Below are 56,236 nucleotides of genomic sequence, written 5' to 3' on the forward strand. Positions count from 1 at the left end.
GGCGTGAACCTTGACGGGTGTCCAAGATTACTTGACCAGTTCAGCCTGCTCGCGATGGTGTGTCAGCCAAGACCAATGTGACTGATATACCATCGCGAGCAGGCTCGCTCCTACAGGGGATTGTCGTCTTCCCGAGAACCGTGTTTAAACGGATTACCACAGCGCCAGCGAATAGGTCACGATCAACCGATTCTCATCAATATCACTGGAAAAATTGCTCCGCGCGCTGGCGTTCTTCCACTTCACCCCGAGGTTCTTCAACGGCCCGCTCTGGATCACATACCCCAACTCCGAATCCCGCTCCCATTCCTTACCCTGAGAGGTGCGAGTGCGCACGGTCACGTCGTCGCCCGACAGATATCGCGTCATGAAGGTCAGCCCCGGAATGCCCAGCGCGGCAAAGTTGTAGTCATAGCGCGCCTGCCACGAACGCTCATCCTGATTACCGAAATCATTGATCTGCACCAGGTTCACCAGGTAACCATCGGTGCCATTGATGTTGGCAAAACCGGTGTCGCCGCTCATGCGCTGATAACCCAACCCGAACGAGTGACCGCTGGCGCTGTAGGTGAACATCGCACCCAGCGCCGAGTTGTCGACGTTGCTGCCGCCGTCAGCGAGGCTGCGGGCCCAGCGCAGGTCGGAATTGAGGGTGTGGCCTTCGCTGATCGTCCATTTGTGGTTGAGGGTCAGGTAGTGCTGGCGGTAGATGCCGTCCAGTTCGCCGTAGTGGTAGGCCGTGCTCAGCGACGGCGTCCAGCGATATGTCGCCCCGGCGAAGTCAAAGCGGTCGCTGGTGCTGTGGCGGCCGAGACGGATGTTGCGTGCCACGCCGTTGTAGACCGTCATATCCTCGTTGTCGGAAGAATTGCGCAGTTTGGTCTGGTCGAGGCGGCCGAGGTCCAGGGACAGGTTGTCGATGTCGGCGCTGTTGAGCCAGGCACCGCGAAAAGTTTGCGGCAACAGGCGCGAATCGTTGGCCATCACCACCGGGATTTTCGGCAGCAGGGTCCCGGCTTTCAGGGTGCTCTTGGCCATGCGCAATTTGCCGGTGGCACCGAGTGCGCCGTACTCGTCCTCGGCGCGCCCGCCCGGCCCGCGCGCGGTGTTGAGCAGGCCGGTGCCGGTGCGATCCGGCGCGGAATCGAGCTTGATCCCCACCAGGCCGATGGCGTCGAAACCGACACCAACCAAGCCCTCGGTGTAGCCCGATTCAACCCGCAGGATCAGACCCTGCGCCCATTCCTCGGCCTTGCTCTGGGCCACGCCTGACTGGCGGAAATCGCGATTGAAGTAGTAGTTGCGCAGCTCCAGGTTGGCTTTGCTGTCCTGGACAATATCGGCGCACGCCGGGTTGAGAACAGTGCTCGCGGCAATGCAGACAGCCAGACTTGAAAGCGCTGGGAAGGCGTAGTTCATGGACGTGTTTCTCTTATTGTTGTCAGGTTCGAACACGCCCCGGACAGGCGCGTGAACATCGATCCTGAAAGCCGGGCCCACGCCCGACAATCGAGAAAAACACCCCGCTGCCTTGAGTTTTAATCAAGTGGGTTTAGGCTCTGCTTTACGTACACTGCGCGCCGCACCTCCCATAAGAACAAGAGCCTGCCCACCATGGATCGTCTGCCACCGCTGAATGCCATCCGCGCATTCGAGTCCGTTGCCCGGCATCTGAGCATCACCCTGGCCGCCGATGAATTGAACGTCACCCCCGGCGCGGTCAGTCGGCAGATCCGCACGCTGGAAGAATTTCTCAAGCTCGACCTGTTCGTGCGTGGCCACCGCCAGATCACCCTCACCGCCGCCGGCGAGCAGTACTTTCGCGCGGTGGCGAAAATTGTCGAAGACCTGCGCGGGGCGACGAAAAAACTCATGTCGCCACCGCGCCGCCGCCAACTCAAGGTGCGCGCCTACACCACCTTTGCCATGCAGTGGCTGATCCCGCGATTGGCGAGTTTCCATGCGCAGAACCCGAAGATCGAAGTGCTGCTGACGGCCTCGCTGGAGCCGGTGGATTTCTACAAGGAAGACATCGACGCCGCGATCCGCCTGGGTTCCGGCGAGTGGCCCAACTGCAATTGCTACGTGCTCAGCAACAACGTGTTGGCCCCGGTGTGCAGCCCGTCGTTGCTGCAACACGGGCCCGGCCTGCAAACCCCCGCCGACATCGCGGGCTACACCATGCTGCACTCCATCGCCCGCCCCGAAGACTGGCGTTATTGGCTGGAAGCCGCCGGGGTCAGTCGCGAAGTGGATGCCCAGGCCGGCATGTCCTACCAGAGCTCGTCCATGGTGTATGCCGCTGCGGTCGGCGGCCAGGGTATCGCCATGGCACAGCTGTTTCTGGTCAGCAAGGAGTTGCAGGACGGCAGCCTGATTCGTCCGTTCGAGCAGGTGGTGGACATGGGCGTGTACACCTACTACCTGCTCACGCCAAGGCATCGCGAGGAAAGCGATGACCTGCGGATTTTCCGCGAGTGGATTCTGGAGCAGGCGCGCATCACCGGGGATCAGGCTTGAGATTTACTCAACGCGGGGCTGCATAAAACTGCTTTGTCGGCGTTTGGCCGATGTCCCTAGCATGGGTCTCCAACAACAAAAAGGAGACCCGCCATGACCGCTTCCATCGGCTTTATCGGCCTCGGTGCCATGGGCCAGAAAATGGCCCGGCACCTGCTCGAAAACGGTTTCGACCTGTGCCTGTTCGACCCCAATCCGGCGGCCCTTGCGCCGTTGCTGGCCCGTGGTGCGCGCAGCTTCGCGACACCGCGTGAAGTGGCCGACCATGCGCAAATCGTGCTGGTTTGCGTGCCCACCCCGGACATCGTCGAGCGGGTGGTACTGGGTGCTGACGGGGTGATCCACGGCCAGCAGATCAACATCCTCGTCGACCACTCCACCACCGGCCCGAGCCTGGCCCGACGGCTGCACGCCGAGTTGGCCGAGCGAGGCATCGACGCCCTTGATGCGCCGCTGGCCGGTGGTGTGGCCGGTGCGCAGAACGGCACCTTGTCGGTGATGGTCGGTGGTGATCGCGGCGCCTATGAGCGCTGCGTGCCGGTGTTTGCGGCGTTCGGCAAAAAGGTCGAACACATCGGCACGGACCCGGGACTGGGCCAGACGCTGAAACTGGTCAACAACATGATCGTCGCCGCCACGCTGGTGGCCACCAGTGAAGCCATGCTGTTCGGGGTCAAGGCCGGGCTGGATGCGCGGCAGATGGTCGAGATGCTCAACGCCAGCACGGCGCGCAGTTTCACCAGCGAACAGATCCTGGCCAGGACGGTGATGCACCGCGAGTTCGATTTCGGCTTTCGCCTGGATCTGATGCGCAAGGATGTGCGGCTGTTCCTGGCCGAAGCGGAAACTGCCGGGGCGCCGGCGTTTACCGGTTCGGTGGTGAAGCAGTTTTTTGATCAGGCGTTGAGCGAGGGCGACCCGGCACGGGACATGACCCATGTGGTGGAGGTGTTGGAGCGGTTGGCCGGGGTCACACTGCAAGGCTGAAACCCGGTGCTGCACCTGTGGGAGCGAGCCTGCTCGCGAAGAGGGCGGGTCAGTCAACATTGATGGTGCCTGACACTCCGCCTTCGCGAGCAAGCCCGCTCCCACAGGGGATCTGTGTCGTACATAAGATTTGTGTGCGCTGAAGATCAAATGTGGGAGCGAGCCTGCTCGCGAAGAGGGAGTGTCAGTTGGCATTGGTGGCGCCTGACACTGCGCTTTCGCGAGCAGGCTCGCTCCCACAGGGGATCTGCGTTGTGCATGGATTTTGTATTCACTGAACGTCATGTGTAAGGGCTTGTTTAACGGCTGTCGGCGTTACTTGATGAAAGCTACATCGCCTTGCGTCATTACCTACGGTTACGCCAGAATTCGCCGGCTTGTGCGCCTTGGGGCCGGGTTTTATCGTTCGCCGGTCGCTGATAACAACAGCGATCGGGTTTGGTAGCCCGGCTTTTTCAGGTGCGCAACGCCACTATGGTGGTCATGCGCAGGGCGTCTTCGGACGCGCCGGGTTCCTGGACCGGTCTACCAACCTGTGTATGGCCACCACCCATTCGTTTGGTAGCGAAGGGTGATGACTCCTCATTCATATCCAGGAGCCTCATCTATGTTCAAACCAACCCCCAACCCGCCAGAATCCGATCCCACCGCCACCATCATGGCCACGCCGCACAAACCCTCCACGATGTTCACCATCAACCCCGACATCGACACCGAAACCCTGCTGGCTCACGCCTGCGAATCGCTGGCCTCGGCCAATGTCATGGCCAATGATCTGGCGGGTTTTCTGGAGGGCACGCATCGCAACACACTGCTGGGGATTGCCCAGGTCATCATGCTCGGCGAGCTGGCGGTGAACCGGGCGCTGGATCGACTTGATCCAACTGAATAACCACTCCCCCCTGTGGGAGCGAGCCTGCTCGCGAAAGCGGTGTGTCAGGCACTAAAATTGTCGGCTGACATGACGCCTTCGCGAGCAGGCTCGCTCCCACAGTGAATGCATTTCAGTAGACAGTACTTTGGTGACCAAGCTGCCCATCATTTGATTTTTTCTCAACCCACCCCGGTTTTTATCTCGTTTGTCGGCCCCCCTGCCCCTGCCCGACCATGACCTCCAGAGCTCGCTCGCGAGCCCATAACAACAGGAGGTCATCATGAGTTCTTCCACGCCCGTCTGGGCTGCCACCACGCCGCCGAAGCTGCTCGCTTCGCGCCATCGTCGCAGCGGCGAAATTTTCTTTCCTGCGGTCACTGCCGAGTCGCCCCTGAGCGCTGAATTCGACGACACCGTGCTCGACACCGAAGGCCAGGTCTACAGCTTCACCATCATGCACCCCAGCCCGAAAAGCGGCCTGCCGCCGTTCGTGCTGGCCTACGTCGACCTGCCCGGCCCGGTACGCCTGTTCGGTCGCCTGACCGGCCGCGCCGCCATCGGCGAACAATGCCGGGTGATTGCCCACGAGACCTACGGCTACATCTTCCAATCCCTGGAGGCACGTCCATGAGCCAGATGCATGTAATGGGCGGCGCGATGACCGTCTTCGGCCGTCACCCCGGCGTCATGGCGCCTGAGCTGGCGCAGCGGGCGATCCTCGATGCAGTGGCCGACGCCGGCCTGCAACTGGCGGACATCCAGGCGGTGTACTGCGCCAACGTGCTGGGCGGGATGATTCTCGGCCAGGTGATCCTGCGCGACCTGGGCCTCAAAGGCATCCCGGTCTACAACATCGAAAACGCCTGCGCCAGCGGCGCCACCGCCGTGCACCTGGCCCGCCACGCCTTGCTTGCCGGCCAGTACGAGCGGGTACTGGTGTTCGGCATCGAGCAACTCACCGCCCTCGGTGGCGGCATGATCCCGATGCAGCGCAACGACCGCATGACCGATCTGTACGCCACCGCCGGCATGGTCCTGCCTGCGGTCTACGCCATGCGCGGCACCCGCTTCCTCCACGAGCGTGATGCCAAACCCGCCGACCTCGCCGCCGTGGCGGTGAAGAACCGTCGTCACGGTTCACTCAACCCCTACGCCCAACAACGTACTGAAGTGACGCTGGAAGAAGTGCTGGCCTCGCGGATGATCGCCGACCCGCTGACCCTGCTGCAGTGCTGCCCGTCGCAAGTGGACGGCGCCGCCGCGCTGGTGTTGGGCAACAAGCCAGGCCCGCACGGCAAAGACGTAAAAGTGCTGGGTTCGATCATCGTCTCCGGCCTGCGCGAAGGTGGTGACGAGGACATCCTCGACGCGGAAATCACCGCCCGCGCCGCACGCCAGGCCTACGAGCAGGCCGGCGTTGCACCGAGCGATATCGGTGTGGTCGAGCTGCACGACGCCTTCACCATTGCCGAGCTGTTGTATTACGAAGCCCTGGGTCTGGCAGCACCCGGCGAAGCCGTGGCCTTGCTGCATTCCGGCGCGACGGCCATCGGCGGCCGGGTGCCGGTCAACCCGAGCGGCGGCTTGCTGGCCAAGGGGCATCCACTGGGCGCCACGGGCGTCGCACAGATGGTCGAGTTGTTCTGGCAACTGCAAGGCCGCGCCGGCGACCGCCAAGCGGGCACCCCGCGCCTGGGCCTGGCGCAATGCACCGGTGGCGGCATCGCCGGGGTCGACCATGCGGCGTCCGCCGTGCACATCCTCGGAGTCTGAAGCCATGAACAACTTTTCTATCGGCCAGGTCGCTGTCGTCACCGGCGCGGCCCGTGGCATTGGTCTGGCCATTGCGCAGCGTCTGGCGCAACAAGGTGTGTTCGTTTACCTGTTGGACCGCGACGAACAGGCGCTGAACAACAGCGTCGACACGCTGCAATCCGCAGACCTGGACGTCGCCGGCATCGCCCTCGACCTCACCGAAGGTGAAGCGGTGAACGCCGCTTTCACGCAGATACGCGAGGCGCACAATCGCCTGGACTTTCTGGTGAACAACGCTGGTGTGGTCCGCGACAAACGCTTCCTCACCATGACCGAACAGGACTGGGACCTGGTGGTGGACACCAACCTGCGGGCGCAATTCCTGTGCTGCAAGGCCGCCCTGCCGTTGATGCTGGAGAACAGCTTCGGACGCATCGTCAACATGTCGTCCCGGGCCTGGCTCGGCGGTTTCGGCCAGGCCAACTATTCGGCGGCCAAGGGTGGCGTCGTCAGCCTGACCCGCAGCCTGGCCATCGAATTCGCCGCCAAGGGCATCACCGTCAACGCCATCGCCCCGGGTATCGTCGACACGCCGCTGTTCCAGAGTTTCGCCCCCGAGGTGCAGGCCAGGCTCAAGGACACCGTGCCGGTCAAACGCATCGGCACGCCGGACGACATCGCCAACGCCGTGGAATTTTTCCTCGCCCCGGCCAGCAGCTACGTCACCGGGCAAACCCTCTACGTGTGCGGCGGGCGCAGCCTGTCCTCGGCCAGTGTGTGAGGGCCATGCCATGACCGTCACTTTCGAAACCTTCGGTGCCGTCGCGCTGATCACCCTCGACCGGCCGCAGACGCTCAACGCCCTGGATCTGGACTCGCTCCACGCCCTGCGCGGCCATTTGCTGGAGGTGCGCGACCGTCGTGACCTGCGCGCGGCGGTGATCACCGGCAGTGGCGAGCGGGCGTTCTGCGTCGGCGCCGATCTGAAGAGCACCCGCGATTCGAAGGCCTCCTACGCCGAGGCACTGTTTCTGGCCAATGAATCGGCGGCGGATGCGGGGCTGTATATCCGGCTGATGGACCTCACCGATCTGGACCTGCACAAGCCCCTGATCGCGGCGATCAACGGCCACTGCCTCGGCGGCGGGCTGGAACTGGCGCTGCAATGCGACCTGCGCATCGCAAGCTCCAGCGCCACCTTCGGCTTGCCGGAAGCAGTGGTCGGCTCGATTCCGGCGGTCAGCGGCCTGCATCGTTTGATGCGCGCCGTGCCCCCGGCCCACGCCCTGCAAATGGCCCTGACCGGTGCGCGCATCGATGCCGCGCGCGCCGAGTCCATCGGTTTGATCTCCGAGCGTCTGGCTAACCGCGAAGCCCTGCTACAACGCGCGCTGGAACTGGCGCAATTGATTGCCCGGCAAGCGCCGCTGGCGATCCAGGCCCTGCAAACCCTGGCGCGCAGCACCGCGCACCTGAGCGACCGCGAGGCCCAGCGCCTGACCGAACTCTACTGGGGCGTGCTGCGCGACACCGAAGACCGCATCGAAGGCCGCCAGGCTTTCGCCGAAAAACGCGCTCCACAGTACAAGGGCCGCTGAGCGGTCCGAGGAGGCGAAGATGTTACGCAACGCACTGGACGGCCTGACCGTCCTGGACTTCACCCAGATCGCCGCCGGCCCCACGGCCACCATGCTGATGGCCGACATGGGCGCCAAAGTGATCAAGGTCGAACCCCACGAAGGCGAGCTGGGCCGCACCCTGGGACCTGCCTGGGTCGGCGAGGACAGCGCGCTGTACCACGGATTCAATCGCGGCAAACTGGGCCTGAGCCTGGACCTCAAACACCCGGACAGCGCGGCGGTAATCAAGCGCCTGGTGTTGCAGGCCGATGTGCTGATCGAAAGCATGCGCCCCGGAGTCATGGCCCGGCTCGGCCTGGGCTACGAGGCGTTGGCCGAGCTGAAACCGGACCTGATCTACTGCTCGATTTCCGCCTACGGCCAGCAAGGTCCCTACGCGGATCGGGCCGGGGTCGACGGCATCCTGCAGGCCGACTCCGGGCTGATGAGTCTGATCGGCACGCCGGGCTCGGCTCCCTCCAAGGTGCAGGCGCCAGTGGTGGATGTGGTCACCGGCTACATGGCCTGCATGGCGGTGCTGGCCAAGTTGCAGGCCCGCAACCGGGATGGCCTCGGCGGCCACCTCGACGTCAGCCTGATGAACTCGGCGTTGGCGCTGCAACAGGCGTCGCTGGCCAGCTTCCTCTGCGACGGCAAACTGCCGACCCGCATCGGCAGCGCCGCGCCCTACTCCGCGCCCAACGAAGCCTTCGAAGCCGCGGACGGCTGGCTGATGGTCGCCGCGTACAACGGCAATCGATGGCCAACGTTGTGCGGGGTGCTCGGGCATCCGGAGTGGATCGACGACCCGCGCTTCGCCAGCTCCGCACAGCGCGTGGTGCACCGTCAGGCGATGGTCGAAGCGCTGACCGACGTCTTCCGCACCCGCCCTGTTGCCCATTGGCTGCACGTACTGCGCGAGGCCGACATCCTCTGCTCCAGGGTCAGCGACTACAACGACGTGCTGGCCCACCCGCAGATCACCAGCAACGGCATGCTGGTGGACCTGCATCACCCGCAGCATGGGGTGGTGCGGGTGCCGGGGTTTCCGATCAACAGCCTGGAGGCGGCGCAGGTGCCCTATCGACCGGCGCCGGGGAAAGGCGAACATTCCCGGGAAGTACTGCGCGAATTCGCCTTTTGCGAAGAAGAAATCGAAGGACTGCTAGCCTCCAATGCCATGCGCAGCACAACCTGATCCATCAAAAAACCTGCTCCGAAGGAGCCTGCTCCCGCTAAAAGAGCGCAACGCCCTTAAATCCTGCCACCCCGGTCCGTCATGCATACCGTGATTGTAGGATTTGCGACTGCTGCGCAGCCGAACGGAAGCAAGCTCCCTAGCCACAAAAGCAGTCGCGGCAGGAATCTGGTGTCCGGCCCTTTCACCATCCCTGTGCGAGTAGACTTATCCCCGCTGCGCAGTGGCCCCAAAACTTGCCATCGCGTGCGTTATCAATTTCGTCCGTCAGAGATCTAAACTATTCAATCCAACCATCTAATTTATCATTACGAAAATCAATCGAACGCTCAAACGCATTCGTAATTAACTCTTTACGGAGACGTTCTATATTTTCCAAGTCACTATCTGAACAACCCATCGCTTTAAAATTATCAATAATATATTGACATGTAGCATAAAAAACAGGTGGCACACGAATAAGCGAATCATTAATAACAGACAGCACTACTTTCGACATATCCCGACCTAAATCCTCCCGTTTTTTGGGCGTCATCCTTTCAAGATTAGTCTCCATCGCTTTCTTGAAATTATAAACCACTTCTATCAACTTCAAATCATTAGGGAATAAATTTAGCAGCCTGTGAGCGTATTCTTCCCCAACCCATTCACGTGCTTCCCATAAGTCGTCGAGAACTCGAGCGGCGTGATCTGCCATAACATTAAACCATTGGTCAACCAAATGAGCGGGAGAACGGTTCAAGAGAATCCCCCAAGCACCCGGCATAAAGCCACCATTCGTAGTGATTTTATGCTCAAGTAGACGATCAAAAATCTCTTGCGGGTGATTATCAACCAGCTTATCCACAAATCTGGAGATCTTCGAATCATTTGATTCAAAAGTTATGTGTTCCCAAGATTCATTAAACAATATGTGATCTGGCATGAGAGCTATTTCCTCAATCAATGGCTCCCAAACTTCTTTCCCTGCATGATGTGCACCAACCGTCCACAGCACACCCGGTTGCCCCATATAAACCCTTAGCGCGCATTCAAGTTCATGCTGATCAAATTCTTCCATCGTGCTGACCATAGGCATACTCTTCTTAGGAAATACCTCATCTACAACTTGCTTAGGAACGATTGGGCGAGTCACCGCTGCCGCCTTTAACCATGATGTATCCGTACGCTGCATACGAAGGTGTGAGAGCAGTAAATCCCGCTCATCACCCGAAAGCAGTTCCCATCCATCTACAAGCTCAACGACAACCCTGATTTGAGAACCCGTACCATGCAGCCCCAATAATCGTACAAGCCTAGAATACCGGAAAGACGAGTCGCTCGATGGACCTCGGATCAGGAGATCTGTAATGGCCATAACAAAATCGCTAGGCATAACCCTTCTGGTTACTTTTTCCAGTAAATCAATCCAGCCATCTACAATATTCATAAAGTCGGTAGAACTGAAATATCTCAGTCCAGATCTAACTGCCTCAAACAGCCGGGCGTCACTCAAACTAGCATCTTCAGGAATTACTCTTAAAATTTCAGGGAGCAATGCCCCTAACAACTTCCATGGTCGCGCCTCTCCATCCTCATCCATGCGCAATAGAGGGGCGATCATTGTTGAAGCTGACGCAGGAAGGGTGGCGAATTTCCTAAGGCCTTCTATCATATCGGCCTGCCTCTCTTCACCCAGTTCAGACCAAGACCGCATCACCCCTTGCACCGCTGCTTGTGCTACAGATGGATGCTGATCAGAGAAGATTCGATTCAATATATCATGATCACCCTCCCGTACATTAGCTAGCCACACACTTACAGCTTTTGCTCTGAGCAACCCTAAATCAAAACTGAGCAATCGCAAAAACACCGAAGGCAACTGTTGATCTATATTGTACTCAAGATAACTAATAGCCTTCCAAGCATCTTCTCCGCTTACTTGTACGGCAGCTTCTCCGCCAAGAGTTGAGATTGCCTTTTCAACCTCCTGCCATTCATAAAACTCAAATAATTTCCCCTCTAAAGAGAGATGCTCTCCAACTGGAAGCGTTGCCTCACCATTTTCCCATACCACATGAGACAACCTAAGAAATGACACTTCGCTAACCCAAGAGTTAAAACCGCCCCTCAAACCCTCATCAATATCCGCAAAATTATTCAATAAAAAATAAAAACAAATATCTTTTGTGGATAAATATTTTGAGTTAAGCCCCTTAATAGCCAAGCTAACAACATCCGCGTGCCTATTGGAGTCCCGCAAGGCACTATATACCCATGTCAGCGCGATAGCCGAAGCTTTAGAGGTTTCAATGGAAAGCGAAAAAATACCTCTCTCAAGATTATTTAATAACTTTTTAGCTCCAATTGAGGTAATTCCATTTGCAGTTCGCTCGGCAGCTAAGCGATAAAAGCTGTGCGAGAAATTAAAACGCTCAATTATCTGCTCGATTACCACTCTACGACGTTCTAAACCCTCAAATTTCTTTTCCTCGCCCTCATTCATCTCAACGTTTTCGTACTTTTCAACACTCAAAGTAGGTGGCGCCTCCCGCATACCTAGAGAATAGGAAAGGCTTCCGAAGCTTGCATTGGCATATTTTTTTGTAGTCCCATCTCCACTCAGAACATATTTTAGGTCATCAATCTTGCATGGCATATCATGAGACGTTGCAATTGCCAAAGCTTGGAGCATTGACTCATAACCTTCGTAAATGAAAGCCGAAGCCAGGGCATCCGCGTCTTCGTGAGCAAGCGCGATTGCTTCTTTTAAATCGTCAAAAACTCGCAATCTTTGGTGCGAACTGGTCAAGTGCATTAAGCAACCAGGCTCGATACTTATGGAGCCATTTCGCAAAGCCTCTCCGACAACCTTGAATAACGCCTCAGGAACATCAAACTGACTTTTTAAACTTTCCCAGACACGACCCAGAAAATCCTTATCGTACAGCCCTAGGTCATGCCACCTCGCCCTTCCGATCGGCATTTTATTAAGTTTCGCTACATTGCCAAACTGTAGCAGGCGATCTTGCACTTGAGAGACAATAAGCTTTCTCGATGGTGATAATCGCATTGAAAGCTCCCGCAACTTAGCAAGCGCACGCCCAGGATCACTACTAAGACAGTAATTACCCAAAGGATCATCTACAACTGCCAAACGCTCACCTTCCGCTGTATCAAGCAGGAAGCGCTCCACTTCATCTAAATCGCTACTTAACTTAACATGATACCCAATCAGTTCAAATTCTGCGGCAACCCACTTCCCTGCACTTGACTTACCAACCCTGGGGGAACCAGAAAGCAAAAGTATATTATCATTGGATAGCTCGGCCACCCACTCCGACTCACTACCACGACAAACGTAATTCCGTGGCCGAACCTGATCAGGTACATTATCTTTTATATCTTCTTCTAGCAGCGAGTACACATCCCCCTGACTTTCCTTAGCCTGCTTAACTCTAGTCAAAAGTTTTGACAGGACCCCATCACACCTATCTAGAGGTACTCGCAACTTACGGAGCTTGTGCAGACAAAGCTCCCTAAGCCCCTCATCTTCAACTTTCTCAACTATTAAAAGACGAACAAGCGCGCGCCGAATTTCATCTACATTTGCTTTTTTGGCAAATTCTCGCAGGTGTGCGGCTCGCTTTTTGCTAAGATCAGTATCATTCTTCTCAATATCGTCCGCACAGATATTAATTTCGCCAATTAACTCTCTAGCGACTTCCCTTGATATTCTATTTTCATGCAACTCCCAACCATCACTTATTCTTTTGCTTAACAATGAAACTTTATCGCCACATCTTCCTGACGCGACAAACAAAACCAACGTTTTTTGATTTTCAAGTAAACGTTCAAGCAGTGTGCCCTTGGACTCTCTCTCAGGAAAATGAACCAGCCAATTTGCAAGAGAAGTAAGCGAGATATCATCCTGACTTCCCTTAATTTGAACCTCGATAATCCTAGTTCCCTGTCCAGAGTCGATGGCAATTTTGGCATCCTCTCCTCCTTTAGGCTCTATATAGATCTCGACCCCTTGGTCCGCATGGTTTTGGAGATAAAGATATACACAAACCAAATCCTGAAAATCATACTTTTTGGGGCCTACCGTCGCTATCGACATAATTCATCCTAAATCTGCGTTTTTTTGTTGCTTATACCCGAAAACCCAGTAGACCAAACGAACTATTCTTGGGTGCTTTCAACTTTTCAGGCGAATTTTTCAAAGCTGCAAAGGGTTTGAACAAGCACCAGATTCTTCCATACACAAACCTCGTGCTCCAGCTAACCAACAAGGGCACCTGTTCCGCGCTCGAAAAAAGCTGTACCGATTACCCCCATTGAGCCGTCAGGTATACCAAGTGCACGGGCTTTGCGACTGCTGTGCAGTCGATCGAGAGCAAGCCCCCTCGCCACAGAATGCAGGCATGCCAGGAATCCGGTGGTCATCCCCTCGCCACAGGGTTTGGTGCTTTACTTAGAAGACTCCAAACCCAGCGAGCCTGCCCCCCATGAACCGCAACGACCTGCGCCGCGTGGACATGAACCTGTTGGTGATTTTCGAAACCCTGATGTTCGAGAAGAACCTGACCCGGGCCGGGGAGAAGTTGTTCCTCGGCCAACCGGCGGTGAGTGCGGCGCTGGCGCGGTTGCGGGATTTGTTCGATGACCCGCTGCTGGTGCGCAACGGCCGGGTGTTGGAGCCGACCCAGCGGGCGCTGGCAATTCTCAAGGAGTTGCAGCCAGCGATGGACACCATTTCCGGCGCGGTCAGCCGGGCCAAGGATTTCGACCCGTCCACCAGCCGCGATGTGTTTCGCATTGGCCTGTCCGACGACGCCGAGTTCGGCCTGTTTCCGCCCCTGCTCAAGCAACTGCGCGAAGAAGCGCAGAACGTGGTGATCGTGGTGCGGCGGGTGAATTTTCTGCTGATGTCGCCGATGCTCGCCTCCGGGGAAATTTCCGTGGGGATCAGCTACACCACGGAACTGCCGGCCAATGCCAAGCGCAAAAAGCTGCGGGACTTGAGCGTGAAGATCCTGCGCGGCGATAACCGCCCGGGCACCCTGACGCTGGACGAGTATTGCGAGCGTCCTCATGCGCTGGTGTCGTTTTCCGGGGATTTGACCGGGGCGATCGATACCGATCTGGCACGCATCGGTCGCTCGCGCCGGGTGGTGTTGGCGGTGCCGCAATTTGCCGGTCTGCGCGACTTGCTCGCCGGCACCGATATGCTCGCCACGGTGCCGGATTACGCGGCCTGCGCGCTGGTCAGGGGCAGCAGTCAGTTGCGCGCCGACGACGCGCCCTTCGAGATCAACCTCTCCGAACTGTCCATGGTCTGGAACGGCGTCAACGATAACGATCCGGCAGAACGTTGGTTGCGCTCGCGAATAGCGGAGCACATGTCGGCTCCACTGCCGGGGCATTCAGCGAATTGAAATTCGGGTCGGTTTCGCGCAGGTAGATCGGCAGGTCGGTCATGGGCGGCATGGCCGGGATTTCGAAGTACATCTGGATGATCCAGCCCCGGTGATAGCTGGCGTGGTTGACCACATGCATCAGCATCGCGCCGGCGCTCATGGTGCCGCTTTCCCCGGAAATGAAGGTAAACCTGACGGGCCTGTCCAGCGAGACATCGGTTTGCCGGGACGCCCAGTTGCAGTACCAATGATCGACCTCCTGTTGCGCCGAACGCAGGTCCGACAGGACGGGATAGACCAAATCATGGGACGTTGTGAAGCCGTGCCCCCGGCCTTCGAGATGGGCCTGCCAGAGACAGTCCACCACATAGATATGGTTCAGCGTGCCGACCATGTTCTTGAAGATCCCGGCGCGTTCCTTTTCGACTTCGCCCGGTGGTAGTTGCGCCAGGTTGTCGAAGAGACGCTGGTTGGCCCATTGTTTGTAGTCGGCGAGCAGGCGGGCTGTGCGTACGTTGATCATCAGAAATCTCCGATGGCGAAGAGCGCATCTTCCAAGGATAGCGCTAACCGGGCCCGGCGGCGCGGGTGCTGATTATCGGTCGTCCATGCAACCTGTACCTGTGGGAGCGAGCCTGCTCGCGATGGTCGTCAACGATGACGTTGGGCACCTGACACCCCGCGCCGTTCTCAGGTTCATCGCGAGCAGGCTCGCTCCCACAGGGGGTCATGCAAGCTGCTGAATTGCGCGTTCGGCCAGCGCCAGACAACTGGTCAACCCGGGCGATTCGATGCCGAAAAGATTGACCAGCCCCGGCACCCCATGTTCGGCCGGGCCGCTGAGGCGAAAGTCCGCTGCCGCTTCGCCCGGGCCACTGATTTTCGGGCGGATGCCGCTGTAGGCCGGTTGCAGGCTGTTGTCCGGCAGGCCCGGCCAGTAACGACGGATCGCCTCGTAGAAGCCCTCGGCCCGGGTTGGATCCACGCGGTAGTCGACCGTGTCGACCCATTCCACGTCCGGCCCGAAACGTGCCTGCCCACCCAGGTCCAAGGTCATGTGCACCCCCAGCCCGGCGCTTTCCGGTGCCGGGTACACCAGATGACGGAACGGCGCCCGACCACTGAAACTGAAATAGCTGCCCTTGCACAATCGTGCCTCGGGAATATGTTGCGCCGGCAGGCCAGCGATACGGCTTGCCACGTCGGGTGCGGACAGGCCCGCACAGTTGATCAACTCGCGACAGCTCAAGGTCATGGGCTCGGCGCCGCCCATCTGCAACTCGAAACCCTGATCAGTGCACCGCGCCGACAACAGCGGCGTATGGAACACCAGCGACGCACCCTGCGCTTCGGCATCGCCTTGCAGCGCGAGCATCAGCCCATGGGAATCGACGATGCCGGTGGACGGCGACCACAGCGCGGCGACGCAGGACAATGCAGGCTCAAGCGCCCGCGCCTGATCGGCATCCAGCCATTGCAGGTCATCGACACCGTTTTGCCGGCCCTGCTCCAGCAAGCGTTGCAGGGCCAGGTGCTGCGCTTCATCGGTGGCGACGATCAGTTTGCCAAGGCGCTGATGACTGACGCCGCGCGCCTCGCAGTAGGCGTAGAGGCGCTGCTTGCCCTCCACGCACAACTGCGCCTTGAGGCTGCCGCCGGGGTAGTAGATGCCGGCGTGGATCACTTCCGAGTTGCGCGAACTGATACCCGTGCCAATGGCCTCAGAGGCCTCGACCACAATCACTTCGCGTCCGCTCATGGCCAGGGCCCTGGCCACCGCCAGCCCGACCACACCGGCGCCGACCACCACGCAATCGACATCAACGCTCATCAAACCAGTCCTCGCTCCCGGTAATCGATCAGGCTGGAGAATATCGCCAGCAGCATGGCCATGACCACGAAGAAGATCAGTACCAGGAAATACGAGCCGGTGAATTGCACGATCAGGCCGATCAGGATCGGCACGATCACGCCGGCCATGTTGCCGCAGAAGTTCATGGTGCCGGCCAACACGCCGGTTTTCGAGGTGCCGCCAAGGATCGACGGAATGCACCAATACATGCCGCACCAGCGGATGAAGAACATCGCCACGCACAGCAGTCCGATGGCCTGGCTCGCCTCGGAGGCGTACGCCGTGCCAAGCATGCACAGCGCCGCCACCAGTGCCGAGCCGCTGAACATGCTGCGCATCACCAGGTTCGGTGAGGCACCGCTGGATTTCCATTTATCGCCCAGGTAGCCACCGACCAGTTCACCGACGAAACCGCACATGAAGATCAGGAAGGTCGCGCCGCCCATGCCGGAAATGTTCAGGCCGTGGGTCTGGTGCAGGTAGCTCGGCATCCAGGTCAGCAGGCCGTAGAACACGCTGAGGATGCAGCAGTAACCGGCGAACATGGCCAGCACGGAACGGTCCTTGAGCAGCTCCTTGAAAGGGATGCTGGTGACCGCGCCGGGCTGGCTGACCGTGGCGTTGCCGGCGGTGATGTGTGCCAGCTCGGCAGCGTTGACACCCGGGTGCTCGCTGGGGTGGTTGCGGATGTATTTCCAGGCCAGCACGCCGGCGAGCATGGTGCCGACGCCGGCAATCACGAACGCAATGCGCCACGAATCGAACCAGCCGATCAGCCCGGCAATGATGATCGCGCCGAAGGCACTGCCCAGCGGCGCGCCGCCGTCGACCAGTACCGCGCCGCGTCCGCGTTCGTTGGGGGTCAGCCAGGCACCGTTGAGCTTGGCCCCGGCCGGCATGATCGGCGACTCGGCGACGCCCAGGCCCATGCGGGTGATCAACAGGGTGATCCAGTTGTGCGCGCCGGCGGCCAGGGCCTGGAACGCGCCCCAGGCGACCGTCGCGACGACGATCACGCGGCGGGTGTGGAAGCGGTCCAGCAGCATGCCGCCGGGGATTTGCATCAGCGCGTAGGACCAGAAAAACGCACTGAGCATCAGGCCCTCAAGGGCCGGCGGGATCTGGAATTCGCTGGAGATCAGCGGCAACGCCACCGACAGCGAGGCGCGGTCGATGTAGTTGATCGCGGTCAGCATCAGCATGATGAGGAAGATTCGCCAGCGGACGTTGGTGGCACGCATCGTTGCGGTCGCGGCTGGCAATACCAGGCTTTCGGCACTCGGATTGTTCATGTGGGGGCGCTCTTATTGTTGTGGAAACAAGCGGCCAAATACCTGACGGTCAAAATTGCGAACGATGCAATCCCTTGTAGGAGCGAGCCTGTGTGGCGAGGGGATTTATCCCCGCTGGGCTGCGAAGCGGCCCCAAAACCTAAAATCGCGGTGTATCAGGCACACCACAGAGAATGGTCTTACGACTGCTTCGCAGCCGAACGGGGATAAATCCCCTCGCCACACACGCTCGCTCCCACAGGTTCAGTGTTTTGACTGACTGGCATGAGGCAAGCGGCCCCACTCTAATCACGCTCCCCAACGCTGAATAATGATGGGATCTGATTGGGGGATCACCGAATGTCATCCCCCGCCAGGATCAGAAGGTCCCCGGGTAGCTGCCACCATCGAGCAACAGATTTTGCCCGGTCAGAAAACCGGACTGCGCACCGCAGATAAACGCGCAATACGCACCAAATTCATCCGGCTGGCCAAAACGCTGTGCCGGGACATGTTTGCGCCGTTGCTCGGCAATGCTCTCGACGCTGGTGCCATTGGCCTCGGCGGCGGCGCTCAAGGTTTTTTGCAGGCGTTCGGTCTCGAACGGCCCCGGCAGCAGGTTGTTGACCGTGACATTGTTGCCCGCCAATCGCGCCTGACGCGCCAGCCCCGCAATGAAACCGGTCAGGCCGCTGCGGGCGCCATTGGACAGGCCGAGCACATCGATCGGCGCCTTCACCGCGCCAGAGGTGATGTTGACGATGCGCCCGAAACCGCGCTCGGCCATGCCATCGACACAGGCCTTGATCAGCTCGATCGGCGTGAGCATGTTGGCGTCCAGCGCCTTCAGCCAGTCCTCGCGCTGCCAGTCGCGGAAATCGCCGGGCGGCGGTCCGCCGGCGTTGTTGACCAGAATGTCGACCTGCGGGCAGGCCGCCAAAACCTGTGCGCGAACAGCCGCCTCGCTGATGTCCCCGGCTACCGTGCGCACTTCTACGCCCAGGTTGCGCAACGCCACAGCGGCGGCCTGCAACGCCTCGTCGCCACGGGCATTGATCACCAGGTTCACGCCCTCCTTCGCCAAGGCCCGCGCACAGGCCAGGCCCAAGCCCTTGCTGGCGGCGCAGACAATCGCCCAGCGCCCCGAAATACCCAAATCCATGACGATGCTCCTGAGTGTTGGAAGCGCTCACGTTACCACTGCCTACCCGCTTGCCGGGGGATGACAAAGGGTGATCGCTGGATCAGACCTTTTCATTATCGACAGGCTGCGACGCTGATTACTGTTCCCGGACGAACAAGAACCAAGCACCTGGAGACACCCCATGAACCCGTTCCAGTTTTACTTCCCCACGACCTTGAAAAGCGGCAATGGCCTGGTGCGTCAGGCCGGTGCGCTGCTCAAGCCCCATGTCCGAAAAAAACTGCTGGTGGTCACCGACGAAGGGCTGATGGCGTCGGGCGTGATGGCGTCTTTTTTTGCCTCGCTGGCTGACAGCGAGATTGCCTATGAAGTGTTTGCCGGTGTCGAACCCAACCCCACCACCGACGTGCTGGAGCGCGCCGTGGCGTTCCTGAAAAACCACGAATGCGACTCGGTGATTGGCGTCGGCGGCGGCAGCAGCATCGACACCGCCAAGGGTGTGGCGGCGATGGCCACCAACCCCGGCAGCATCCTCGACTACGAAGGCTACGACAAACTGCTGCACCCACCGCTGCCGATCTTCGCCATCCCGACCACTTCGGGCACCGGCAGCGAGTGCACCGCGTCCACGGTGTTCACCAACACCAAGACCCTGTTCAAGACCGTGATCATCAGCCCGGCGCTGTTTCCGAAACTGGCGATCCTCGACGCCGAACTGACCCTCAAGCTGCCGCCGTCGATCACCGCCGCCACGGGCATGGACGCCCTGACCCATGCCATCGAATCCTACGTGTCCAAGCAGGCCAACCCGATCAGCCAGGCCCTGGCCCTGCAAGCGATCAAGATGATTTGCACGCATCTGCCAAAAGCGTTTTTCACCGGCGTGGACCTGCACGCCCGGGAGCAGATGCTGCTCGGTTCATTCCTGGCCGGGGTCGCGTTCGCCCAATCGAAACTGGGCAACGTGCATGCGATCTCCCACACCTTCGGCGGCGTGTTCAACATCCCCCATGGCATCGCCAACGCAACGCTGCTGCCCTACGTCATCGAGTTCAACCTGCCGGCCTGTCCGGAGCTGTTCCGTGAGATCGCCGTGGCCATGGGCGAGAACGTCGACGGCCTGAGCCCTGCCCTCGCCGGCCGCAAAGTGGTGGAGCACGTGATGGCGCTGAACAAGGCCATCGGCATCCCCGACACCATCAAGGACCTGGGCGTGGACCTGGACTACATGCCGCAGATGGTCAGCGACTCGATGCGCAGCGGCAACGTGCTGGTCAACCCGCGCCTGACCACCGCCGCCGACGTCGAGCGAATCATCAGCAACGCCTTCCATGGCATTCATTCCTGAAGTGAGCAAAACCATGTTCTACGAAATGCGCACCTACACCATCCAGATCGGAAAAATGCAGACCTACCTCAAGCACTTCGAGGAAAACGGTCTACCGGTGATCTCCCGCTACACCACGCTGGTGGGCTGGTGGTACACCGAAATCGGCGAACTGAACCAGGTGATCCACATCTGGGCCTACGAGAGCCTGGACGAGCGCATCAAGAAACGCGCCGCCCTGTACCAGGACCCGGACTGGCTCGAAGGCTTCGTGCCGATCGCCTTCCCGATGCTGGAGAAGATGGAATCGAAGCTGCTGATGCCGGCGCAGTTCTCCCCGATCAAATAAGCCCGGAAAAACACCGCAAAAAATACTGTGGGAGCGAGCCTGCTCGCGAAGAGGGAGTGTCAGTCACCATTAATGAATCTGACACACCGCTTTCGCGAGCAGGCTCGCTCCCACAGTTAACGGTGCCAACTGCCAAACAAGGAAAACCCCATGTGCGACCACAACAACAATACCGCCGCCGACCGTTCTCCCGACGCCAAGGCCCTGCTGGAAGGCCTGCCCACCAACTGGGGCAAATGGGGCCCGGACGATGAAGTCGGTGCCCTGAACTACCTGCAAAACGCCGAAGTCCTGCGCGGTATCAGCGCCGTGCGCCAGGGCAAGACCTTCACCCTGCAAGTGCAGATCGGCCATCCCAAGGGCGAGCCGCTGTGGCCCGGCCGACGCCCGTCGATGCGGGTCAATGTGCTGGACAAGGGCCACTTCCTGGCGGGCAAGACCCACTTCGACGGGCACGTCGAATACGCCGACGACGTGATCTTCATGCACCTGCAAGGCTCGACCCAGTACGACGCACTCGGCCATGTCTGGCACGACAACAAACTGTGGAACGGCTACGACGCCATGAGCACCATCGGCGGCATGGACAAGGCCAGCATCCTGCCAATTGCCGAGCGTGGCATCGTCGGCCGCGCGGTGCTGATCGACATGGCCCGCCATCGCGGCAAAACGGTGCTGGACAAGGGCGAGACCTTCAATCACCACGACCTGCTGGCCGCCGCGAAAGCCCAGGGTATCGAGATCCACAAGCGCGACATCCTGATCATCCGCACCGGCTGGATCGGCTCGTTCTACGAGCGCGAACCCGAGGAGTTCTACAAGGATTTCGCCGAGCCGGGCCTGACCTTCAGCCGCGAACTGGTGGAGTGGTTCCACCAGATGGAAATCCCCAACCTGGTCACCGACACCATGGCCAACGAAGTGGCGGTCGACCCGGCTTCGGGGGTGTTGATTCCGCTGCACAACGCCCTGATGCGCAACCTCGGCGTGACCTTCACCGAAGTGGCCATGCTCGATGACCTGGCCAACGATTGCGCCGAAGACGGCCAGTGGCAGTTCCTCTACACCGCAGCGCCCCTGAAGATCGTCGGCGGCACCGGCGCGCCGGTGAACCCGATCGTGATCAAGTAGTCAGGTCGCGCTGCAGCTCGTTGATCAGCAGGGTCGCCGCCGGAGACAGATCGGCGCCGACCCGGCTGATCACGCCGTAAGGCTCGATCAACGCGCGCATCGACACCGGCAGCTTCACCAGCAAGTCGTGCTGCTCGCAGAATTGCGCCACTTCCACCGGGATCACCGCGAGCAACGTCGGGTCCTGTTGCACCAGCAAAATGGTGGCGAAGGTCGACGAGGTTTCCAGCGGGTAACGGGGAATTTCCAGTCCGGCTTCATTCAACTCACGCTCCAGCGCCTGGCGCATCGGCATGTCCTTGGGATAAACCACCCAGCGGTAATCGCTCAATTGGGACAATTGCAGTGACTCGGCACTGGCCAGCGGATGATCCTTGCTCGCGACCACGGCCAGGGGCTCTTCACTCAGTTCGATGCAGTCATAGGCATCCGAGCGCTGGCCAACGCTGGTACGGCAGATGGCCAAATCCAGGCGCCCCTGATCCAGCAAGCCGAGCAAGGTGGCGCTGGTGTTTTCCACCAGTTCTACCGACAACTCCGGCTGCTTGAGGCGCAACTCGGTCAGTGCGCGGGTCAACAACGGCACCGCGCCCATGATCACCCCCACCGACAGCCGCCCGCCCTGGCCGCGCATGATGCTGAGCATTTCCTCGCGCAGGTGCTCCACGTCGCTGTAGATCAGCCGTGCATAACGAATCATGCAACGTCCCATTTCATTGGCCACCAGGCCTTTGGGCTGACGCTCGAACAGCGGCATGCCGAGCAGTGATTCGACCTCGTGCAGCGCCTTGGTGGCGCCGGACTGGGAAATCGAAATCTGCTCGGCGGCCTTGTGCAGGGAACCGCGATCATCCAGGGCGATCAGCAATCGCAGTTGTTTGAGGCGCAGACGCGAAGCAATGCTGCCAAGGGAAGGAACCATATCGTTGGGTGCTCGATTCAATGTGCAAATCCGTCAAGGCCCACGCCGAGGCCATGTGCAAAAAAGGCACCGACGTGGGCGGTGTGTCAGCTCAGGGGCAACCGGCTCCACTGGCCGTCGACCAGTCGGTTGAGGCCCAGCGGGTTACTGTTTTGCAGGGCCGGGGGCAGGTATTCATCAGGATAGTTCTGGTAGCAGACCGGTCGCAGAAAGCGATCGATGGCCAGGGTGCCGACCGAAGTGCCACGGGCATCGGAGGTGGCCGGATAAGGCCCGCCGTGCACCATCGCGTCGCTGACTTCGACACCGGTGGGGTAACCGTTGAGCAGCAGCCGACCGACCTTGTCTTCCAGCAGCGGCAACAGCTCGCTGAAGCGATCCAGATCCGCCGGCTCGGCAATCAGCGTGGCCGTGAGTTGACCGTGCAAGCTGGCGAGCACGGCGCGCAACTGTTGCTGATCGGCCACTTCGACCACCACCGTGGCCGGGCCGAAGATCTCTTCCTGCAACAGCGGGTCACCCTCGAGCAACAACTGTACATCGGCCTTGAACAGCTGAGGTTGTGCCTGGGTATCGCCCTGAGCTTGGCCGGCCAAATGATCGACCTGGCCGTGAGCGGCGATGTGTTTCAGGCCGGCGCGATAACTGTTTAGCGCGCCGGCATTGAGCATGGTCTGGGCCGGTTGGGCGCCCATGTTTTGCGCGAACGCCTCAAGGAACTCACTGAATTGCGGCGAGCGCAGGCCGATGATCAAACCGGGGCTGGTGCAGAACTGGCCACACCCCTGGTTGACCGAGGCGGTCAGCTCTTCGGCGACTTTGCGACCCCGGCTGCGCAAGGCTTCGGGCAGCAGGATCACCGGGTTGATGCTCGACATCTCGGCGAATACCGGGATCGGCTGCGCCCGCGCAACGGCGAGATCGGCCAGGGCCCGTCCACCCTTGAGCGAGCCGGTGAAGCCCACGGCCTTGATGCCTTCGGCCTTGACCAGCGCCTGACCAACACCGGCGCCGTAGATCATGTTGAACACGCCGCTGGGCATGCCTGTGCGTTGCGCGGCGCGCAGGATGGCGCTCGCCACCCGGTCGGCCGTCGCCATGTGCCCGCTGTGGGCCTTGAACACCACAGGGCAACCGGCCGCCAGCGCCGAGGCGGTGTCGCCGCCGGCGGTGGAAAATGCCAAGGGGAAATTGCTCGCGCCGAACACCGCGACGGGGCCGACGCCGATGCGGTACTGACGCAGGTCCGGCCGTGGCAGGGGTGTGCGCCCAGGCAATGCCTGGTCGATGCGCGCACCGAGGAAATCACCCCGACGCAGCACCTGGGCAAACAAGCGCAGTTGGCCGGTGGTGCGGCCGCGTTCGCCGCGAATCCGCCCCTCCGGCAACGCGGTTTCCCGACAAACCAGCGCGATGAAATCATCCCCCAACCCATCGATTTCCTCGGCGATGGCCTCGAGAAATTCGGCGCGGCGCTGCGGCGGCAACTGACGGAACGGCGCAAAGGCACGGGTGGCCGCCGCGACCGCGAGTTCGACTTCCTGCTCGGTGGCCTGATGGAAAACAAAGGGCAGCGCCTGCCCGGTGCGGGCATCAAGGCTGTGCAAAATCTCTTGGCCCAGGGCACTGCGCTGCCCGTCGATGAACTGCTGGCCCACAATATCGGACATCAAAAAACTCCCTCGCCTGCGTTCGGCAGGCGATGACTCGAATGAAAGGAATACGCCCAAGGCGCACGCTTCACTCTAGGGGGCGGGACAACGGGCAAACAAATGACAACAACGGGCCGGGGGATGAGCATTTGTCATCCCCCGGCCCATCACAAATCCCCTGTGGGAGCGGGCTTGCTCGCGAAGAGGGAGTGTCAGTCACCATTGTCGTCGACAGACCCGCCGCTTTCGCGAGCAAGCCCGCTCCCACAGTTGATGGGCAGTGAAGGTTGTCAGCGAATCGCCACCGGGTTGATGTTGACCTGGGTCGAGCCCTTGTACAGCGGCTGCCCGAGCACGAACATGAAGGTCCAGGCCTTGTCCCGCACCAGCGCGCGGCTGTCGATCAGCTCAAGGTTGTAGATGCCGTTCTTCGCCAGCATGAACTGGTTGACCGGGAACTCCTGGCCGTCAGTGCCGGGATAGATTTCCGAAGCCCAGGTGTCGCCACCGAAGGCGACGATCTGCTTGTCCGCCAGCCATTTGGCCGCCGCCATGCCGATGCCCGGTTCCACCGCGAGAAACTTCTGGTTGTCCTTGCCCAGCAGCTCCAGCCAACCGGTGTTGAACAGTACCACGTCACCTTTCTCGATGCTGATGCCTTGCAGGTCCAGGGCCTTTTGGATGTCGGCGACGGTGAACTCGGTTTTCTCCGGCACGATGGCGCTGCCGTACACCGCGGTCATGTCCAGCACCACGCCACGGGTGACGATGGGCGGGACTTTTTCGATGCCGAGTTTCTGCACCCCTTCCACGGTGACGAAGTCCGCTGCGCGATTGCCGTTGTAGTAGACATTGTCGATGCCGATGTGGCCGATGCCGTTGAGCTGGGTGCCGACACCGGTCCAGCCCACCACCAGTTCATCGTTGAAGGTGAATTTGTTCGGGCCCATGGTGGTGCCGCCCGCTTCGCCGGGCTGGACGTTGGTCAGGTGGAAACTGCGATGCCGGAAGGCCGGCAGGTTCTTGTCGATGGGCACGGCCAGCGGATAGGTTTTGCCGGTCTTGATCAGTTTGGCGGCATTGAGTACCGAATCGGCATCGAGCAGGTTCAGCGCGCCAATTTCGTCGTGGGCGCCGTATTTCGACGGGTACCATTTTTCGGCATCCGCGGCGTGGGCGGCGTTGAGGGTGAACAACAGGGCAAACGGCAGTACCAAGCGATTGAACATGAGCGGGTCCTTGTCTGGTTTCGGTGGCCTCAAGGTACGCAGGCCTTTTGTGCGGAAACAGACAGGGATCGGCAATACAATTGTTCTCAATACTCACGAGTGCAAAACCAAAACTGTAGGAGTGAGCCTGCTCGCGATGGTCTCAAGGTCCGGCGCGTTCATTCAGAAAAAACGCGTCATCGTTGACGTCCTTCGCGAGCAGGCTCGCTCCCACAGGATGACCAGTCCATCCGTTCAGAACGATGCCAGCGGATCACCCGCCGCCAGCGCGTCGGCACGGTTCGCTGCTGGCGGGTAGATCCACTGGGTATTGATCATGCGCTTGCGCTCCTTGCCTTCGTCATGGGTCAGCACGATCTGGCGATCCCAGCCTTCGGTGTACACCGCGCCCCACTCGCCCAGGTCCAGGCAGGTGGCGTAAAACGGTTGACGGTACGGCAGGGTTGGCACGCCCAGCAGGTCGGCGGCGACGTTGTGCCCGCCAAAACGCCCCATGATGATCGCGTGCTGGCAGGACATCAGCGCGTAGTGCCCCTGATCGTCAGTCAACGCCCTGGCCACGTCGCCGGCGGCAAACACGTGATCGGTGCCGATCACGCGCAAATCGTCGGTCACTTCAGCGCGGCCCAGACGGTCGAGTTGCGAGGACACTTGGGTCGTCAGGCCACTGGCGACCAATCCGCCTGTCCAGATCACGGTCTGAGCGTCGATGCGCTGACCATTGGCGGTCTGCACGCCATCGGCATCGATGGCGACCACCCCGGAGCCGACCTGAAACTCGATGCCCATCTGCTTCAATGCTTCGATGATCAGGGGCCGAGGGTTCGGGCCAAGGTCCGGGCCTATCTCATCGGCGCGCTCGACCACGACGACCCTGAACGGGACAGTCGGCCCGAGGATTTTGCGCAGTTTTTCCGGCAGTTCGGTGGCCACTTCCAGACCGGTGAAACCACCGCCCACCACCACGACGGTGTTGCGTCCGGGCGAATCCGGCAGGTTGCGCAGCCCGATCAGGTGTTCCTCCAGCTCCACCGCGTCGGGCAATTGATCCGAAGCAAAAGCGTATTCGGCCAGCCCCGGCACCGGGGGCCGATTGAGCTGGCTGCCGCTGGTCAGCAGCAGGCGGTCATAGGCCAGGTTGATGTTGCGGCCGTCGGCGGTACGGGCGTGCAACTGACGGGCCGAGGTGTCGATACGCTCGACTTCGGCGCCGACGAACTTGACGCCCACCGCATCGAGCACGGGCATCAAGGGCGCGGTCATTTCGTGAGGGGAAGGTTCGTACAGGCGCGGACGGATGACCAGCTCCGGGCGCGGGGACACCAGCGTCACATCGACATCGGCGGTCTTGCCGTTGATATCGAGTACACGCGCCGCGCCCAGGGCACTCCAGACACCGGCGAAACCGGCGCCCACAATCACAATGTTCTTGGACATGATCTCTACCTTCGTTGTAGTTATCGAGGCAGACAGCGAACAAATATCCTACAACCAAGCGCCGCTGGCAGGACTAAACTTCGTCGGGCCGACTGACATAAAACCCTGAATTCCTGACAGCCGATCAGCTGCAATCACGTTTATACCGTTTGCGAATTATCATTATTCCAACTCGCTGAAACAGAAGCTTATGAACGCAATACCCAGTCCCTTCGAATCACCGGAAATCCCTCTGGGCGAACCGCGCCTGATCGTCTTCCTTGCCTACCCGGACATGGGCCTTCTGGACCTGACCGGCGCGCAAACGGTGTTCTGGGCCGCCTCCCGCTACATGAATTCCCGCGGCTTGCCGGGTTACGCGCTGCATACGGCCAGCCTTGCCGGTGGCTTGATGAGAACCGCCGAAGGCCTGGCGGTGAACACCGTGCCGCTGAGCGATTTCGGGGTCGACTCAATCGACACACTGATCGCTCCCGGCGCACCGAATATTCTCTACGCCATGAACAATTCACTGGACCTTGTCGCGTGGCTGGCAGAGGCATCGGCTAATGCCAAGCGCACGGCGTCCGTGTGCAGCGGCACATTCCTGCTGGCCGAGGCGGGATTGCTCGAAGGACGACGCGCCACCACGCACTGGGCGATGTTCGAAATGCTGAAGCAACGCTACCCGTCGATCGAAGTCGACAACGATGCGATCTTCGTCAAGCAGGGTTCGGTCTGGACCTCTGCCGGCGTCAGCGCCGGTATCGACCTGGCCCTGGCGCTGGTGGAAGAAGATTGCGGCCGTGAAGTGGCGTTGCAGGTGGCCCGGGAAATGGTGGTGTTTCTCAAGCGCCCCGGCGGCCAGGCGCAGTACAGTCAATTGCTGCAATCGCAGACCAGCGAGGGCGCCGCCTTCGACGACCTGCACCTGTGGATCACAAAGAACCTGGCCGGTGAAAACCTCACGGTCGAGACGCTCGCCCAGCAAGTGCAGATGAGCCCGCGAAACTTTGCCCGGGTCTACAAGCTCAAGACCGGCCGTACCCCCGCCAAGGCCGTCGAAGTCTTGCGCGTGGAAGCCGCGCGACGCCTGCTGGAAGACTCCGAACGCAACATCGATCAAATCTCACGGCAGTGCGGCTTCGGCGATGAGGAGCGCATGCGCCTGACCTTCCAGCGTAACCTGGGGGTCTCGCCACGGGAGTATCGCAACCGGTTTAGCCGTTGAACCACCGCGCAGGGACAACAACAGGGAACTCTCGACGAACGCCGTGCATCCTAAAGGTGAGGCACTTCCTTTTTGTTGCACGCTTTCAGAGGACACCGTCATGCGCCGTCTGATTATCGTTTCTTCCCTGTTGCTGTGTTTACCGGTCGGTACTGCAATGGCCGACGTGGATGCGGGCGACGTCGCCACCTCGGCCGGCGTATCTGCTTCGCTGTATTCGACGTTCAAGGATGACAAAATGATGATTCCCGCCCGGGACGACGCCTCCAGCTTCGTGGCCAGCGGCGGTACGATCCGCGGTGTTTATCTGGAGTCGGTGCTCCATCAACTCCGGCAAAATCATCCCGACCTCAACAACGCGAGCGACGAAGACCTGGCCCGCGCCATTCTCGTCCAGGACGGCGTGACCGCAGGTCAATAAGGCGCCGTTCACTTTCGCCTGAGCACCCACATTAGTGGCGAGGGGATTCATCCCCGTTGGGTCGCGAAGCGGCCCCAGTGTTGGTTCAGACAGACTCAATTGTCCGGACTTGCGACTGCTTCGCAGCCGAACGGGGATGAATCCCCTCGCCACAGGTATTGTTCGCCAGAAACCTACCGAGCCCAGCCAGCCACCAGTTGCGCGCTGATGCTGACCCCGCCACACACCACAATCACCACATCGTGAGTTTCGGCGATGGCCGGGTGGTCCAGGTAGGCGATGGCCAGCGAAACACCACAGGCGGGTTCAACCAGCTGGCGCAGATCGCTGGCGTAACGCACCACGCCCATGATGGCTTCCTCATCGCCGAGGACGACGCATTCGTGGGGAAAATCGAGGATGTGTTGCACCGGCCACGCGGCCACTTGAGCGGCGCCGAGCGAGGTCGCAACCGTATCGATTCGCGGCAGACGTACCGGATGCCCTGCCGCCATGGCCGCCGCGAATGATGCCGCGCCCTCGGTTTCGCAGGCAACGATCCGGCAGTCCTTGCGCTGATGGCGAAGCAGACCGGTCAGCAAACCGGCCAGCAAGCCGCCACCGCCCACCGACGTCACCAGGGCGTCAACCTGCGGACAGTCTTCGAGAATCTCATCGATCATCGTGCTGTGCCCTTGCCACAACACCGGATGGTCAAAGGCCGGCACGTATTCGGTGTCCGCGCCCTGTGCAAGCTCCCGGGCCCGCAGATTGGCCTCATCCCAGACTTTGCCGTGGACGATCACCTCGGCGCCGGTTTTGCGGATTCGGGCGCGGGTGGTTTCCGGCGTGGTGTGCGGCACCACGATGCAGGCCTTGAGCCCCAGGCTGGCGGCGGCCACGGCGGTGGCGAACCCGGCGTTGCCACCGGAAGGACAGACGACCCGGGTTTTGCCCTGCGCCGCCGCCTGGCTGCACAACAGCCCCATGCCGCGCAGCTTGAAGGAGCCGCTCGGTTGCAGGTTTTCCAGTTTGAGCCAGATACGGCGGTTCGGGGTCGAGAGGCCTGGGTGCAGGATCAATGGCGTTCTGATGTGAAGCATGACGGCTCCTGTTGCACGCCGATGCCCCGTCGAATGTTCCACGAGTCAGCGGTGAACGGTCCTTGTTCAAGCTTAGTTCACCCTGTCCAGGCGCCGACACTTCTATGGCCCCTTCGCGAGCAGGCTCGCTCCCACAGGACATGCGCTAACCCCTGTGGGAGCGAGCCTGCTCGCGAAGGCGGCCTCAAGAACACCCGCAATCTAACGGTAACGCGGCGCCGCCCTGGAGTTGCCGAACAGCCCGGACAGTGTCTGGCGCTGGGCTTCGTAACGGTCCCACTGTTCGCCATCATGCAGGCCCGGAATGGTCACGGTTTCCCCGCTCGCCAGACCAACCAACGCCGCATCCACCATCTCTTCAGCAGACATCACGATTTCCTGCGGCAGGTTTTCCACCGGATTACCCGCCTCGCTCCAGAAATCCGTGGCGGTGGCACCCGGCAGCACGGCCTGGACACGCACGCCTTTGTCGGCCAGTTCGCGGTGCATCGACTGGCTCAACGCCAGGACGAACGCCTTGGTCCCGCCGTACACGCCGTTGAGGATCTCCGGAGCGATGGCGACGATCGACGCGATGTTGATCACGGTTCCGTTCCCTCGGGCGACGAAACCGGGGGCGACTGCATAGGCCAGGCGCGTCAGCGCGGTGATGTTGAGGGCGATCATCTCTTCCATGTCATCCACGGGGCTGCCGAGCAGTGGCATGACGGCCCCAACCCCGGCGTTGTTGACCAGCAGGGTGATGCTGGCATCGCTGCGCAGGATCTGTTCGACCCGCAGCAAATCGGCTTTGTCTTTCAAATCGGCGGCGACCACTTGCACGTTGCGCCCGGTTCCATCGCTCAAGCGGTTGGCCAGGGCATCGAGTTTTGCCCGGCTGCGCGCCACCAGAATCAGGTCGTAACCCTGACGGGCCAGTCGGTCGGCATACACCGCGCCGATGCCCGATGAAGCGCCGGTGATCAATGCGGTACCTTTGGATGAAAGCGCCATGTTCAATTTCCTTCACAGTGAGGCGAGACAGTCGCCGGGTGCGCTCAGTTATAAATGGCCTGACAGGTGTCGCAAATGACGTTTAAAGTACGTTTTTCGGACATTACCGTTTGAGGGCATCGCGATGATCAGCGTGGCGTTTGTGGTTTTCGAGGGTTTCCAGTCCATGGCGCTGGCGGCCATGCCGGTGTTCGAATACGCCAATTTCAGCGCCGGCGAAGCCCTGTATGACGTGCGTGTGCTGTCCGAGGATGGGCGTACCCTGCGCGCCTCCGGCGGATTGACGGTTGGCACCGAGGCATTCGATGAGCGGCTGTTCGATACCGTGATCGTGGTCGGCGGCGACTCCATCCTCGAACAGGCCCCCGAAGCGGTGCTGGATTACCTTCGCGCCAGCACCCAGACCGCGCGGCGCACGGCGTCGATCTGTTCCGGTGCCTTTGTCATGGCCCAGGCCGGACTGCTCGACGGTCGTCGGGCCACCACGCACTGGGCTTATGCGCGGCAACTGCAAGAGCGCTTCCCCTCGATCAAGGTGGAGGCCGACCGCATCTACGTGATCGACGGTTCGATCTGGACGTCCGCCGGCATGACCGCCGGTATCGACCTGGCGCTGGCCATGGTTGAAAAGGACCATGGCGCCGAACTCGCCCGTTCGGTGGCGCAGAAACTGGTGATGTATCACCGCCGTGCCGGTGGCCAGTCGCAGCATTCGGCGCTGCTGGAACTGGAGCCGAAATCCGACCGCATACAGACCGTGCTCGGTTATGCCCGGGAACATTTGTCCCAGGCGCTGACGGTTGAGCAACTGGCCGACGTGGCCCGGCTCAGTCCACGGCAATTCAGCCGCGCCTTTCGCGCCGAAACCGGACAATCGCCGGCCAAGGCCATCGAGAACCTGCGCCTGGAAGCGGCGCGGCAAATGCTCGAGCGCGGGCGATTGACCCTTGACCAGATTGCCCTGGAAACCGGCTTCAGCGACCGGCGCCGCATGCGCGAAGCCTTTCTGCGGGCGTTCGGGCAACCGCCGCAGATGATTCGGCGTAGTGCCCGTTCGGAGATCTCCGCCTAACCTGCGTAAGGGAACGATCCCCACCTCTGTAGGAGCGAGCTCGCTCGCGATGATCGTCAACGCTAACGCGTGCTTCCTGAATCCCCGCGTTTTCGATCACGACCCTCGCGAGCAGGCTCGCTCCTACAATGGAAGGTGTAGATCGTGGAGGTGTTATGAAAATCTCGGCCAAACTGGCATTTTTCGCCATCGTGACCACCCTCGCCTACCTCGCCCTGGCCATTTGGGGGCTGGGCGGTTTTGGCGCCTTTTTCTCCCATGCCGCGTTGACGGTAGTGGCACTGGCCACGCTGGTCATGGCCATCGCTTCGCTGTTCACCGAGGTCAACCTGAGTGCCGGCGAACGTGAGGACCGGGCCAATCGCTGGGTGATCCCGGCTTTCGGGGTCATTGGCCTGGTGAGCGGGTTTCTGCCGGCCTACACCGATCGCATCGACGTCTGGACCTTCGGCGGCGAAGGTGTGCGCTGGCTCGGCGCGCTCCTGTTCATCCTCGGCGGCGCACTGCGGTTGTGGCCGGTGTTCGTGCTGGGCAAGCGTTTCAGCGGGCTGGTGGCGATACAACCGGGGCATCGGCTGGTGACGGATGGCATCTACCGCCATCTGCGCAACCCCAGTTATCTGGGGATGCTGGTCATCGGCGTGGGTTGGGGGCTGGCGTTTCGTTCAAGCGTGGGTCTGCTGTTGGTCGTGTTGACGCTGGTGCCGCTGGTTGCGCGGATTCATTCAGAAGAGGCGCTGCTAAGGGCGCAGTTTGGCAGTGAATATGAAGCGTATTGCGCGCGGAGTTGGCGGTTGATTCCCGGCATCTACTGAAACAAACAAATCCCAATGTGGGAGCGAGCCTGCTCGCGAATAGGGCGTGTCAGTCAACATTGAAGTGCCTGATATACCGCTTTCGCGAGCAGGCTCGCTCCCACAGGTTTAGATTGGGTGCAGGCGGACGAGTCCGTCGGCATCTACCCGAACGCCAACCCGGTCATAACTCGCCAACGTCACATACGCCGTCTCAATCGGCCCCTCATGCGTCGCCGTGACAATCATCAAGTCCGCCCCCGCCGCCTCGGCCGCGAGTATCCCCACCGTCGCATCTTCGAACACCAGGCAATCGGTGATCTCGACCCCCAGTCGCCGGGCCGCCAGGCGATACCCGGCCGGGTCGGGCTTGCCTTGGCTGACGTCCTCGGCGGTGACCATCACATCCGGCTCAGGAATGCCGGCCGCCGCCATGCGCCGCAATGCCAGCGTCCTGGGCGCCGAGGTGACGATGGCCCATTGATGTGCCGGTAAAGACTTGAGGAAACTCGCCGCGCCGGCCACCTCTTCGACCCCTTCGACGTCCTCGATTTCCGCGGCGGTAATCCACGCCGCTTCAGCCTCGGCATCGACACCGGGCAACGCCAGGCGCTGAATGGTATCGATGGCGCGGGCACCATGGATGGTGGGCAGGAAGCGCTCGACATCGACGCCATGGCGCACGGCCCAGGTGGTCCAGACGCGTTCGGCGGCGGCGATCGAGGTGAGGATGGTGCCGTCCATGTCGAACAGGAAGGCGCGGTATGGGAGGTTGAAGACGGATTCTGGAGTGGCCAAAAGTGTCGTTCCTAATTTCCAGGAGATGGCGACTGTACACCATCCCTGTGGGAGCGAGCCTGCTCGCGAAAACGGTCTTACATTCAGCATTGATGTCGACTGATACACCGCTTTCGCGAGCAGGCTCGCTCCTACAGGGTACGGCGTGATTTGAACGCCCCGTCCACGCAATCGAGCAACTGCCCCAGCGCCCAGGGTTTCTTGATGAACGACACCTCGTGCCGCACGCCGGAGCTTTGCGGGGTTTCGTAGCCGGACATGATCATGATCGGCTTGTCCGGCCAGCGATCACCGAACAGGTTGGCCAGGTCTGCGCCGTTGAGTGTGCCGGGCATGGTGATGTCGGTCAGCAACAACCCGACGCCCTGCGCATGGTTCTGCAAGTACACCGATGCGGCGTCCGCACTGGTCTGCGGCTCCACCACATAGCCTTCTTCCTGAAGAATTTCACAGAGAAATTCCAGGATCAGCGGGTCGTCCTCAACCACCAGAATCAACCCGCCATGAAGGTCTCCACCTGCAGTCGATGCTCGACTCATGACCGTACCGCTCCCTGTATGCCTCAACGATTTCGCGGGCTCTGATCCGCTACCTACAGGTATGAGCAGCGGCGCCGACGGAAATTCATTTTTGATACAAAGAGGCGACGAAATCAGGCGTCCTGCAAAATCAGGTCGGCCCCCTTCTCCGCCACCATCAGCACCGCGGCATGGGTATTGCCGGAGGTCACGTTGGGGAAAATCGACGCGTCGACGATGCGCAAGCCGTCCAGGCCATGAACCTTGAGGCGCTTGTCCACCACCGACTTCTGCTGGTCCGCGCCCATGGCGCAGGAGCCGCACAGGTGATAGATCGACCCGCTGTTTTCCCGGAAATACTGCAACATCTGCTCGTCGGTTTCGACCACAGGCCCTGGCAGCACTTCTTCGACCGTGATGCCCTTGAGCGCCGGCGCATTCATGATTTTGCGCATCAGCCGGCTGCCCTGGATCACCTCGTCGATGTCCTTCTGGGTGCTCAGGTAGTTGGGATCGATCAGCGCCGCGTCCCGGGGGTTTTTCGAGGCGATCTCGATGTGCCCGCGACTGGTGGGCCGGCACGGGTTGAAGCACAGCAGGAAGCCTGAGTACGGCTCGGGCTTGAGGCTGGCCTTGTTGTTTTTCGGGATCTGATACGACAGCGGGTTGAAGTACAGCTGCAGGTTCGGGTTGGCCTGCTGCTCGTCGCCACGGAAGAAACCGCCCGCCTGATTGACGCTCATGGCCAGCGCACCTTTACGGGTGAACAGGTATTTCAGGCCGAGCTTGAACTGGCCGAACAGCGAACTGAGCTGATCGTTGAGCGTCGGGATGTTGGCCTTGTAGTAGTAACTGGCGCACAGGTGGTCCTGCAGGTTCTGCCCCACCGCCGGCAGGTGCTTGACCAGCGGGATGTTGTGCTTGTTCAGCAGCGCCTGATCGGCGACGCCGGACAGTTGCAGAATCTTCGGCGTGTCCACGGCACCGGCGCAGAGGATCACTTCCTTGTTCGCGGTAAAGGTGCGCACCACACCGTGCTGGGTCACGGAAATACCGGTCGCCCGACCGTTATCGAACAGCACGCGATCCACCAGGGCGTGATGCTCGACAGTCAGGTTCGGCCGGCCCAGCGCCGGATGCAGGTGGGCAAAGCTGCTGGAGCAGCGCTGGCCGTCGCGGGTGTTGACGTCGTAGATCCCCGCGCCTTCGAACTTCGCCCCGTTGAAATCCTCGCTCAGCGGATAGCCCAGCTCATCGCAGCCCTTGAGGAACACGTCGCAGATCGGGTGAGTCTGGCCCTTCATCGGGGTGATGCTGATCGGGCCGCTGCCACCGTGGTACTCGCTGTCGCCCAGCGGGTGGTTTTCCAGTTTGCGGAAATACGGCAGCACATCCGAGAAACCCCAGCCGTCGTTGCCGTTGGCTGCCCAGTCGTCGAAATCGTGGGCCTGGCCGCGCACGTAGATCATCGCGTTGATCGAACCCGAGCCACCCTGCACCTTGCCGCGCGGGGCATAGATTTCACGGTTGCCCAGCTGCTTTTGTGGCTGGCTGTAATACATCCAGTTGAAGGTCGGGTTGTAATACATTTTGGCGAAGCCGACCGGGATCTTGAACCACAGGGAGCTGTCCTTTCCGCCCGCTTCCAGCAGCAGTACCGTGTGTTTTCCGGAGGCCGAAAGGCGATTGGCCAGAACACAGCCTGCGGCGCCAGCGCCAGCGATGATGTAGTCGTATGTCATGCACGGTTACCGCGTAAGTCGTTGTACAAAAAAATCGCCCGGTGAAGACAAAAAACCTGTGGGCGCGAACCTTTGTGGCGAGGGGATTTATCCCCGTCCGGCTGCGAAGCAGTCGTAATTCCTGACAACTCGGTGTGGCTGGAAGAATGCAGAGGGCCGCTTCGCAGCCCAACGGGGATAAATCCCCTCGCCACAAAAGCTCAATCCCACAGGGATCGGCGCCATGTCCCGTCAGCCCTTGGCCGGCGATGTGTCTTTGACGTCCGCCGGGGTCGGCGCCATCTGCAGGTGCAGGCGCTCACCGGTGTACGGCGAATGCCTGCGCACCACGTCCATGTTCAGCTCGACGCCCAGGCCCGGCTCGGTGGACGGGATGATGTAGCCGTCCTCCCACTGCAACGGCTTGGTGAGGACTTCGGCATGGAAACCGCCCCAGGTCATGATGCTTTCCTGGATCAGGAAGTTCGGCGTGCAGGTGGCCAGCTGGAAGCTCGCAGCGGCGCCAATCGGTCCGTTGTAGAGATGCGGGGCGATCTGCGCGTAGTAAGCCTCGGCCATGCTGGCAATCTTCTTGGCTTCCAGCAGGCCGCCGCAGCGGGCGACGTTCATTTGCAGGATCGACGCGCCGCCGGCCTGCAGCAGCTTGAAGAATTCGTACTTGGTGGTCAGGCGCTCGCCGGTGGCAATCGGGATGCTGGTCTTGGCCGCGACTTGCGCCATGGCGTCTTCCTGGCCCGGTGGTACCGGTTCTTCGAACCACAGCGGGTCGTACTTCTCCAGGCGCTTGGCCAGGCGGATCGCCGAGGACGGGACCATTTGCCCGTGAGTGCCGAACAGCAGGTCGCACTTGTCGCCCACCGCTTCGCGGATCTTGCGGCAGAAGGTTTCGCAGCGCTCCAGCACTTCCAGGGAAATCTGGTGCCCGGAGTACGCGGTGTACGGTCCTGCCGGGTCGAACTTCACGGCGGTGAAGCCTTTGTTCATGTTCTCGATGGCGCACTCGGCGGCCAGGTCCGGGTCGTCGTAGTCGTACTCGCCCTTGCTGTTGACCGGGTACAGATAGGTGTAGGAACGCAGGCGCTCGTTGACCTTGCCGCCCAGCAACTCGTACACCGGCTTGTTCGCCGCCTTGCCGATGATGTCCCAGCAGGCCATTTCCAGGCCGCTGACCACGCCCATCATGGTCAGGTCCGGACGCTGGGTGAAACCGCTGGAATAAGCCTGGCGGAAGAAGCGCTCGATGTGGTGCGGGTCCTGGTTCAGCAGGTAGCGTTCGAACACGTCTTCGATGATCGGCAGCATGGCCTTGGGGCCGAAGGTCGCGGCGTAGATTTCGCCCACGCCTTCGATGCCGCAATCGGTCTTGATCTTGACGAACAGCCAGTACATGCCGCCGATGTGCGGCGGTGGTACGGCAACGATATGGGTTTCAAGGGCGACGATTTTCATCTCAGGCACCTGTTTTATTCATATTTTTACGATTGATACGTGCGCGCAGGGTCAGGGCCGCGAAGGTCCCGAGCAGGCCGACGAAAGCGATGTAGCCGAAATACAGCTTGTAACCAAAGGCACCGGGGAAATGCTCGGTGAGGTAGCCGTTGATCAACGGAATGAAGGCGTCCGGCAGGTAGCCGACCACCGAGACAATGCCAATGGCCAGGCCGGTGATGCGCAGCGGAATGTTGCAGGCGTCGAGGATCGCCCAGTACAGGCCGCGAATGGCGTAGGTCATCAGGCCAATGAAAATCACCGTGGCGATCAGCAGGCCCATGCTGCCCAGTGCCGGGAACACGATCAGGCCGACCATCGCCAGCGTCGCGAGGAACAACGCAACGATCAGCACCGAAATGTTGGAGAACTTGTCGCCCAGCCAGCCACCGCCGATGCCGCCGATGGGGCGCATCCACAATTTGATGGTGGTGATGGTGCCGGCCATGACCGCGGTCATGCCGCCGCCCTGCAAGTAATCGGAGAAGCTGTAGGTGGCCCAGAAGATGTGATAGCCGCAGAACACAATGGCGGTGACCAGCCACAGTTCGGGGATTTTCACCAGCGTCGTCAGGTCGCTGAGCAGGTTGAACTTGCCCTTCTCCACTGGCGCCGTGTCTTCCATCGACTTCGGGTCCTTGATCAGCACCAGCACACAGCCGATGGCGATACAGGTGAAGGCATACAGGTAGACCACGTGCTTGAAACCTTCGGCCGTGGACTCGCCACGGGTTTCGGTGGCGTAGGCGAACAAGCCCAGGGCAACCGTCGCCAGCAAGGCTTCCACCAGGCCACGACCGCCGTCGAGGATGCCGAAGAAACGGCCCTGCTCGGAGTGATGGGCAATCATCTTCACGCGCTTGAGCACCGAGGCCCAGAAGGTCAAACCGGTGGTCAGGCCCCAGCAACCGAAGATGATCATCAGGCCGGTCATCGAGGGCGCGGTGGAGTACCACAGGCCCAGGACACCGGTGGCGACCAGTGAAAAGAAAATCAGGAAACGCGGGGCGATACGGTCGGCCAGCCAGCCGCTGGGCAGATAACTCAGGAGGAAAATCGTACCGAGCATCGAGTACAGATAACCCAGTTCACTGTGGTTGATCTGGAACACTTCGAGCATGGTGGTCTGGTAGACCTGGCGCAGATACAGGATCGGGTAGATCGCACCGGCGGCCAGCACCAGCAGCATCAGTTGGAAATAACGACTTCCCTTGTCGCTGTGACTTTTCGAAACCGTGCTGGAACCCTGAACAGTGGCAGCAGTGGATGCTTGCTTGGACATTGAGTAGACCTCTGGCGCCCGGTGGTCCGGGCGCTCGGATAATTGTTTTTATGTGTGAAGCGTGAGGCGTATTGCGGGTGGATCAATACTTCATGACCACCAAACGGGTCTGGGTAAATTCGAGCATGCCGTGCTTGCCGTCATCGCCGCCCAGGCCCGAGCGTTTCCAGCCGGCGTGGAAGCCCTGGTACGGGTCGGCCGGGGTGCGATTGACGTACAGTTCGCCGGCCTCGATGGTGCTGGCGACTTTCATCGTGGTGCGGTAGTTCTCGGTATAGAGCACCGAGGACAGACCGAACTGGTGATCGTTGGCCATGGCCAGGGCTTCGTCGATGTCGCGGTATTTGAGTACTGGAAGCACCGGGCCGAAAATTTCTTCCTGGATGATTTCCATGTCCTGGCGGCAACCGCTGAGCAGGGTCGGCGGGTAGAAATGGCCTTTGCCTTGCGGAATGAAACCGCCGGTTTCCAGCACCGCACCGTCGGCGATGGCGCGCTCGACCATGGCATGGATGTTCCGCTGCGAACTGGCGTTGACCAGTGGCCCCATGAAAGCCGGGTCCACGGCGCGATCACCGAACTCCACGGCGCTGATTTTTTCTTTCAGCAGACCGAGGAATTTGTCGTAGACGCTTTCCTGCACATACACCCGTTCCACCGCCGTGCACAACTGGCCGCAGTGAGTGGTCTTGGAGGCGACGATGGCAGTGGCGGCGGCTTCAAGGTCAGCATCGGCCTCGATGATCGCCGGAGTCTTGCCCCCCAGTTCCAGGGACGGCTTGGCGATGTTGGCCTTGCAGTAATCGAGGACGATGCGCCCGGCATTGACGCTGCCGGTCAGGGTGATCAGACCCACGGCGTTATGGGTGCAGACTGCGGCGGCGGTGGCGTGGTCCATGGTCAGGATGTTGATCACGCCCGCCGGCATGCCGGATTGCTGCACCGCCCTGGCGATTTCGAAGGCCGAGATCGGCGTGTTGTTGCTCGGGCGCACGACCACAGTGTTGCCGGCAATCAGCGCCGGGGCGATTTTGCGCAGCAGGGTGTAGACCGGGTAGTTGAACGGGATCAGGCAGGCGACCACGCCAATCGGTTCGCGGTGCAGAAACAGGTTTTCGTCCGGCGTGTCGCTGGGAATGATTTCGCCTTCGATTCGGCGCGCCCATTCGGCATGGTAGCGGGTGATCTGCGCGGCGTAGCGGGCTTCGTTGCTGGCGTCGGCCAGGCTCTTGCCGGACTCGGCAGCCAGGGCTTCACCGATGCTCTCGGCGCGGGTATCCAGGGCATCGGCGAAAGCGCGCAGGTGTTCGGCGCGTTCGATGCTGGTGAGTTTGCCCCAGGTTTTCTGCGCAGCGGCAGCGGCTTCCACGGCAAAGGTGGCTTCATCGGCGGTGGCGGCAGACACCTGGCCGACCCGCTCTTCGGTCGCCGGGTCGTAGACCGCGATCAGCGCAGCGCTGGCCGGCTCAATGAATTGCCCGTTAACAAAGTTTCGCTCGAGTCGCATGTGCATCGCCCATCGTTGTTTTTATCCAGTGCGAGCAGTCTTGGCATCCTGAGCTTGTAGGACAAACGATTTATTGAGCGAGGTAACATTCGAAAAACGCATGTTATCCCTTAAACGATGGGATTCCTTGTGGGAGCGAGCCTGCTCGCGAAAGCAGTGTGTCAGTCGACCTATGTATTGCCTGACAGAATGCCTTCGCGAGCAGGCTCGCTCCCACAGGGGTTTAGTGGTGTTTAGATGACTGCGGTCGAGGGCTCCAGCTGCCGCTGCGCCAGCCACATTTCCTCCTGCAACCACTGCCCGAACACCTGCAATTGCGGCAGCGACTGTTCGGGTCGGGTCACCAGCCAGTACGACTGATGGCCTTCGACATGCACGTTGAGCACCTGAGTCAACTGCCCGCTGGCCAGCTCCGGGGCGACCATGTGCCAGTCGGCGATGGTGATGCCCAACCCGTCGACGGCTGCGCGGATCGCCAGGTCGAGCAAATCGAATTCATAACCACCCTGAGTATCGACACCGCTGATGCGTGCCGCGTCCAGCCAGTGTTTCCAGGTCAGGTAGCGCTGATCTTCCCGGGCCAGCACATGCAACAGCGTCAGGCGGTTGAGGTCGATGCCCTGTTCGGTCCATTCCCGCGCATACAAGGTGGGGGCGCACACGGCGATGTGCCGCTCCTGAAACAGCAGCGAACTGTCCAGGCCATCCCATTCGCCGTTGCCGAAACGAATCGCGCAGTCCAGCGTACTGGTTTCCGCCAGGCTGTCCTGCAGGCGGGTGGTGATGCTCAGTTCCAGTTCCGGATGCTGCTCGCGCAAGCGCCCCAGGCGCGGCATCAGCCAGCGGTTGGTGAAGGTCGGCGGCGCGTTGATGTGCAGGCGATTGGCGTGGGATTTCTGCTGGATGCTGCGCACCGTCAGCTCGATCTTGTCGAAAGACTGATGCAACGCCCGCAGCAGCACCCGGCCGGCGCTGGTCAGTTCCAGATGATGGTGACGGCGTTCCAGCAGACTCTCGTCCAGCTGTTCCTCCAGCTGACGCACCTGGCGGCTGACCGCGCTCTGGGTCACGTTCAACAACTCCGCGGCACGGGTGAAGCTGCCCGTGCTGCCGGCCACTTCAAAGGCTTTCAGCGCGTTGAGGCCGGGCATTTTGCGTTTCATGAAAGGCTCTCGGGGATCGGTGACAGGGCGCCAAGGATCCCACGGCAGCGGCACATTGTCCTACAGGATTTTTTCACTAACATGCATCTGAGGAAGGTTTCTCTCGATTTTTAATCGTTTGTTCATCGCACCGCAGATCGCAAGACTGGCCGCCATCTCACATAAAAATAACCGAGAGCTGCCACATGCCCTTCCCTGTTTCCCTGCGCCTCAGTCCTGTCTATATCGCTCTACTCTGCACCTTTGCAGCCCCTGCCATGGCCGTGCAAGTCACCGACAACCTCGACCTGGGCGGTGCCATCCGCGCCCGCTGGGATTACGACCCGGACCGCGACATCCAGACGTTCGGGCTGGACACCGTTTACCTCAGCGCCAAGTACAACTCCGACAGCTGGATCGGCGAGGCCCAGTACCGTTTCTACGGGCGCTCCTACCCCTACCGCTACACCAAAAACTACGGCGACATCCAGTTCGCCAAGCTCGTCTGGGCCGGCTACAAGTTCAATCCCGACCAGCAGGTGCAGGTGGGCCTGAACACCGTGCCGTTCGGCTTGCAGCCGTACTTCGGCAGCACCTTCTTCGAGACCCTGGGCAACGTCATTGGCCTGGAAGATCTGCAGGAGGTCGGCGCCAAGTACATTCAGCAGAGTGGCGACTGGAACATCCAGGGCGGTTATTACCTGCGCCCGGCGTGGCAAGGCAAAGGCACCAGCAACGGCGTGACCTTCTCCAGCGTGGTGTCCGAGGCGGACAGCTATGTTTCCGACGGCAGCGACAACCAGGAGCGCAACACCGTGGTGCTGCGGGTCGCCAGGGCACTGGACCTGGGGCCGTGGAAGTCCGAAGTCGGCGTGTCGGGCCTGACCTCGTCCCTTGAGAACAAGGACACAAACGACAACGGCCGACGCAATGCCGTGGCCGTGCACTACCTGGGCAAGAACGGCCCATGGGGCGTGCAGTTGCAGGCGGCGCGGCAGCAGATGTCGCCACGCAACCCCGGCACCGACGAACTGGTGACCCTGGGCGGTTACGACGGCACCTACAACGTCGCCAGTCGCGGCAATCTCTATGTGGCTGACCTCAGCTATGACGTGGCCGGCAAATACCTGTTCGATCAGGTCAGCGGGGTCAAGGTCTACGCCAACTACAGCGCGTTCGACAAATCCGCCAGCGGGTTCGAGACGTCCGAGCGGGTGATTCTGGGCAGCTCGTTTGCGCTGAGCAAATTGTGGGTTGCGACGGAATGGATGTTCGGCAAGAACGATCCGTACATTGGCGGCAGCAGCTATACCCAGAGCCTGGGGGCTGGCGGGACGGATCATTGGGAGAATCAGGTGTATGTGAACGTCGGGTACTACTTCTGATCCAGCATTTTCGGCGTTCCTGAGGACGCCTTCGCGAGCAGGCTCGCTCCCACATTGGATCTGTGGTGTTCACAAATCCCCTGTGGGAGCGAGCCTGCTCGCGAATGGGCCAGCCCAAACAACACTTGCATCAGCTCATTGCCAATAGTCAGATAGACGCTACAAAACAACATCAAGCAATGAGCCCCCTCCCATGCGTCAACTGCCCTCGCTCAACATGCTGCGCATCTTCGAGGAAGTCGCGCGGCATCGCAGTTTCAGCCAGGCCGCCCTGGGCCTGAACGTCACCCAGGGCGCGGTGAGCCGGCAGATCAAGCAGCTCGAGGACTACCTCGGCGTGGCGCTGTTCATTCGCACGCCGCAAGGCCTGTCGCTGACCGAAGCCGGCACCGCCCTCTCCCCGCACCTGAGCGATGCCTTCGACCACATCGAACGCGCCCTGCAAGCCGTGCGCGTGCCCAACCTGCGCCAGCGCCTGCGGATTGTCGCGCCGCCGACCTGGGCCACGCGCTGGCTGTCGGCGCACCTGCGCGCGTTCTGCCAGCGCTATCCGGACATCAGCCTGAGCGTGACCCACCAGGCCAGCCACGACAACCTCGCCGAGATCGACTGCCATATCCGCTTCGGCCTCGAAGCGGACAGCCATTGCCACAGTCAGTTGCTGGTGATGGAGCGGCACATCGCCGTCGCCAGTCCGGAGTTGTTTACCGACGGCCAGGCGCCCGACCTGCAGCAATTACCCTTGCTGCACATCCTGCACAACGGCAAGCGCTTGAAGGTCTGGGAAAACTGGCTGGCGGCGATGGGCCGCGACGATGTCGACGCCGGGCAAGGCCTGGAATTCAGCACCCTGGACCAGGTGATCCACACCGCCCTGGCCGGTGGTGGCCTGGCGGTGATCGACCGGCAGATGATCGAAAAGGAACTGGCCAATGGCAGCCTGTTGCCGATCACCCCGGTGGAGGTGATCGGGCCTTACGGTTATTGGCTGGATGTGGCGAATGACAAGTGGGGCTTGTCGAAGGTGAAGTTGTTTACCGAATGGCTGGAGCTGGTGAGCAATCCCTGACACACCAGTGTTCCCACTGCGTAGGAGTTCCCCTGTGGGAGCGAGCCTGCTCGCGAATGCGGAGTGTCAGCGACATATAAGTGCCTGACACACTGCCTTCGCGAGCAGGCTCGCTCCCACAAGGGTTCAGTGAACACTCCTTAGATCGGCGTTGCGGCTTTGACCGCCACACCCACACCCGCTTCCACCGGACTCTGCGCCTTGCACGCCTGACTCAAGGTCAGCGACTTGGTCTCCGGCGCCCAGGCCCAGGACAGCAGCGCGCCAATCGCCAGGATCGCCGCCAGGATGCCCATGGTCGGGCTCAGGCCGATCCCGGCCACGCTCACCGGCAGCAGGAAGGTGCTGACCGCCGATCCCAGACGGCTGACGGCGGTGGCCAAGCCAATGCCGCTGGCGCGCACTTCGGTCGGGAAGCTTTCGGCCGGGAACACGCCCACCAGGTTACTCACCGCCGACAGCACCAGGGTGAACAGCCCGAACACCAGCACCATCAGGAACGCCGCGCTGCCCGGCAGTACCGCCAGCAGGAACAAGGCGATGGCAAGGATGATGAACGAGTTGATCAGGAACCCACGACGGGTGAACTTGATGGTGCACCAGATGCCAATCAGCGCGCCGAGGATCAGTAGCATGTTCAGCATCAGTTCGGTGCCGAAGCCTTCGGCCAGGCCCATCTTCTGCAGGATCGACGGCAGGAAGGTGTAGATGGCGAAGTACGGCATGACGATGCAGACGAAGAACAGGCAGTTGAACGCGGTGCGTTTGCGGTATTCGCGGCTGAACAGTACCGCGTAGCCGGAGCGGGTTTCGCTGGAACGGGTTTCGTCGAGTCCGACGTTGTCGCCCAGGTGTTTCTTGACGATTGCCCGCGCTTCGGCAATGCGCCCCTGATTGACGAGCCAGCGTGGCGATTCCGGGGTGCCGATACGGGCGATCAGGATCAGCGCCGCCGGGATCGCCGACGAGGCCAGCATCCAGCGCCAGGCATCGTCACCAAGGCTGAGCATCGCGGTGCCGACGAAGGTGGCGGCAACGTAACCGAAGGTCCAGATCACGCTGAACGAACCGAGCAACACGCCACGGTGTTTCTTCGGTGCGAACTCGGCGAGCATGGCGTGGCCGACGCTGAAGTCACCGCCCAGGCCGATGCCGATCAGCACCCGGCAGAGGAACAGGCTCATCGCCGTTTCCACGTAGAACTGCATCACCGAAGCAATGGTGATCAGCACAAAGCTGACCAGGAAGATTTTCTGCCGGCCGACCTTGTCGGAAATCCAGCCGAAAAACAGGCTACCGAGGAACAGACCAATCAGAGCCGAAGCCCCGATCAAGCCCTGCCAGAAGGCATCCAGTTGCATCTGCGGACTGAGCAGCGTGAAGGCGATGCCAATCAGGCCGAGGATGTAGCCGTCGGTGAAATGCGCACCGAAGGTCAGGCCGGCGATCTTGATGTGAAAGCGCCCGATGGGCAGGTCGTCGATTTTTACCGGTTGTACGGACATGTAAGTCTCCAATTGTTGTTATTGACGGAGAAATGAAACCGATCGTTTTTGCTGTGAGTGGGCTTGTGTGGCGAGGGGATTTATCCCCGTTCGGCTGCGAAGCAGCCGCAGATCCTGACAAACCGCTATGGCTGAAAGAATGCAAAGGGCCGCTTCGCAGCCCAACGGGGATAAATCCCCTCGCCACATAGGTCCGTTCCCACAGGGGTTGGGTGGTGCTTTTACAAACCACCCATCAACAGGTATTTGATTTCCAGATAGTCATCCAGACCGTACTTCGAACCCTCGCGACCCAGACCCGATTCCTTGATGCCGCCGAACGGCGCCACTTCCGTGGAAATGATCCCTTCGTTGATCCCGACCATGCCCGCTTCCAGGCCTTCGGCCATGCGCCACACGCGGCCGATGTCACGGCTGTAGAAGTACGCCGACAGACCGTATGGCGTGTCGTTGGCCCGCCGCAGCACTTCAGCCTCGTCCTTGAAGCGAAAGCACGCGGCCACCGGGCCGAAGGTTTCGTCCTGGGCGATCAGCATGTCGCTGCTGGCTTCGGCGAGGATGGTCGGCTCATAAAACGTGCCGCCCAAGGCATGACGACGGCCACCGCACAGCACCTTGGCGCCCTTCTCCACGGCATCGCTGACATGCAATTCCACTTTGGCCAACGCCGCCGTGTTGATCAGCGGACCTTGCTCGGTGTCGCCTTCCAGGGCATTGCCGACGCGCATCGCGGCCACGGCTTCGGCAAGCTTGCCGGTGAAGGCTTCGTACACGCCGTCCTGGATGAAGAAGCGGTTCACGCAGACGCAGGTTTGCCCGGTGTTGCGGAATTTCGAGGCCATCGCCCCTTTCACGGCGGCGTCGATATCGGCGTCGTCGAAGACAATGAACGGTGCGTTGCCACCCAGTTCCAGCGAGACCTTTTTCAAGGTGTCGGCCGCCTGACGCATCAGCAATTTGCCGGTACGGGTGGAGCCAGTGAACGACAGCTTGCGCACGATGCCGGAGGCTTGCAGCGCGCCGCCGATGGCCACCGCGTCACCGGACACCACGTTGAACACACCGGCCGGAATCCCGGCCTGCTCGGCCAGCACTGCCAGGGCGAACGCCGACAGCGGGGTTTCTTCCGAAGGCTTGAGAATCATCGTGCAACCGGCCGCCAGCGCCGGGCCAACCTTGCGGGTGACCATGGCCAGCGGGAAGTTCCACGGCGTGATCGCCGCGACCACGCCAATGGCTTCCTTGACCACGATGATCCGCGCGTCGGCCTTGTGGCTCGGAATCACATCGCCGTAGGCACGCTTGGCCTCCTCGGCGAACCACTCCAGAAAGCTCGCGGCGTACACCACTTCGCCCATAGCCTCGGCCAGCGGCTTGCCCTGCTCGCGGCTGAGCAAGGTGGCCAGGTCCTTCTGGTTACTCAGCATCAATTCGCCCCAGCGCTTGATGCGCTGGCTGCGCTCCTTGGCGGTCAGCTTGCGCCAGGCCGGTAAGGCGCGATTGGCCGCCGCGATGGCCAGGTTGGTTTCTTCGGCGCCGGCCTTTTGTACGTCGGCGATCAGCTCGCCGGTGGCCGGGTTCAGCACCGGGTAGGTCGAGCCGCCGCTGGTCCCTTCGCCAGTAAACCAGTGCCCATCGATGAAATTGCCGTGGCGGATCAAATCGCTCATGCCACGGCCTCGGTCAGGGTGAAGCGTTCCGAACCCGGACGGGCCGAACGCAGGATGCGCTTGCCGGCGGTGTAATCGTTGATCACGTCGCACGGGGTGTAGTTGCGTTCCAGCTCATGCAGTTCTTCGGCATCGAGCTGGGTCTCCAGCGCCGCCAGGGCGCTGTCGAACTGCTCGGTGGTGTCGGCGCCGACCAGCATGCAATCCACGCCGGGATGATTGGCCACCCAGGCCTGGGCGATCTGTGCGTTGGACACGCCACGGGCACGGGCCACGCGCTGCACCGAACGGGCGATCTCGAACGACGCTTCGTCGCTGTACATCTGCTGGGTGAAGAAGTCGGTCTGGTTGCGGGTCGACTGCACGTCGCCGGTCAGCAGGCCACGGGCCAGCGGACTGAACACCGAAACCCCCAGGCCCTGGTCGCGGCAGAACGGGATCATCTCGCGCTCTTCTTCGCGGTAGGCGCAGTTCAGTTGCAACTGCATGTTGATCGGCTTGACCCAACCATTGCGCTCGCAGGCCATGAGGATTTTCGCCAGTTGCCCGGTGAGCATGGTCGAGACGCCGATGTAGCGGGCCTTGCCGGAGCGCACGATGTCGTTCATGGCGCTCATGGTTTCTTCGACCGGGGTGTTCACGTCGAAGTAATGCAGCATGAAGACGTCGACGTAATCCATGTCCAGGCGTTTGAGCGAGGCATCGATGCTGTCCATGATGTGCTTGCGCGAATGGCCGCTGGCGTTGATGCCCGGGCGGGTCCCGTAGCCAACCTTGGTGGTGATCACCAGGTCTTCGCGACGGGCCAGGCGCTTGACGATGCGCCCCACCACTTCCTCGCCGACGCCAGCGGAATAGAAGTCCGCCAGGTCGATGAAGTTCACGCCGTTGTCCAGCGCGTGCTTGACGATCGGTTCGCTTTTCTTCTCATCGAAGATCCACGGTTTCCAGTCCGGGGTGCCCATGTTCATGGTGCCCAGGCACAGGCGGGAGACTTGCAGGCCGGAGTTGCCCAAACGGATGTATTGCATGGCGCGGACCTCAGGCTTTTGGCGTGTAGAAAGGGTTGCTGATGTAATTGACGACATCTTTGAGCTGCGCAGTTTCCGGCTTGCCGGTCAGGGCGGCGCGGATCGCGGTGCGGCAGGCGTTGTAGTTGTTCAGGTACACCGCGTCCAGGTCGTCGCAGGCCGGGTTGACCCAGTTGGCGGTGACGATGGCCCACTCGTCTTCGGCTTCCGGCGGCAGGGTGCCGTCGAGCAGCGCTTCGAGCACCGCCTTGGCGATACCGGCCTGGGACGCACCCCAGGTGGCGTTGCCGTGCAGGTCGCTGCTGATCGCGGCCTTGTTGACATACAGGGTCATCGGTTTGACCGGGATGTTCGGCTGGGCGATCACCATGAACGGGCAATGGCCCTGGCTTGGCGAAGCCAGGCTGTTGGCGAAGGCCTGCCCTGCCGGACCGTTGCGCGGGCCGATCAGGATGTTGATGTGCGCGGCGTTCACGCCAGGGCCTTCGAAACCTTCACCGATGTACAGGTCGAGTTCTTTCATGGGTCGTTACTCTTCAGGGATTTGGGTTGATCAGAAGTGCACGTTAGCCGTGGGATTCGCGTGGCAAATGTCAGGGTTCGAAGAGCGCAGCAGGTCGCTGGCGAAGACGCGGCAGAAATGAATGATCATGGTTGCAAACGCTCTTTTTTGTTGTTGATGAGCTGGTTTGCGATTTTTTAACACTGGGGGTTGGCGGGGCTGTAACCATAAAAAATCATGGGGGTATGATTTCAGGTCATACCCTGAAACGCGATCCCTTGTAGGAGCGAGCCTGCTCGCGATGGACGTCAACGATGACGTGGGCTGCCTGGATGAACGCGGCGCCCTCCGGTCCATCGCGAGCAGGCTCGCTCCTACAGGGGATTGTGGTGGTTTGAGGTTATTGCGACATCGCGTCCTTCTTCATCGCATCCTTGGACATGGCATCTTTTTTCATGCCGTCCTTGCTCATCGAATCCTTGGACATGCTGTCTTTCTTCATCGTGTCCTTGGCCATGGAATCCTTCTTCATCGAATCCTTGTGCATCGCGTCCTTGGACATGGCGTCCTTGGACATCGAGTCATTGCTCATGGCATCGGCAGCAAAAACACTGGCGGCGCCCATGGCCAGGCACATGGACAGTGCAACGGTGGTCAACTTTTTCATGATGAAACTCCTTGAAGCGCAGTGTGTGATCGAGCGAAATACCCAGGCTGTCTTCAGCTGCCACCGAACCAGTTGTAGCCCTGGTCTTCCCAGTAGCCGCCGCTGTAGGTGTTGCTGACGAAAATCGCCTGAATGTGTTTGGGGTTCTTGTAGCCAAGCTTGGTGGGCATGCGCAGCTTCATCGGGAAGCCATATTCACGAGGCAACACGGCGCCGTCCCAGGTCAGCGCCAGCAGGGTTTGCGCATGCAGCGCCGTGGCCATGTCGATGCTGGTGTAGTAGTCGTCGGCGCATTTGAAGCCGACGTATCTGGCGTCGGTGTCGGCGCCGATGCGCTTGAGGAAATCACTGAAGCGCACACCGCCCCAGCGACCGATTGCACTCCAGCCTTCGACGCAGATGTGTCGGGTGATCTGTTCGGTCTGCGCCATGGCGTGCAACTCTTCGAGGCGCCAACTGCGCTTGTCGGCGACCAGGCCGGTCACCTCCAGGCGATAGCTCTCCTCCTCCACCGTTGGTGCTTCGTCGATGCCGTAGAAGGCATTGAATGGAAACGGCCGGGTAATCATCGACGCCGGATAGGTCGGCGCCATGGCGTTGGGGTTGAACAGCCAGCCCTGCACCCGATCGTTGAAGCGCGACATCGACGACAGCGCGGTCTCGACACTTTCACTGTCGGTGAGGTTGCAGCCGGACAACATCGCCACGCCGCCGAGAGTCAGGCCACGCAGCAGGAACGAGCGGCGTGAACGGTCTTCGATCTGCGGCGCGAGGATTTTTCGAGCGTCGGTCAGGATCGATGACTCATCAAGATTGGGCTTTTTCATACGTGCTCCTTGCGACCGACGATCATGGCCAGCAGCGTTTTGGGAACCAGCGCGACCATCACCAGATGCACCGCTACAAACGCCGCCAGCAGCGCCATCGCGATGAAGTGCACATGCCGCGCTGCGTCGTAACCGCCCAGCAAATCACGCAACAGCGGGAACTGCACCGACTTCCACAGCACCAGCCCGGAGATCACCAGCAGCGTGATGTCGAGCATCACGAACAGGTACGCAAACCGCTGAACCTGGTTGTAATGACTCAGGTCGGCGTGCCCCAGTTTTCCCCGCAACGCTGACCACAGGTCATGCAGCACACCTTTGGGCGAGACCGGGAAAAAGCGGCGTTTCAGGCGACCGCTGAGAACGTTGATGATCAGGTAGACGAGGCCGTTGAACGCCAGCAGCCACATCGCCGCGAAATGCCACTGCAACGCGCCGCCGAGCCAGCCACCCAAGGTGATCGATGTGGGGAAGCTGAAATCGTAAAGCGGCGAAGCGTTGTAGATCCGCCAGCCGCTGGTCACCATCACCAGCACCGCCAGGGCGTTCAGCCAATGGGTGAGCCGCAGCCAGCGGGGGTGGCTGGCCTTGGGTGAAGCAGTTGACTGCGACATGTCCGGCTCCTGGTTTATTGTTCGATGGGGCCGAGTATGGGAGCGACAAGATCGCCAAATCCTCACGCAGAGTTAAATTATTTGTGATAACTCCCAACCCCAAAAACCTGTGGTGGCCCCTGTGGGAGCGAGCCTGCTCGCGAAAGCGGTGTATCAGTCACATTGATGTTGGCTGTCATGCCGCCTTCGCGAGCAGGCTCGCTCCCACAGGGTTTCTGGGTGGTCCACCCACCGCGTAACTATGGTTAAATGCCGCCCCCCGAAACTGCCGACCCTTGACCGATGAACCCAGACGCCCTCGCCACCCTCAACCAGCACCTGCTGACCGCCCTCGCGTCCGCCCCCGCCGAAACCCGCCGCCTGTTCCACGGCCGGGGTCGCTGCTGGCCGGGGCTTGAGCAAGTGACCGTCGACTGGTTGCAGGGTGTGGTGCTGGTGGCGTTGTTCAAGGAGCCAGAGCCTGCGCAACTGGAAGACCTGAAGCAGTTGCTGATGGCGATCACCCGGTCGGCGCAGTGGGCGCAATCGGGTGCGCATACGCTGCTGCTGCAACATCGCTACCTGCTGCAAAGCACTACCGAGTGGCTGCTCGGGGAAGAAATCGATGAACTGACCATCACCGAGGGCGGGCTGAAATTTCGGGTGGACCTGGGCCGCAAGCAGAACACTGGTCTGTTCCTCGACATGCGCTACGGACGCGACTGGGTGCGGGCCAACGCCGCAGGCAAACGGGTGCTGAACCTGTTCGCCTACACCTGCGGCTTCTCGGTGGCGGCCATCGAAGGCGGCGCGACCCACGTGGTCAATCTGGACATGTCCAGCCCGGCGCTGAGCCGTGGCCGCGACAATCACCGGCTCAACGGGCATGACCTGGGCAAGGTCACTTTTCTCGGTCACGACCTGTTCAAATCCTGGGGCAAGGTGATCGGCAAGGGCCCGTATGACCTGGTGATCATCGACCCGCCGTCGTTTCAGAAAGGCAGTTTCCTGCTGACCAAGGATTACCAGCGCGTACTGCGCCGCCTCCCGGAATTGCTCACTCCCCAAGGCACGGTACTGGCCTGCATGAACGATCCGGCGTTCGGCGCGGATTTCCTCATCGAAGGCGTCACTCGCGAGGCGCCAAGCCTGCGGTTTGAACAGCGACTGGAGAATCCGCCGGAGTTTCCGGATGCGGATGTGGAGTGTGGGTTGAAGGCGTTGGTGTTCAGGCAGTAAGACCGCGTCGCCCCCTTCGCGAGCAGGCTCGCTCCCACAATGGAATGCGTTTCACCTGTGGGAGCGAGCCTGCTCGCGAAGAGGCCGGCATGAACCACCGAAAATCCGGCCTAGCGCGGCTGCAACACCAACGCAAACAACTCCCCATGCCCATTCACATTGAGCTTGTGATACAGGTTGCGCCGATGCACCTTGACCGTCTCCGGGGAGATGCCCATCTGCTGAGCGATGGCCTTGCTGGAGAAACCCTGGAGGATCAGCCGCGCCGTTTCGATTTCGCGGGCTGACAGACGCGCATCGAAACGGTCGAGCAAGGCTGCCAGATCGCCAGCCACGGCTTCGGCTACCGGGCCTTCCGGTGGCAGCAGTTGCAGGTGCCGGCGCATCGCCGACAGCACCCAGTCGCGCACACACAGCAAGCGGCCCTGCTCTTCAAGGGTGAAACGCGTCGAGCGGCCCAGGGACAGTCCGAGCACGGCGCCCTCGAGGTTGACCATGAACTGCAACTCGTCGCCACCGACCACTGAACGGAAGTAGCTGAGGTAGTACTCGCTCTGCTGGAACTGGTCAGGCGCCACCGAGTCGAGGCTGTGCAGGCCGTCGGCGATGCCGGCGCACACGGCCAGGTAGAACGGATCGAGCAGGTACATGCCGGCGCTGTAATCGGCCAGTTCTTCATGCTCGTCGCCGCTGCCGGTTGAGTCGAAGTCGATCAGCAGGCGCGGCACCCGGCCGGGCCGCATCACCGCGACCAGCGCGTTGTCCAGCGGCACCAGCAGGCGCAGGGTATCGACCAGTGCACGCCAGAATCCCTCCTCGCCCACAGCACCAAACAGCCGCGCCAGCCCCTGGTGCAGCGGCAACTCTTTCAACAACGCGTCCACGCACTACCCCTTTCGAGTAACCCATGATGGGAATGGGTAACGGCCACCCCGGTCGATACGCTGCAAACTCCTGAACATCACCGGCCGCAGCAGGCCAGGAGTGCCGCATCATGAGTGGTCACCGCGCGTATTTCAATCTGGGACTGGGCGCCTGCCTGGCGGTTTCGCTGTCGGCGGTGGCGACCGAGAGCCCGACGGTTCACGTGTATAACTGGTACGACTACATCGGCCCAAACACCCTGCAGGACTTCAAGCGTGACACCGGTATCCAGCCGGTCTACGACACCTTCGACAGCGCCGAGGTGCTGGAAGGCAAACTGCTGACCAGCCGCAGCGGCTACGACGTGGTGGTGGCCAGCAACTTCAGCCTGCCGACCCTGATCAAGGCAGGCGCCCTCGCCCCGCTGCCCCGTGCCCAGATGCCGGACTTCAAGAACATGGACACCGACCTGCTGGCGAAACTGGCCCATAACGATCCGGGCAACCAGTACGCGGTGCCGTATCTGTGGGGCACCAACGGCATCGGCTACAACATCGACAAGGTGCGCGCCGTGCTCGGCGACAAGGCGCCGGTGGATTCCTGGGACCTGGTGTTCAAGGAAGAGAACCTGGCCAAACTCGGCGAATGCGGCGTGGCGATGCTCGACTCGCCCGCGGAAATGCTGCCGGTCGCCCTGCACTACCTGGGCCTGCCGCCCAACAGCACCAACGCCGAGGATTACAAGAAGGCCGAAGCGCTGCTGCTCAAGTTGCGCCCGCACATCGCCTACTTCAACTCGTCGAAATTCATCAGCGACCTGTCCAACGGCAATATTTGCGTAGCGGTGGGCTGGTCCGGGGCGATGCTGGAAGCCAAGGCCACCGCCGAGCAGGCCGGCAACGGCGTGAAGATCGCCTACAGCCTGCCCAAGGAAGGCGCGCCAGTGTGGTTCGACACGCTGGTGTTGCTCAAGGATGCACCGCATCCGCAACAGGGTCTGGCCTTCATTGATTACCTGATGCGCGCCGAGGTCATCGCCCCGGTCAGCAATCACCTCAACTACCCCAACGGCAACCGCAATGCGACGGCGCTGGTGGCCGAAGCGACCCGGACCAATCCTGCGGTTTACCCATCGGCCGAGGCGCTGGCCACCTTGTTCACCTTGCAGCCTCTGCCGCCGGCCACTGAACGGGTGCGGACGCGGATCTGGAGCAAGGTCAAAAACGGACAGTAGTCCTGACACCACAACCCCACTGTGGGAGCGAGCCTGCTCGCGAAAGCGGCGTGTCAGTCGACACCTTCTAACCTGATACACCGCTTTCGCGAGCAGGCTCGCTCCCACAGGTTTCCCGCTTGAATCAGACCACTTTTTTCTGCCACGAATTGAAGAGGATCAACCTATGAAACCACGTGCCCGCGACCTGAACATTCAGTTTGGCCAGCTTCAACCCGGCCCTCTCAATGCCATCACCGATGTGCCCGGCGTACGGGTCGGCCACAGCAATGTGCGAGGTCGCACCGCCAAGGGTCGTGACATCCTGACCGGCGTTACCGTGATCGAACCCCGTGCCGGTTCCACCAGCCAGCAGCCGTGCTTTGCCGGCGTCCATGTGCTCAACGGCAATGGCGACGCCACGGGACTGGAGTGGATTCGCGAGGCCGGTCTGTTGACCAGCCCGATCGCCTTCACCAACACCCACAGCCTGGGCGTGGTGCGCGATGCCTTGATCGTGGTGGACCGTGAGCAACAACCGGACGACGGCCGGCTCTACTGGAACATGCCCGTGGTGCTGGAAACCTTCGACGGTTTGCTCAACGACATCAACGGCTTTCACGTAAAGCCCGAACACGTGGCCCACGCCGTGCAATCGGCGGTGGGCGGTCCGGTGGTGGAAGGCAATGTCGGCGGCGGTAGCGGCATGATCTGCCACGAATTCAAGGGCGGCATCGGCACGGCGTCGCGGCGCCTGAGCGCTGCACAGGGGGGCTGGACCGTCGGCGCCATCGTCCAGGCCAACCATGGCATCCGCAACGAACTGCGCGTCGATGGCTACCCGGTCGGGCGCTACATGGAGCAGGTCGACTCACCGTTTCTCAAGGCCTCGCTGCCGCATCCGGGCATGGGTTCGATCGTGGTCTGCCTGGCCACCGATGCGCCGTTGCTGCCGCACCAATGCACGCGCCTGGCGCAGCGTGCCAGCCTCGGCCTGGCCCGCACCGGCGGCGGCAACGAAGACCACAGCGGTGACATTTTCATCGCCTTCGCCACGGGCAATGCCCACGTGCCACCGGCTGCCTACGAGAGCAAACGCGCGCCGACCACCGGCAACCTGAGCATGGTCAATAACGATCACATCAGCGAATTGTTCCTGGCGGCCACCGAAGCCGTGGAAGAAGCCATCATCAACGCCCTGCTCGCGGCCGAAACGACCGAAGGTAACGGTCATGCGGTGCCGGGGCTGGATGCCGAAACGCTGCTCAAGGCCCTGGATCAGGCCGGTTGGCCGGGCCGCAGAAGCTGACACTTGTGGGGGGATTCGACTAGCGGTACTTGAGGCCGAACCCCCAACTTTCTACGATGAAGATGCGCAGCCGCTTGCTTGCCCAAGCCGTTGCGTAGGTGGTGAGTGCATTGAACCCCTATCAAGCTCACCGCCTGCTTCATGCGCATCTTGAGCCTCAATGGCTCCACTTCCTCCCCATCAAAGAGCTTTGAGGCTCTTTTTTAACCTTTTGAAAACCAGCACATCCCGTTGTGGGAGCGAGCCTGCTCGCGAAGGCGGTTTGTCAGGCAATTCATATGTCGACTGACCCACCGCTTTCGCGGGCAAGCCCGCTCCCACAGGGTCCTCAGTGATTCTCGGACGCGGCGACCGAGCGCCATGCCGCCTCGGCCAACAATTCGCGGTACGCCTTCGGACTGCCCTTGACCCGGCCCGACAACCAGGCGCGGCAGTAGCTGTCGGCCTGGCCAATGATCAGCGACGGCATCAACTCGGCCGGAAAGCCGCCCAATTGATCCCGGTGCGCCGGATCCGACAGCCACTCCAACAGCATTTTGTTGCGCGCCTTGTTGCGGGTGGCAAGTTCGTCCTTATGCGGCCCCTTGGTCACGGCAAACCGCGCGTGATACTGAAAACGCGCCCACTCGGGCTGGCTGTCGACCCAATCCACATAGCTGTGCACCAGTGCCTGCACGCCGGCCCGGGTGGTGGTGGCGTCGGCCATGTAGCTGTCGCGCAGCCTGGCCTGGTCATCCAGCGCGGTGAAAAACAACGCTGCCACCAGGCCTTCCTTGTTGCCGAAGTGATGGTAGATCGCGCCGACACTGGTATCGCATTCGGCGCGGATCATGTCGATGGTCGTGGCCTCGATCCCCTGCTCGTTGAACAGTGTGAGGGCCTTGCGAAAGATGTCGCGCTTGAGTTCGGCGCGGCGACCGGGGTAGCAGCGTTCGAGCAGATCGGACGTTTCCATACTGAATTCTGACCAGAAAAACCAAGGGTAAAGGCTGGCGGCAGCCAATGGACAAGTGGCGCTAGGTTGACAGATTTCCCGCTGACGGAATACTGTTCCGCAACAGAACAATATTCTGTAACGGAAGAATATTCCGCCAAATCATCATCCAGAGAGGCTTCTCCATGAGTCAGTTCCTCAGCCTGTTCAACAGCGCCGGTCCCGAAACGTTCAGCAAAATGGCCTGCCAGGTGGCGCCCTATTTCTCCACCATCAACCCGCTGGTCACTGACTTGCGCAAAGGCTCGGCCACCGTGCAGGTGCCGTTCGCCCGGGAGATCACCAACCACCTGGGCACCGTTCATGCGATTGCGATGTGCAACGCCGCTGAACTGGCAGCCGGGATGATGACCGACGTGTCTATCCCTGCGGGAGCGCGCTGGATTCCCAAAGGCATGACGGTCGAATACCTGGCCAAGGCCAAGAGTGATGTGACGGCGGTGGCGGATGGAGGGGATGTGGACTGGAACACGGAAGGCGACAAGATCGTGCCGGTGGACATTCACGATGTTGAGGGGAAGAAGGTGTTTACGGCACGGATTACGATGAATGTGAAGCTGGCCTGAGCCTGAGAATTACTTGTGGGAGCGAGCCTGCTCGCGAAGGCGGAGTGTCAGGCAATACATGTGTCATATGACACTCCGCTTTCG

At 61.0% G+C, this 56,236-nt stretch carries 50 protein-coding genes; 22 read left to right on the top strand and 28 right to left on the bottom strand.

Translation table 11 applies throughout. From position 1 onward, the window contains the following. Positions 1 to 153 precede the first annotated feature (153 nt). Complete coding sequence (locus HNQ83_RS22600; RefSeq protein ID WP_175390986.1) at positions 154 to 1,419, bottom strand: OprD family porin; 1,266 nt, start codon at positions 1,417 to 1,419, stop codon at positions 154 to 156. A gap of 195 nt (positions 1,420 to 1,614) precedes the next feature. Here HNQ83_RS22600 and gcvA point away from each other — a divergent pair, with 195 nt between their 5' ends. From gcvA to HNQ83_RS22640, 8 genes are all read left to right on the top strand, one after another. Then, positions 1,615 to 2,520, top strand: a complete 906-nt coding sequence (gene gcvA / locus HNQ83_RS22605; protein WP_175390987.1) for a transcriptional regulator GcvA — start codon at positions 1,615 to 1,617, stop codon at positions 2,518 to 2,520. 93 nt (positions 2,521 to 2,613) lie between these two features. Beyond that, a complete protein-coding gene (locus tag HNQ83_RS22610; RefSeq protein WP_175390988.1) occupies positions 2,614 to 3,507 on the top strand; it encodes an NAD(P)-dependent oxidoreductase in 894 nt (297 codons plus the stop codon). Positions 3,508 to 4,114: 607 nt separating this feature from the next. Next, positions 4,115 to 4,399 carry a DUF6124 family protein gene (locus HNQ83_RS22615; RefSeq protein ID WP_175390989.1) on the top strand — a complete coding sequence of 95 codons (285 nt, stop codon included), beginning with the start codon at positions 4,115 to 4,117 and terminating at the stop codon, positions 4,397 to 4,399. 262 nt (positions 4,400 to 4,661) lie between these two features. Beyond that, the gene (locus tag HNQ83_RS22620; protein WP_175390990.1) at positions 4,662 to 5,012 is read left to right on the top strand and encodes a Zn-ribbon domain-containing OB-fold protein; all 351 of its coding nucleotides are present in this window, start codon (positions 4,662 to 4,664) and stop codon (positions 5,010 to 5,012) included. Further along, complete coding sequence (locus tag HNQ83_RS22625) at positions 5,009 to 6,154, top strand: thiolase family protein (RefSeq protein WP_175390991.1); 1,146 nt, start codon at positions 5,009 to 5,011, stop codon at positions 6,152 to 6,154. Before HNQ83_RS22620 ends, HNQ83_RS22625 begins: the two co-directional genes overlap by 4 nt. Before the next feature lie 4 nt (positions 6,155 to 6,158). Beyond that, complete coding sequence (locus HNQ83_RS22630) at positions 6,159 to 6,917, top strand: SDR family NAD(P)-dependent oxidoreductase (RefSeq protein ID WP_175390992.1); 759 nt, start codon at positions 6,159 to 6,161, stop codon at positions 6,915 to 6,917. Between the two features lie 10 nt (positions 6,918 to 6,927). Further along, positions 6,928 to 7,734 (top strand): enoyl-CoA hydratase/isomerase family protein, encoded by an 807-nt coding sequence (locus HNQ83_RS22635; protein ID WP_175390993.1) that lies wholly within the window; start codon positions 6,928 to 6,930, stop codon positions 7,732 to 7,734. 19 nt (positions 7,735 to 7,753) lie between these two features. After that, entirely contained in the window at positions 7,754 to 8,953 is a 1,200-nt protein-coding gene (locus HNQ83_RS22640) for a CaiB/BaiF CoA-transferase family protein (protein WP_175390994.1), read from the top strand. A 280-nt stretch (positions 8,954 to 9,233) separates the two neighbouring features. On the opposite strand, the gene HNQ83_RS22645 is transcribed toward HNQ83_RS22640, so the two are convergent. Then, the gene (locus tag HNQ83_RS22645; RefSeq protein WP_175390995.1) at positions 9,234 to 13,055 is read right to left on the bottom strand and encodes a hypothetical protein; all 3,822 of its coding nucleotides are present in this window, start codon (positions 13,053 to 13,055) and stop codon (positions 9,234 to 9,236) included. Between the two features lie 388 nt (positions 13,056 to 13,443). Between HNQ83_RS22645 and HNQ83_RS22650 the strand changes: the two genes are divergently transcribed. Further along, positions 13,444 to 14,373 (top strand): LysR substrate-binding domain-containing protein, encoded by a 930-nt coding sequence (locus HNQ83_RS22650; RefSeq protein ID WP_175390996.1) that lies wholly within the window; start codon positions 13,444 to 13,446, stop codon positions 14,371 to 14,373. Here HNQ83_RS22650 and HNQ83_RS22655 read toward each other — a convergent pair. The 4 genes from HNQ83_RS22655 to HNQ83_RS22670 all read right to left on the bottom strand — a co-directional run bounded on the left by HNQ83_RS22655 (position 14,285) and on the right by HNQ83_RS22670 (position 18,640). Beyond that, a complete protein-coding gene (locus HNQ83_RS22655) occupies positions 14,285 to 14,878 on the bottom strand; it encodes a DinB family protein (RefSeq protein WP_175390997.1) in 594 nt (197 codons plus the stop codon). The two genes, HNQ83_RS22650 and HNQ83_RS22655, sit on opposite strands and share 89 nt — an antisense overlap. Positions 14,879 to 15,082: 204 nt before the next feature. Continuing rightward, on the bottom strand, positions 15,083 to 16,186 hold the full coding sequence (locus HNQ83_RS22660) for an NAD(P)/FAD-dependent oxidoreductase (RefSeq protein WP_175390998.1): 1,104 nt from the start codon (positions 16,184 to 16,186) through the stop codon (positions 15,083 to 15,085). Then, positions 16,186 to 17,499 (bottom strand): MFS transporter, encoded by a 1,314-nt coding sequence (locus HNQ83_RS22665; RefSeq protein ID WP_175390999.1) that lies wholly within the window; start codon positions 17,497 to 17,499, stop codon positions 16,186 to 16,188. Before HNQ83_RS22665 ends, HNQ83_RS22660 begins: the two co-directional genes overlap by 1 nt. Before the next feature lie 358 nt (positions 17,500 to 17,857). Then, positions 17,858 to 18,640: an SDR family oxidoreductase gene (locus HNQ83_RS22670; protein WP_175391000.1), complete on the bottom strand. Its 783-nt coding sequence runs from the start codon at positions 18,638 to 18,640 to the stop codon at positions 17,858 to 17,860. A 163-nt stretch (positions 18,641 to 18,803) separates the two neighbouring features. Between HNQ83_RS22670 and HNQ83_RS22675 the strand changes: the two genes are divergently transcribed. The 3 genes from HNQ83_RS22675 to HNQ83_RS22685 all read left to right on the top strand — a co-directional run bounded on the left by HNQ83_RS22675 (position 18,804) and on the right by HNQ83_RS22685 (position 21,429). Beyond that, a complete protein-coding gene (locus tag HNQ83_RS22675) occupies positions 18,804 to 19,970 on the top strand; it encodes an iron-containing alcohol dehydrogenase (RefSeq protein ID WP_175391001.1) in 1,167 nt (388 codons plus the stop codon). After that, the gene (locus HNQ83_RS22680; RefSeq protein ID WP_256669133.1) at positions 19,954 to 20,298 is read left to right on the top strand and encodes an NIPSNAP family protein; all 345 of its coding nucleotides are present in this window, start codon (positions 19,954 to 19,956) and stop codon (positions 20,296 to 20,298) included. The genes HNQ83_RS22675 and HNQ83_RS22680 overlap by 17 nt, the downstream gene beginning before the upstream one ends. 150 nt (positions 20,299 to 20,448) lie before the next feature. Next, positions 20,449 to 21,429 carry a cyclase family protein gene (locus tag HNQ83_RS22685; protein ID WP_175391002.1) on the top strand — a complete coding sequence of 327 codons (981 nt, stop codon included), beginning with the start codon at positions 20,449 to 20,451 and terminating at the stop codon, positions 21,427 to 21,429. On the opposite strand, the gene HNQ83_RS22690 is transcribed toward HNQ83_RS22685, so the two are convergent. The 4 genes from HNQ83_RS22690 to HNQ83_RS22705 all read right to left on the bottom strand — a co-directional run bounded on the left by HNQ83_RS22690 (position 21,422) and on the right by HNQ83_RS22705 (position 26,669). Further along, positions 21,422 to 22,351, bottom strand: a complete 930-nt coding sequence (locus HNQ83_RS22690; protein WP_175391003.1) for a LysR family transcriptional regulator — start codon at positions 22,349 to 22,351, stop codon at positions 21,422 to 21,424. The two genes, HNQ83_RS22685 and HNQ83_RS22690, sit on opposite strands and share 8 nt — an antisense overlap. Before the next feature lie 86 nt (positions 22,352 to 22,437). Next, complete coding sequence (locus tag HNQ83_RS22695) at positions 22,438 to 24,021, bottom strand: aldehyde dehydrogenase (NADP(+)) (RefSeq protein ID WP_175391004.1); 1,584 nt, start codon at positions 24,019 to 24,021, stop codon at positions 22,438 to 22,440. 272 nt (positions 24,022 to 24,293) lie between these two features. Next, positions 24,294 to 25,232 (bottom strand): cyclase family protein, encoded by a 939-nt coding sequence (locus HNQ83_RS22700; RefSeq protein ID WP_175391005.1) that lies wholly within the window; start codon positions 25,230 to 25,232, stop codon positions 24,294 to 24,296. 234 nt (positions 25,233 to 25,466) lie between these two features. After that, complete coding sequence (locus HNQ83_RS22705) at positions 25,467 to 26,669, bottom strand: NAD(P)/FAD-dependent oxidoreductase (protein ID WP_175391006.1); 1,203 nt, start codon at positions 26,667 to 26,669, stop codon at positions 25,467 to 25,469. Positions 26,670 to 26,859: 190 nt separating this feature from the next. Between HNQ83_RS22705 and HNQ83_RS22710 the strand changes: the two genes are divergently transcribed. Further along, positions 26,860 to 27,879, top strand: a complete 1,020-nt coding sequence (locus tag HNQ83_RS22710) for a GlxA family transcriptional regulator (RefSeq protein ID WP_175391007.1) — start codon at positions 26,860 to 26,862, stop codon at positions 27,877 to 27,879. Positions 27,880 to 27,979: 100 nt separating this feature from the next. Next, on the top strand, positions 27,980 to 28,300 hold the full coding sequence (locus tag HNQ83_RS22715; RefSeq protein ID WP_175391008.1) for a DUF2388 domain-containing protein: 321 nt from the start codon (positions 27,980 to 27,982) through the stop codon (positions 28,298 to 28,300). A gap of 173 nt (positions 28,301 to 28,473) precedes the next feature. On the opposite strand, the gene HNQ83_RS22720 is transcribed toward HNQ83_RS22715, so the two are convergent. After that, positions 28,474 to 29,382 (bottom strand): pyridoxal-phosphate dependent enzyme, encoded by a 909-nt coding sequence (locus HNQ83_RS22720; protein WP_175391009.1) that lies wholly within the window; start codon positions 29,380 to 29,382, stop codon positions 28,474 to 28,476. Positions 29,383 to 29,583: 201 nt separating this feature from the next. After that, the gene (locus tag HNQ83_RS22725; protein WP_175391010.1) at positions 29,584 to 30,375 is read right to left on the bottom strand and encodes an SDR family oxidoreductase; all 792 of its coding nucleotides are present in this window, start codon (positions 30,373 to 30,375) and stop codon (positions 29,584 to 29,586) included. A 124-nt stretch (positions 30,376 to 30,499) separates the two neighbouring features. Between HNQ83_RS22725 and HNQ83_RS22730 the strand changes: the two genes are divergently transcribed. Continuing rightward, a complete protein-coding gene (locus HNQ83_RS22730) occupies positions 30,500 to 31,447 on the top strand; it encodes a GlxA family transcriptional regulator (RefSeq protein WP_175391011.1) in 948 nt (315 codons plus the stop codon). Positions 31,448 to 31,602: 155 nt separating this feature from the next. Then, complete coding sequence (locus HNQ83_RS22735) at positions 31,603 to 32,262, top strand: isoprenylcysteine carboxylmethyltransferase family protein (RefSeq protein WP_175391012.1); 660 nt, start codon at positions 31,603 to 31,605, stop codon at positions 32,260 to 32,262. Positions 32,263 to 32,370: 108 nt separating this feature from the next. Here HNQ83_RS22735 and HNQ83_RS22740 read toward each other — a convergent pair whose 3' ends face one another. The 7 genes from HNQ83_RS22740 to HNQ83_RS22770 form a co-directional block, all read right to left on the bottom strand. Continuing rightward, the gene (locus HNQ83_RS22740) at positions 32,371 to 33,039 is read right to left on the bottom strand and encodes an HAD family hydrolase (protein WP_175391013.1); all 669 of its coding nucleotides are present in this window, start codon (positions 33,037 to 33,039) and stop codon (positions 32,371 to 32,373) included. 131 nt (positions 33,040 to 33,170) lie between these two features. Further along, positions 33,171 to 33,578 carry a response regulator gene (locus HNQ83_RS22745; protein ID WP_175391014.1) on the bottom strand — a complete coding sequence of 136 codons (408 nt, stop codon included), beginning with the start codon at positions 33,576 to 33,578 and terminating at the stop codon, positions 33,171 to 33,173. A gap of 113 nt (positions 33,579 to 33,691) precedes the next feature. Further along, positions 33,692 to 35,299, bottom strand: coding sequence for a GMC family oxidoreductase (locus HNQ83_RS22750; protein WP_175391015.1), 1,608 nt, complete (start codon positions 35,297 to 35,299; stop codon positions 33,692 to 33,694). Between the two features lie 231 nt (positions 35,300 to 35,530). Next, positions 35,531 to 36,748, bottom strand: coding sequence for a mandelate racemase/muconate lactonizing enzyme family protein (locus tag HNQ83_RS22755; RefSeq protein WP_175391016.1), 1,218 nt, complete (start codon positions 36,746 to 36,748; stop codon positions 35,531 to 35,533). Between the two features lies 1 nt (position 36,749). Further along, entirely contained in the window at positions 36,750 to 38,069 is a 1,320-nt protein-coding gene (locus HNQ83_RS22760) for a nitrate/nitrite transporter (RefSeq protein WP_175391017.1), read from the bottom strand. 82 nt (positions 38,070 to 38,151) lie between these two features. Further along, positions 38,152 to 39,576 (bottom strand): aldehyde dehydrogenase, encoded by a 1,425-nt coding sequence (gene aldA / locus HNQ83_RS22765; RefSeq protein WP_175391035.1) that lies wholly within the window; start codon positions 39,574 to 39,576, stop codon positions 38,152 to 38,154. Between the two features lie 233 nt (positions 39,577 to 39,809). Beyond that, positions 39,810 to 40,739 (bottom strand): LysR substrate-binding domain-containing protein, encoded by a 930-nt coding sequence (locus HNQ83_RS22770; RefSeq protein WP_175391018.1) that lies wholly within the window; start codon positions 40,737 to 40,739, stop codon positions 39,810 to 39,812. 185 nt (positions 40,740 to 40,924) lie between these two features. Here HNQ83_RS22770 and HNQ83_RS22775 point away from each other — a divergent pair, with 185 nt between their 5' ends. Together HNQ83_RS22775 and HNQ83_RS22780 are read left to right on the top strand one after the other, a co-directional pair. Next, complete coding sequence (locus HNQ83_RS22775; protein ID WP_175391019.1) at positions 40,925 to 42,103, top strand: hypothetical protein; 1,179 nt, start codon at positions 40,925 to 40,927, stop codon at positions 42,101 to 42,103. Positions 42,104 to 42,296: 193 nt separating this feature from the next. After that, positions 42,297 to 43,172 (top strand): LysR substrate-binding domain-containing protein, encoded by an 876-nt coding sequence (locus HNQ83_RS22780; RefSeq protein WP_175391020.1) that lies wholly within the window; start codon positions 42,297 to 42,299, stop codon positions 43,170 to 43,172. A gap of 140 nt (positions 43,173 to 43,312) precedes the next feature. Here the strand turns inward: HNQ83_RS22780 and HNQ83_RS22785 are convergent, their stop codons facing one another. From HNQ83_RS22785 to HNQ83_RS22815, 7 genes are all read right to left on the bottom strand, one after another. After that, positions 43,313 to 44,677, bottom strand: coding sequence for an MFS transporter (locus tag HNQ83_RS22785; RefSeq protein WP_175391021.1), 1,365 nt, complete (start codon positions 44,675 to 44,677; stop codon positions 43,313 to 43,315). 221 nt (positions 44,678 to 44,898) lie between these two features. Further along, positions 44,899 to 46,347, bottom strand: coding sequence for an NAD-dependent succinate-semialdehyde dehydrogenase (locus HNQ83_RS22790; protein ID WP_175391022.1), 1,449 nt, complete (start codon positions 46,345 to 46,347; stop codon positions 44,899 to 44,901). Further along, a complete protein-coding gene (locus HNQ83_RS22795; RefSeq protein ID WP_175391023.1) occupies positions 46,344 to 47,378 on the bottom strand; it encodes an aldo/keto reductase in 1,035 nt (344 codons plus the stop codon). Before HNQ83_RS22795 ends, HNQ83_RS22790 begins: the two co-directional genes overlap by 4 nt. Positions 47,379 to 47,388: 10 nt before the next feature. Continuing rightward, a complete protein-coding gene (fae, locus tag HNQ83_RS22800; protein ID WP_175391024.1) occupies positions 47,389 to 47,901 on the bottom strand; it encodes a formaldehyde-activating enzyme in 513 nt (170 codons plus the stop codon). A gap of 379 nt (positions 47,902 to 48,280) precedes the next feature. Then, positions 48,281 to 48,547: a pentapeptide MXKDX repeat protein gene (locus HNQ83_RS22805; protein ID WP_175391025.1), complete on the bottom strand. Its 267-nt coding sequence runs from the start codon at positions 48,545 to 48,547 to the stop codon at positions 48,281 to 48,283. 53 nt (positions 48,548 to 48,600) lie between these two features. After that, on the bottom strand, positions 48,601 to 49,374 hold the full coding sequence (locus HNQ83_RS22810; protein ID WP_175391026.1) for a molybdopterin-dependent oxidoreductase: 774 nt from the start codon (positions 49,372 to 49,374) through the stop codon (positions 48,601 to 48,603). Continuing rightward, positions 49,371 to 49,988, bottom strand: a complete 618-nt coding sequence (locus tag HNQ83_RS22815) for a cytochrome b/b6 domain-containing protein (RefSeq protein WP_175391027.1) — start codon at positions 49,986 to 49,988, stop codon at positions 49,371 to 49,373. The genes HNQ83_RS22810 and HNQ83_RS22815 overlap by 4 nt, the downstream gene beginning before the upstream one ends. Before the next feature lie 282 nt (positions 49,989 to 50,270). Here HNQ83_RS22815 and HNQ83_RS22820 point away from each other — a divergent pair, with 282 nt between their 5' ends. Further along, entirely contained in the window at positions 50,271 to 51,206 is a 936-nt protein-coding gene (locus HNQ83_RS22820; protein ID WP_175391028.1) for a class I SAM-dependent methyltransferase, read from the top strand. A 110-nt stretch (positions 51,207 to 51,316) separates the two neighbouring features. On the opposite strand, the gene HNQ83_RS22825 is transcribed toward HNQ83_RS22820, so the two are convergent. Continuing rightward, entirely contained in the window at positions 51,317 to 52,090 is a 774-nt protein-coding gene (locus HNQ83_RS22825) for a LuxR C-terminal-related transcriptional regulator (protein ID WP_175391029.1), read from the bottom strand. Positions 52,091 to 52,200: 110 nt separating this feature from the next. Here HNQ83_RS22825 and HNQ83_RS22830 point away from each other — a divergent pair, with 110 nt between their 5' ends. Together HNQ83_RS22830 and HNQ83_RS22835 are read left to right on the top strand one after the other, a co-directional pair. Continuing rightward, a complete protein-coding gene (locus HNQ83_RS22830) occupies positions 52,201 to 53,304 on the top strand; it encodes an extracellular solute-binding protein (protein ID WP_175391030.1) in 1,104 nt (367 codons plus the stop codon). A 166-nt stretch (positions 53,305 to 53,470) separates the two neighbouring features. After that, positions 53,471 to 54,592 carry a P1 family peptidase gene (locus HNQ83_RS22835; RefSeq protein WP_175391031.1) on the top strand — a complete coding sequence of 374 codons (1,122 nt, stop codon included), beginning with the start codon at positions 53,471 to 53,473 and terminating at the stop codon, positions 54,590 to 54,592. A 328-nt stretch (positions 54,593 to 54,920) separates the two neighbouring features. Here the strand turns inward: HNQ83_RS22835 and HNQ83_RS22840 are convergent, their stop codons facing one another. Continuing rightward, positions 54,921 to 55,547 carry a TetR/AcrR family transcriptional regulator gene (locus tag HNQ83_RS22840; protein ID WP_175391032.1) on the bottom strand — a complete coding sequence of 209 codons (627 nt, stop codon included), beginning with the start codon at positions 55,545 to 55,547 and terminating at the stop codon, positions 54,921 to 54,923. 164 nt (positions 55,548 to 55,711) lie between these two features. Between HNQ83_RS22840 and HNQ83_RS22845 the strand changes: the two genes are divergently transcribed. Beyond that, positions 55,712 to 56,152 (top strand): hotdog fold domain-containing protein, encoded by a 441-nt coding sequence (locus tag HNQ83_RS22845; RefSeq protein ID WP_175391033.1) that lies wholly within the window; start codon positions 55,712 to 55,714, stop codon positions 56,150 to 56,152. Positions 56,153 to 56,236 lie beyond the last annotated feature (84 nt).

It is taken from the genome of Pseudomonas sp. C2B4, assembly GCF_013359695.1.
In the GTDB taxonomy this organism is placed as follows: domain Bacteria; phylum Pseudomonadota; class Gammaproteobacteria; order Pseudomonadales; family Pseudomonadaceae; genus Aquipseudomonas.

Excerpts from the sequence above, each read along its gene's own strand:
- HNQ83_RS22600 (WP_175390986.1), bottom strand. The coding sequence starts at position 1,419 with ATGAACTACGCCTTCCCAGCGCTTTCAAGTCTGGCTGTCTGCATTGCC.
- gcvA (WP_175390987.1), top strand. The coding sequence starts at position 1,615 with ATGGATCGTCTGCCACCGCTGAATGCCATCCGCGCATTCGAGTCCGTT.
- HNQ83_RS22610 (WP_175390988.1), top strand. The coding sequence starts at position 2,614 with ATGACCGCTTCCATCGGCTTTATCGGCCTCGGTGCCATGGGCCAGAAA.
- HNQ83_RS22615 (WP_175390989.1), top strand. The coding sequence starts at position 4,115 with ATGTTCAAACCAACCCCCAACCCGCCAGAATCCGATCCCACCGCCACC.
- HNQ83_RS22620 (WP_175390990.1), top strand. The coding sequence starts at position 4,662 with ATGAGTTCTTCCACGCCCGTCTGGGCTGCCACCACGCCGCCGAAGCTG.
- HNQ83_RS22625 (WP_175390991.1), top strand. The coding sequence starts at position 5,009 with ATGAGCCAGATGCATGTAATGGGCGGCGCGATGACCGTCTTCGGCCGT.
- HNQ83_RS22630 (WP_175390992.1), top strand. The coding sequence starts at position 6,159 with ATGAACAACTTTTCTATCGGCCAGGTCGCTGTCGTCACCGGCGCGGCC.
- HNQ83_RS22635 (WP_175390993.1), top strand. The coding sequence starts at position 6,928 with ATGACCGTCACTTTCGAAACCTTCGGTGCCGTCGCGCTGATCACCCTC.
- HNQ83_RS22640 (WP_175390994.1), top strand. The coding sequence starts at position 7,754 with ATGTTACGCAACGCACTGGACGGCCTGACCGTCCTGGACTTCACCCAG.
- HNQ83_RS22645 (WP_175390995.1), bottom strand. The coding sequence starts at position 13,055 with ATGTCGATAGCGACGGTAGGCCCCAAAAAGTATGATTTTCAGGATTTG.
- HNQ83_RS22650 (WP_175390996.1), top strand. The coding sequence starts at position 13,444 with ATGAACCGCAACGACCTGCGCCGCGTGGACATGAACCTGTTGGTGATT.
- HNQ83_RS22655 (WP_175390997.1), bottom strand. The coding sequence starts at position 14,878 with ATGATCAACGTACGCACAGCCCGCCTGCTCGCCGACTACAAACAATGG.
- HNQ83_RS22660 (WP_175390998.1), bottom strand. The coding sequence starts at position 16,186 with ATGAGCGTTGATGTCGATTGCGTGGTGGTCGGCGCCGGTGTGGTCGGG.
- HNQ83_RS22665 (WP_175390999.1), bottom strand. The coding sequence starts at position 17,499 with ATGAACAATCCGAGTGCCGAAAGCCTGGTATTGCCAGCCGCGACCGCA.
- HNQ83_RS22670 (WP_175391000.1), bottom strand. The coding sequence starts at position 18,640 with ATGGATTTGGGTATTTCGGGGCGCTGGGCGATTGTCTGCGCCGCCAGC.
- HNQ83_RS22675 (WP_175391001.1), top strand. The coding sequence starts at position 18,804 with ATGAACCCGTTCCAGTTTTACTTCCCCACGACCTTGAAAAGCGGCAAT.
- HNQ83_RS22680 (WP_256669133.1), top strand. The coding sequence starts at position 19,954 with ATGGCATTCATTCCTGAAGTGAGCAAAACCATGTTCTACGAAATGCGC.
- HNQ83_RS22685 (WP_175391002.1), top strand. The coding sequence starts at position 20,449 with ATGTGCGACCACAACAACAATACCGCCGCCGACCGTTCTCCCGACGCC.
- HNQ83_RS22690 (WP_175391003.1), bottom strand. The coding sequence starts at position 22,351 with ATGGTTCCTTCCCTTGGCAGCATTGCTTCGCGTCTGCGCCTCAAACAA.
- HNQ83_RS22695 (WP_175391004.1), bottom strand. The coding sequence starts at position 24,021 with ATGTCCGATATTGTGGGCCAGCAGTTCATCGACGGGCAGCGCAGTGCC.
- HNQ83_RS22700 (WP_175391005.1), bottom strand. The coding sequence starts at position 25,232 with ATGTTCAATCGCTTGGTACTGCCGTTTGCCCTGTTGTTCACCCTCAAC.
- HNQ83_RS22705 (WP_175391006.1), bottom strand. The coding sequence starts at position 26,669 with ATGTCCAAGAACATTGTGATTGTGGGCGCCGGTTTCGCCGGTGTCTGG.
- HNQ83_RS22710 (WP_175391007.1), top strand. The coding sequence starts at position 26,860 with ATGAACGCAATACCCAGTCCCTTCGAATCACCGGAAATCCCTCTGGGC.
- HNQ83_RS22715 (WP_175391008.1), top strand. The coding sequence starts at position 27,980 with ATGCGCCGTCTGATTATCGTTTCTTCCCTGTTGCTGTGTTTACCGGTC.
- HNQ83_RS22720 (WP_175391009.1), bottom strand. The coding sequence starts at position 29,382 with ATGCTTCACATCAGAACGCCATTGATCCTGCACCCAGGCCTCTCGACC.
- HNQ83_RS22725 (WP_175391010.1), bottom strand. The coding sequence starts at position 30,375 with ATGGCGCTTTCATCCAAAGGTACCGCATTGATCACCGGCGCTTCATCG.
- HNQ83_RS22730 (WP_175391011.1), top strand. The coding sequence starts at position 30,500 with ATGATCAGCGTGGCGTTTGTGGTTTTCGAGGGTTTCCAGTCCATGGCG.
- HNQ83_RS22735 (WP_175391012.1), top strand. The coding sequence starts at position 31,603 with ATGAAAATCTCGGCCAAACTGGCATTTTTCGCCATCGTGACCACCCTC.
- HNQ83_RS22745 (WP_175391014.1), bottom strand. The coding sequence starts at position 33,578 with ATGAGTCGAGCATCGACTGCAGGTGGAGACCTTCATGGCGGGTTGATT.
- HNQ83_RS22750 (WP_175391015.1), bottom strand. The coding sequence starts at position 35,299 with ATGACATACGACTACATCATCGCTGGCGCTGGCGCCGCAGGCTGTGTT.
- HNQ83_RS22755 (WP_175391016.1), bottom strand. The coding sequence starts at position 36,748 with ATGAAAATCGTCGCCCTTGAAACCCATATCGTTGCCGTACCACCGCCG.
- HNQ83_RS22760 (WP_175391017.1), bottom strand. The coding sequence starts at position 38,069 with ATGTCCAAGCAAGCATCCACTGCTGCCACTGTTCAGGGTTCCAGCACG.
- aldA (WP_175391035.1), bottom strand. The coding sequence starts at position 39,576 with ATGCGACTCGAGCGAAACTTTGTTAACGGGCAATTCATTGAGCCGGCC.
- HNQ83_RS22770 (WP_175391018.1), bottom strand. The coding sequence starts at position 40,739 with ATGAAACGCAAAATGCCCGGCCTCAACGCGCTGAAAGCCTTTGAAGTG.
- HNQ83_RS22775 (WP_175391019.1), top strand. The coding sequence starts at position 40,925 with ATGCCCTTCCCTGTTTCCCTGCGCCTCAGTCCTGTCTATATCGCTCTA.
- HNQ83_RS22780 (WP_175391020.1), top strand. The coding sequence starts at position 42,297 with ATGCGTCAACTGCCCTCGCTCAACATGCTGCGCATCTTCGAGGAAGTC.
- HNQ83_RS22785 (WP_175391021.1), bottom strand. The coding sequence starts at position 44,677 with ATGTCCGTACAACCGGTAAAAATCGACGACCTGCCCATCGGGCGCTTT.
- HNQ83_RS22790 (WP_175391022.1), bottom strand. The coding sequence starts at position 46,347 with ATGAGCGATTTGATCCGCCACGGCAATTTCATCGATGGGCACTGGTTT.
- HNQ83_RS22795 (WP_175391023.1), bottom strand. The coding sequence starts at position 47,378 with ATGCAATACATCCGTTTGGGCAACTCCGGCCTGCAAGTCTCCCGCCTG.
- fae (WP_175391024.1), bottom strand. The coding sequence starts at position 47,901 with ATGAAAGAACTCGACCTGTACATCGGTGAAGGTTTCGAAGGCCCTGGC.
- HNQ83_RS22805 (WP_175391025.1), bottom strand. The coding sequence starts at position 48,547 with ATGAAAAAGTTGACCACCGTTGCACTGTCCATGTGCCTGGCCATGGGC.
- HNQ83_RS22810 (WP_175391026.1), bottom strand. The coding sequence starts at position 49,374 with ATGAAAAAGCCCAATCTTGATGAGTCATCGATCCTGACCGACGCTCGA.
- HNQ83_RS22815 (WP_175391027.1), bottom strand. The coding sequence starts at position 49,988 with ATGTCGCAGTCAACTGCTTCACCCAAGGCCAGCCACCCCCGCTGGCTG.
- HNQ83_RS22820 (WP_175391028.1), top strand. The coding sequence starts at position 50,271 with ATGAACCCAGACGCCCTCGCCACCCTCAACCAGCACCTGCTGACCGCC.
- HNQ83_RS22830 (WP_175391030.1), top strand. The coding sequence starts at position 52,201 with ATGAGTGGTCACCGCGCGTATTTCAATCTGGGACTGGGCGCCTGCCTG.
- HNQ83_RS22835 (WP_175391031.1), top strand. The coding sequence starts at position 53,471 with ATGAAACCACGTGCCCGCGACCTGAACATTCAGTTTGGCCAGCTTCAA.
- HNQ83_RS22840 (WP_175391032.1), bottom strand. The coding sequence starts at position 55,547 with ATGGAAACGTCCGATCTGCTCGAACGCTGCTACCCCGGTCGCCGCGCC.
- HNQ83_RS22845 (WP_175391033.1), top strand. The coding sequence starts at position 55,712 with ATGAGTCAGTTCCTCAGCCTGTTCAACAGCGCCGGTCCCGAAACGTTC.